Origin of the sequence: Nostoc sp. (assembly GCF_036917095.1) — a bacterium.
GTDB lineage: Bacteria > Cyanobacteriota > Cyanobacteriia > Cyanobacteriales > Nostocaceae > Nostoc.
Genome location: NZ_JBALFH010000020.1, coordinates 346,028 through 403,698 on the forward strand (window position 1 = coordinate 346,028; position 57,671 = coordinate 403,698).

The 57,671-nt window shown below is 41.5% G+C and carries 45 protein-coding genes (2 of these 45 running past the window's edge); 15 read left to right on the forward strand and 30 right to left on the reverse strand.

Features of this window, described 5'->3' with window-relative positions; translation table 11 throughout:
- The 5 genes from V7L01_RS09570 to V7L01_RS09590 all read left to right on the forward strand — a co-directional run.
- Positions 1 to 228: the 3' end of a hypothetical protein gene (locus V7L01_RS09570; RefSeq protein WP_335034071.1), read on the forward strand. It extends 375 nt beyond the left edge of the window; only the last 228 of its 603 coding nucleotides appear in the window; its start codon lies beyond the left edge, outside the window; its stop codon occupies positions 226 to 228.
- Positions 229 to 235: 7 nt separating this feature from the next.
- On the forward strand, positions 236 to 1,024 hold the full coding sequence (locus tag V7L01_RS09575) for a GUN4 domain-containing protein (protein WP_335034074.1): 789 nt from the start codon (positions 236 to 238) through the stop codon (positions 1,022 to 1,024).
- 95 nt (positions 1,025 to 1,119) lie between these two features.
- Positions 1,120 to 1,266: a hypothetical protein gene (locus V7L01_RS09580; RefSeq protein ID WP_335034076.1), complete on the forward strand. Its 147-nt coding sequence runs from the start codon at positions 1,120 to 1,122 to the stop codon at positions 1,264 to 1,266.
- Between the two features lie 11 nt (positions 1,267 to 1,277).
- Positions 1,278 to 2,486 carry a WD40 repeat domain-containing protein gene (locus V7L01_RS09585; RefSeq protein ID WP_335034078.1) on the forward strand — a complete coding sequence of 403 codons (1,209 nt, stop codon included), beginning with the start codon at positions 1,278 to 1,280 and terminating at the stop codon, positions 2,484 to 2,486.
- Positions 2,487 to 2,570: 84 nt separating this feature from the next.
- Complete coding sequence (locus V7L01_RS09590; RefSeq protein WP_335034080.1) at positions 2,571 to 3,362, forward strand: GUN4 domain-containing protein; 792 nt, start codon at positions 2,571 to 2,573, stop codon at positions 3,360 to 3,362.
- Positions 3,363 to 3,417: 55 nt separating this feature from the next.
- Here V7L01_RS09590 and V7L01_RS09595 read toward each other — a convergent pair whose 3' ends face one another.
- The 13 genes from V7L01_RS09595 to V7L01_RS09655 form a co-directional block, all read right to left on the reverse strand.
- Entirely contained in the window at positions 3,418 to 3,792 is a 375-nt protein-coding gene (locus tag V7L01_RS09595; RefSeq protein ID WP_094333579.1) for a DUF1257 domain-containing protein, read from the reverse strand.
- Between the two features lie 75 nt (positions 3,793 to 3,867).
- The gene (locus V7L01_RS09600; RefSeq protein WP_442936958.1) at positions 3,868 to 5,415 is read right to left on the reverse strand and encodes an AAA family ATPase; all 1,548 of its coding nucleotides are present in this window, start codon (positions 5,413 to 5,415) and stop codon (positions 3,868 to 3,870) included.
- 651 nt (positions 5,416 to 6,066) lie between these two features.
- Positions 6,067 to 6,945 carry an STM4011 family radical SAM protein gene (locus V7L01_RS09605; RefSeq protein ID WP_335034084.1) on the reverse strand — a complete coding sequence of 293 codons (879 nt, stop codon included), beginning with the start codon at positions 6,943 to 6,945 and terminating at the stop codon, positions 6,067 to 6,069.
- A 37-nt stretch (positions 6,946 to 6,982) separates the two neighbouring features.
- Entirely contained in the window at positions 6,983 to 8,197 is a 1,215-nt protein-coding gene (locus tag V7L01_RS09610) for a HEAT repeat domain-containing protein (protein WP_335034086.1), read from the reverse strand.
- Between the two features lie 86 nt (positions 8,198 to 8,283).
- Positions 8,284 to 9,627, reverse strand: coding sequence for an STM4012 family radical SAM protein (locus tag V7L01_RS09615; protein WP_335034088.1), 1,344 nt, complete (start codon positions 9,625 to 9,627; stop codon positions 8,284 to 8,286).
- Between the two features lie 51 nt (positions 9,628 to 9,678).
- On the reverse strand, positions 9,679 to 10,470 hold the full coding sequence (locus tag V7L01_RS09620; RefSeq protein WP_335034090.1) for an STM4013/SEN3800 family hydrolase: 792 nt from the start codon (positions 10,468 to 10,470) through the stop codon (positions 9,679 to 9,681).
- Between the two features lie 20 nt (positions 10,471 to 10,490).
- Positions 10,491 to 11,204, reverse strand: coding sequence for an SMI1/KNR4 family protein (locus tag V7L01_RS09625; RefSeq protein ID WP_335034092.1), 714 nt, complete (start codon positions 11,202 to 11,204; stop codon positions 10,491 to 10,493).
- Between the two features lie 211 nt (positions 11,205 to 11,415).
- On the reverse strand, positions 11,416 to 12,573 hold the full coding sequence (locus V7L01_RS09630) for an STM4014 family protein (protein ID WP_335034093.1): 1,158 nt from the start codon (positions 12,571 to 12,573) through the stop codon (positions 11,416 to 11,418).
- A 15-nt stretch (positions 12,574 to 12,588) separates the two neighbouring features.
- Positions 12,589 to 13,866, reverse strand: coding sequence for a hypothetical protein (locus tag V7L01_RS09635; protein WP_335034095.1), 1,278 nt, complete (start codon positions 13,864 to 13,866; stop codon positions 12,589 to 12,591).
- 42 nt (positions 13,867 to 13,908) lie between these two features.
- A complete protein-coding gene (locus tag V7L01_RS09640; RefSeq protein ID WP_335034096.1) occupies positions 13,909 to 15,132 on the reverse strand; it encodes a hypothetical protein in 1,224 nt (407 codons plus the stop codon).
- A gap of 29 nt (positions 15,133 to 15,161) precedes the next feature.
- Entirely contained in the window at positions 15,162 to 15,719 is a 558-nt protein-coding gene (locus tag V7L01_RS09645) for a hypothetical protein (RefSeq protein WP_335034097.1), read from the reverse strand.
- A complete protein-coding gene (locus V7L01_RS09650; protein WP_335034099.1) occupies positions 15,712 to 15,927 on the reverse strand; it encodes a hypothetical protein in 216 nt (71 codons plus the stop codon). Before V7L01_RS09650 ends, V7L01_RS09645 begins: the two co-directional genes overlap by 8 nt.
- Before the next feature lie 96 nt (positions 15,928 to 16,023).
- Positions 16,024 to 17,292 carry an STM4015 family protein gene (locus V7L01_RS09655; protein WP_335034101.1) on the reverse strand — a complete coding sequence of 423 codons (1,269 nt, stop codon included), beginning with the start codon at positions 17,290 to 17,292 and terminating at the stop codon, positions 16,024 to 16,026.
- Between the two features lie 199 nt (positions 17,293 to 17,491).
- On the opposite strand from V7L01_RS09655, the gene V7L01_RS09660 reads away from it, so the two are divergent.
- Entirely contained in the window at positions 17,492 to 17,995 is a 504-nt protein-coding gene (locus tag V7L01_RS09660) for a HugZ family pyridoxamine 5'-phosphate oxidase (protein ID WP_335034104.1), read from the forward strand.
- Between the two features lie 158 nt (positions 17,996 to 18,153).
- Positions 18,154 to 19,038: an alpha/beta fold hydrolase gene (locus V7L01_RS09665; protein WP_335034106.1), complete on the forward strand. Its 885-nt coding sequence runs from the start codon at positions 18,154 to 18,156 to the stop codon at positions 19,036 to 19,038.
- 92 nt (positions 19,039 to 19,130) lie between these two features.
- Here V7L01_RS09665 and V7L01_RS09670 read toward each other — a convergent pair whose 3' ends face one another.
- Both V7L01_RS09670 and V7L01_RS09675 read right to left on the reverse strand, forming a co-directional pair.
- Entirely contained in the window at positions 19,131 to 21,878 is a 2,748-nt protein-coding gene (locus V7L01_RS09670) for a zinc-dependent metalloprotease (RefSeq protein WP_335034108.1), read from the reverse strand.
- Between the two features lie 348 nt (positions 21,879 to 22,226).
- Positions 22,227 to 22,394, reverse strand: a complete 168-nt coding sequence (locus V7L01_RS09675) for a hypothetical protein (RefSeq protein ID WP_335034111.1) — start codon at positions 22,392 to 22,394, stop codon at positions 22,227 to 22,229.
- Positions 22,395 to 22,710: 316 nt separating this feature from the next.
- Here V7L01_RS09675 and V7L01_RS09680 point away from each other — a divergent pair, with 316 nt between their 5' ends.
- Positions 22,711 to 23,103 carry a hypothetical protein gene (locus V7L01_RS09680; RefSeq protein ID WP_335034112.1) on the forward strand — a complete coding sequence of 131 codons (393 nt, stop codon included), beginning with the start codon at positions 22,711 to 22,713 and terminating at the stop codon, positions 23,101 to 23,103.
- 615 nt (positions 23,104 to 23,718) lie between these two features.
- Positions 23,719 to 24,045 carry a hypothetical protein gene (locus V7L01_RS09685; RefSeq protein ID WP_335034113.1) on the forward strand — a complete coding sequence of 109 codons (327 nt, stop codon included), beginning with the start codon at positions 23,719 to 23,721 and terminating at the stop codon, positions 24,043 to 24,045.
- Between the two features lie 382 nt (positions 24,046 to 24,427).
- Here the strand turns inward: V7L01_RS09685 and V7L01_RS09690 are convergent, their stop codons facing one another.
- Positions 24,428 to 25,099, reverse strand: coding sequence for a LuxR C-terminal-related transcriptional regulator (locus tag V7L01_RS09690; RefSeq protein ID WP_335034115.1), 672 nt, complete (start codon positions 25,097 to 25,099; stop codon positions 24,428 to 24,430).
- Positions 25,100 to 25,199: 100 nt separating this feature from the next.
- Here V7L01_RS09690 and V7L01_RS09695 point away from each other — a divergent pair, with 100 nt between their 5' ends.
- From V7L01_RS09695 to V7L01_RS09710, 4 genes are all read left to right on the forward strand, one after another.
- Positions 25,200 to 25,856, forward strand: a complete 657-nt coding sequence (locus V7L01_RS09695) for a DUF3386 domain-containing protein (protein ID WP_335034117.1) — start codon at positions 25,200 to 25,202, stop codon at positions 25,854 to 25,856.
- Positions 25,857 to 26,054: 198 nt separating this feature from the next.
- Complete coding sequence (locus V7L01_RS09700; RefSeq protein WP_335034118.1) at positions 26,055 to 26,372, forward strand: hypothetical protein; 318 nt, start codon at positions 26,055 to 26,057, stop codon at positions 26,370 to 26,372.
- The gene (locus V7L01_RS09705; RefSeq protein WP_335034120.1) at positions 26,369 to 26,608 is read left to right on the forward strand and encodes a hypothetical protein; all 240 of its coding nucleotides are present in this window, start codon (positions 26,369 to 26,371) and stop codon (positions 26,606 to 26,608) included. The genes V7L01_RS09700 and V7L01_RS09705 overlap by 4 nt, the downstream gene beginning before the upstream one ends.
- An 18-nt stretch (positions 26,609 to 26,626) precedes the next feature.
- Positions 26,627 to 26,833 (forward strand): hypothetical protein, encoded by a 207-nt coding sequence (locus V7L01_RS09710; protein WP_335034122.1) that lies wholly within the window; start codon positions 26,627 to 26,629, stop codon positions 26,831 to 26,833.
- Positions 26,834 to 26,972: 139 nt separating this feature from the next.
- On the opposite strand, the gene V7L01_RS09715 is transcribed toward V7L01_RS09710, so the two are convergent.
- The 10 genes from V7L01_RS09715 to V7L01_RS09760 form a co-directional block, all read right to left on the reverse strand.
- Positions 26,973 to 29,615, reverse strand: coding sequence for a CHAT domain-containing protein (locus V7L01_RS09715; RefSeq protein ID WP_442936957.1), 2,643 nt, complete (start codon positions 29,613 to 29,615; stop codon positions 26,973 to 26,975).
- A gap of 30 nt (positions 29,616 to 29,645) precedes the next feature.
- Positions 29,646 to 32,813, reverse strand: coding sequence for an S-layer family protein (locus tag V7L01_RS09720; protein ID WP_335034124.1), 3,168 nt, complete (start codon positions 32,811 to 32,813; stop codon positions 29,646 to 29,648).
- Between the two features lie 124 nt (positions 32,814 to 32,937).
- On the reverse strand, positions 32,938 to 36,327 hold the full coding sequence (locus tag V7L01_RS09725; protein ID WP_335034126.1) for a two-partner secretion domain-containing protein: 3,390 nt from the start codon (positions 36,325 to 36,327) through the stop codon (positions 32,938 to 32,940).
- Between the two features lie 249 nt (positions 36,328 to 36,576).
- Entirely contained in the window at positions 36,577 to 40,269 is a 3,693-nt protein-coding gene (locus V7L01_RS09730) for a two-partner secretion domain-containing protein (RefSeq protein ID WP_335034129.1), read from the reverse strand.
- 366 nt (positions 40,270 to 40,635) lie between these two features.
- Positions 40,636 to 40,842: a hypothetical protein gene (locus tag V7L01_RS09735; RefSeq protein ID WP_335034131.1), complete on the reverse strand. Its 207-nt coding sequence runs from the start codon at positions 40,840 to 40,842 to the stop codon at positions 40,636 to 40,638.
- 28 nt (positions 40,843 to 40,870) lie between these two features.
- On the reverse strand, positions 40,871 to 42,373 hold the full coding sequence (locus tag V7L01_RS09740) for an HlyD family efflux transporter periplasmic adaptor subunit (protein WP_335034133.1): 1,503 nt from the start codon (positions 42,371 to 42,373) through the stop codon (positions 40,871 to 40,873).
- Positions 42,374 to 42,454: 81 nt separating this feature from the next.
- Entirely contained in the window at positions 42,455 to 44,674 is a 2,220-nt protein-coding gene (locus tag V7L01_RS09745) for a peptidase domain-containing ABC transporter (RefSeq protein WP_335034135.1), read from the reverse strand.
- A gap of 124 nt (positions 44,675 to 44,798) precedes the next feature.
- The gene (locus V7L01_RS09750; protein ID WP_335034137.1) at positions 44,799 to 45,161 is read right to left on the reverse strand and encodes a hypothetical protein; all 363 of its coding nucleotides are present in this window, start codon (positions 45,159 to 45,161) and stop codon (positions 44,799 to 44,801) included.
- A gap of 802 nt (positions 45,162 to 45,963) precedes the next feature.
- A complete protein-coding gene (locus V7L01_RS09755) occupies positions 45,964 to 49,449 on the reverse strand; it encodes a two-partner secretion domain-containing protein (protein ID WP_335034139.1) in 3,486 nt (1,161 codons plus the stop codon).
- A 460-nt stretch (positions 49,450 to 49,909) separates the two neighbouring features.
- On the reverse strand, positions 49,910 to 50,251 hold the full coding sequence (locus V7L01_RS09760) for a hypothetical protein (RefSeq protein WP_335034141.1): 342 nt from the start codon (positions 50,249 to 50,251) through the stop codon (positions 49,910 to 49,912).
- Between the two features lie 344 nt (positions 50,252 to 50,595).
- On the opposite strand from V7L01_RS09760, the gene V7L01_RS09765 reads away from it, so the two are divergent.
- Together V7L01_RS09765 and V7L01_RS09770 are read left to right on the forward strand one after the other, a co-directional pair.
- Positions 50,596 to 51,786, forward strand: coding sequence for a sigma-70 family RNA polymerase sigma factor (locus V7L01_RS09765; RefSeq protein ID WP_335034144.1), 1,191 nt, complete (start codon positions 50,596 to 50,598; stop codon positions 51,784 to 51,786).
- Between the two features lie 65 nt (positions 51,787 to 51,851).
- Positions 51,852 to 53,003, forward strand: a complete 1,152-nt coding sequence (locus tag V7L01_RS09770; RefSeq protein WP_335034147.1) for a DUF1822 family protein — start codon at positions 51,852 to 51,854, stop codon at positions 53,001 to 53,003.
- A gap of 203 nt (positions 53,004 to 53,206) precedes the next feature.
- Here the strand turns inward: V7L01_RS09770 and V7L01_RS09775 are convergent, their stop codons facing one another.
- The 4 genes from V7L01_RS09775 to V7L01_RS09790 form a co-directional block, all read right to left on the reverse strand.
- Positions 53,207 to 54,028 carry a DUF928 domain-containing protein gene (locus V7L01_RS09775; protein WP_335034149.1) on the reverse strand — a complete coding sequence of 274 codons (822 nt, stop codon included), beginning with the start codon at positions 54,026 to 54,028 and terminating at the stop codon, positions 53,207 to 53,209.
- 60 nt (positions 54,029 to 54,088) lie between these two features.
- The gene (locus V7L01_RS09780; RefSeq protein ID WP_335034150.1) at positions 54,089 to 56,461 is read right to left on the reverse strand and encodes a CHASE2 domain-containing protein; all 2,373 of its coding nucleotides are present in this window, start codon (positions 56,459 to 56,461) and stop codon (positions 54,089 to 54,091) included.
- Between the two features lie 175 nt (positions 56,462 to 56,636).
- Positions 56,637 to 57,182 carry an RNA 2'-phosphotransferase gene (locus V7L01_RS09785; protein ID WP_335034153.1) on the reverse strand — a complete coding sequence of 182 codons (546 nt, stop codon included), beginning with the start codon at positions 57,180 to 57,182 and terminating at the stop codon, positions 56,637 to 56,639.
- 58 nt (positions 57,183 to 57,240) lie between these two features.
- Positions 57,241 to 57,671, reverse strand: partial view of an amino acid permease gene (locus tag V7L01_RS09790; protein ID WP_335034154.1) — the end only. The gene runs 898 nt beyond the window's last position; the window shows 431 of its 1,329 coding nt (coding positions 899–1,329); its start codon lies beyond the right edge, outside the window; the stop codon is at positions 57,241 to 57,243.

Below are 57,671 nucleotides of genomic sequence, written 5' to 3' on the forward strand. Positions count from 1 at the left end.
AATCTAGAATATGACCGCAATAGCGCCACCTACAAGTTAGTTGACTTTACACTGGGCTTAGTTGATACTTCTCAAGGTCAAGACCGAATTCGACATTACCTGTTCAATGGCACCCAGCTACAACGTAATTATGCAGCACTTTACTTTAAGCGAAAAGGTGCAAAAGATATTTTAATTGAAGCAGTGCAGCAGGGCTGTATTGACAGAGTGCAAGCATTTTCTAAATAAAACAGCAATGTCAGAAAATCCCAATCAACCAAGAGAATATGATGCAGTACTTGGCGGACAAGTACCACCTCCAAAAGATGGTGTGGTTTTAGGAGGTATTGAAGGTATTAAACGACGGTTGATCGGCGCTACATCCCTAGAACAACAAATTATCGCCGTTGAAGAAGCCCTAAAGTATGGACAAGCTGGTACAAAATTGGTGTTTCAGATTGTAAATACTGAATCGGAAAAGTTGGAATTTACAGTATCGTCACTGCTGGGAGAACAAGCATTAGCAAAAGTACAGTCCCATCTACACAGTGATATACCATTAATCTCTGCGGTTGATGTAAATTACAGTCGTTTGCAAAATTTGCTTGCTTCTGGAAAGTGGAAAGATGCAGACCAAGAGACTGCTAGTATAATGCTGCGCGTATGCGATCGCAAACCACAAGGATTTTTAGACCCATCAGACGTTGAAAAATTCCCTTGTGAAGATTTAAACACGATTGAAACTCTCTGGCAAAAATATAGCAATGGACGCTTTGGCTTTGTTGTACAGACGCATATCTGGCAAATCGTTGGCTGTACATCCAATCCTGACTGGGAAGCGTGGTGTCGCTTTGGTAAAGGTGTGGGATGGTTTTCTCAAGGTGCTTGGCGGTATTGGAATGATTTGAAATTCGATTTGAGTGCTAACGTCGGACACCTACCCCGTGGCGGTGCATTTATAGGTTGGGGGTTAGGTGACTTTTGGACAGGTTGCAGAACCCTGTCTGCGGTTGCAGAGAAATTAGCAAGCTGCAAAATAGCCTAAATTTGGGAACACTGGGTATTAGGGATTACCAAGAAATAAATTATCCAATCTTGTGGGGTGGGCATCTCGCCCGCCCTGGGCTAGGGGCGGACAAGATGTCCACCCCACAAGAAAAATTGTATGTTTTTTTATTTGGAAGTCCCTTAGCAACAGGTAAAAAGCGATGCCAGATAATACCAAACAACCCAGAGAATATGATGCTGTACTTGGCGGAAAAAATCCTCCGCCAGTCGATGGTGTAGTTTTAGGCGGATTGGAAGGCGCAAAACGAAGTTTCGCTAACAGTGATGAAAATTACCGCGTTTTAGCGCTTTCGCAACTCATTAACTATAGACAGGAAGGCTGGGATTTAGTAATTCAGGCTTTAAAAGACCCATCAAAAAGGGTACAGTTAGCAGCATATAAATTATTGCGGGATATCTCAGAATTAAAAGTAAAACAGGCAATCTTAGAATTTAATCCCTATCGGTTTTTTGAGTGTGTTTATACAATTGAGCTTAATAAGTATTATTCAGCGATCGCCATTCATCCCGATGGCAAAACCCTAGTCTGTTGTTGCACTAACCTTAGTGGTTATGAAAAGCCTCAAAAAGATGGCAGTATTGTTGGTGGGACTTATTTTTTTATTAAAAAGTGGGATTTGAGTACTGGAAAACAACTTGGCACCATCCATAAAACATTTGGTACCAGAATGGAAGACCACCCAACACATTTAATTTTAAGTTCAGATGCTCAAACGTTGGCGATAAATGGTTATAAGCATGACAAGACCATTAGAACTGAAATTTGGAATCTCAATACTGAGCAATTAAGTCATGTTATTAGCGGACAACAATTGTGGGAGTCGGGAAAGTGTAATATTATTACCGCTATTGCTCTCAGTTATGATGGCAAAATTTTAGCTAGCGGTAATGAAGCGGGAAATATTCTCGTCTGGGATTTAGAAACAAAAGAAAATATTTACACTCTCAAAGGACATTTAAAAAGTATAACTTCCGTCGCAGTTAATGCAGATACAGAAATCATAGCAAGCGCCAGTTTTGATAAAACTATTAAAATTTGGGATTTAAAAACAGGAAGTGAGATTTATACTTTAATACCGCATCCTCGTATATATGGGATTCCTCGCATAACTTTATCACTAGCAATTAGTCCCGATGGACAAACATTAATAACTGGCGATGATGATTTATCCAACAACATTAGTATATGGGATTTGAGAACTGGTAAAGAAATAAATACTTTATCTCCTAATAGTGGTAAGATAAGCATGTTAAGTTTTAGTTATGATGGAAAAAAATTTGTTAATTGTGGCATCAATGCTAAAATTTGGAATTTACAGACACCAGAATTTATTGCTAAAATCCCTAATTCTTCTGCTACAAGTATTGCTATTAGCCCAGATGAACAGACTATTGTTACTTGCGTAAGGGAATTGATTGAAGTCTGGCGAGTTCCATAGAATAAGATATGGGTGTGATTCCAAATAAGTGCGATCGCATTTTCTTAATTGGGAATACTGGTATTAGAGTCGAGGAAGAGAATGATGTCAGAGAATCCCAATCAACCGCGAGAATATGATGCTGTAATTGGTGGACAAGCACCACCTCCAGTTTCCGGTCTAGTTCTAGGCGGAATCGAAGGCGTTAAGCGTCGTCTTGATAGCACTCATTCGCAGGAAATTAGAATTGCCGCTTTATCAGATGCTCTCAAATATGGTAAAGAAGGTCAAGAGCTTTTGAACCAGATTGTTTTAACTGAAACTGGAGTATTACAGTCGGTGGCTTACGATTTACTGTTTGAGTCTTTCAGACAAAATGAAAAACAAAATTTATTACAACATGTTCCTTTAAAGTCAAAAGTAGGGCTAGACTATAGGAGTTTGCGTCATTTATTAGCATCTGGAGAATGGCTGCAAGCTAACTTAGAAACTGGTGAAAAAATTCAGGAAGCTGTAGGGAAGAAATCTCAATCTTATTACGACATAAATGACCTTAATAATCTATCACCAACTGATCTGCGGACAATTGATCAACTCTGGGTGAAATTTAGCAATAATCATTTTGGCTTTAGTGTACAAAAACGTATATTGCTGGAAGAAGGTTGTAAGTTTTATCAAGATAGGGATAAACTTCCCTGTTTTTACCAGCCTAACTCTAGTGATAGTGTTTTTAATATTTACAAGAAATTAGGATGGCTTTCATCAGCATTTGAAACATCTAGATTTACTTTTAAGACAGCGCCTATAGGTTCTCTACCCTGGATTACTGGCAAAGAAATAAGAGGTGGATGGTATTATCAAATTCCGCTAATTTATCGTTCAGACTTGTGCCAGTAGCTTCAGATCCCCGACTTCTTGAAGAAGTCGGGGATCTAGTTTCTCTACAATATAATTACACCCAACGCCCTACAACTACTCGCACAGTTCCATCTGCTAATACTTCTTCATCCTCCACATTAAAGCCTTGTTCTTGCACCGTTGCCATCAAGGTTTTATGAGCATATTTTTGGCTGATGGAGTTAACAAACTGCTGTTGATTAATTTTTGCTCCCCAAAAGTCGGCAACTATTTCGTAATTTTCACCACTGCGGCGAAAACCTAAATCATAACCATTCTTCTGGCGAATCACATACTCGGCTTGAGTCGTATCGCCTTGATATCCGCGTACATTCGTGTTGCATTCAACTTGATAGTTTAATTCTTGCAAAACTTCATGCAGAATTTCACCGTGTTTGATTTGGACTTTGATAGTTGTGAAATGAGACATAATACCAATTTTGGATTTTAGATTTGGGATTTTGGATTAAATAACGAGGCGTAGGAAACACGTATTTTTTCTATTTTAATCGACTTCTAAAGGGCCTATTCCTTGTTCGGTTGAATATTGCTTTAATTCTTCTACCAACAGCACATCATTAGAGGCGGTTCTGGCACCGGCTTGTGCTGCCCATTGCTTTAATGCTTCAATTTGTTCATGTGCGATCGCCGCTAATGGCACTGTCTGCGCTACAGCCTGTAAAATATCCTCTGTATTAAAGTCTCGGCGCTGTCCCTCAACTCTCGTGGAAAATGCTTGGTGCATGGCATCAACGATTACCTGCTCAATTTCCGCACCGCTAAAGTTGAGGCTTTGCTTGGCTAACAAAGCTAAGTTAAATTCTCGCAGTCGATTGGGGCGTAATCGTTGCAAATGCACTTTAAAAATCTCTTGGCGTTCGGTTTCTGTAGGTAGATTTAAAAAGAAAATTTCATCAAATCTTCCTTTTCGCAACAATTCAGCTGGTAATATTTTGACATTATTTGCTGTGGCGACAATAAACACACTCGCGGTTTTCTCCTGCATCCAGGTAATCAAACTGCCAAACACGCGGCGCGATGTCCCCGAATCCCCATCAATGTTACTGGTAATATTGCCAAAGGCTTTATCGATTTCATCAATCCACAAAACGCACGGTGCCATTGCTTCAGTTAACTGAATCATCTGACGCACGCGGCTTTCACTTTCGCCGACAATCCCACCAAATAAACGCCCAGAATCTAATCTTAATAACGGTAAGCGCCATTCATGGGCAATTGTCTTGGCTGAAAGAGATTTTCCTGTTCCCTGAATGCCCACAAGTAACATCCCTTTGGGGTTAGGAATACCGTAGCGTCTGGCTTCTTCGGTAAAAGCATCTTGGCGCATTAGTACCCATTGTTTGAGTTGATCTAATCCACCGACTCGTTTGAGTGATTCTTGGGGTGTGAAAAATTCTAGAATTCCAGTTTGGCGGATTGCTTGCTTTTTCTCTTCTAATACGCCATCAATATCAGACTCATTTACCTGCTGTTTGCCAGCTAAAGCTTTTGCTAATACTCTGGAAATTCGGGTGCGACTTAAACCTTGGCAGGCTTTAACTAACTGTTCCCGCGCCAAGCCAGAAACATTTAATTTATCTGGAACTACTAACTGTTGGATTAAATTATCTATTTCGCTAACGCTAGGTAAGGGAAAATCCACTACTGTCACTTCTTGCAGTAACTCGTCAGGAAGTTCTAAAGTATGGCTGGTGGTAACGATCATTTTACGCGATCGCTTTAACTCTCGCGTCAAGTTTCGCAACTCCCGCACAATTGGGGCATTCTTCTCGGTAGTCGGATTTTTCACAAATGGATGCAAATCCCGCAGTACAAACATTGCAGGTGTTTGGGCATCAGCTTTGCCAATTCGCCCTAACGCCGCCATCACCGAACCTTTATCTGCACCATTGTCACTCCAACCACGAACAATATCCCAAAATAAAAGCTGTCGTTTGGGCACAGAACGCAATGCAACTTGCTGCAACACTTCTTCTACAGGTTCTTCTTCCACGGTAATCACATACAGTAAGGGATACCGTGCCCGAATCATCAAATCAAGTTGTTCTACTAAGGAGGCGTATTGCCGATTCTCGCTGCTATGGGTTGCGTCTTCTTTTCCATGTCGATCGAAATTGCTCATAAATAGACTATTACAAACTAGTAATTAGTTAGTCTTAATTAATACTATATTTCTTTCGGAAATATACTAGTATAAATTTATCAAAAAAATATAAAAATTAAGGGCTTCTAGTAATCAACAGTCTGTACCAGCGTAAAAAGGCTAGCGATCGCTCATTGTCTCTTACTTCCATATTTACTACAAGTTCCCATAACAGCATAGATGGCAACTGAACTCATACCCCTCTAATATCATGTCCGCATAATTAGTCATGATTCCCACGTACAAAAACCCCAATTAATAAATCTCGCACTGCGTTTCTATCCCGCCTCGGAATGAATTCCGAGTCTCAGAGCCACTGTCCACTCAAGTGGACTAAATCGATCGTTCAGTCCACTTGAGTGGACTTGGGCTATTAGCCTTGAACTTTAGTTCTGGGCGAGATGTCGGTGAGTGCGACAGTTTCACTTTGACAAAAGTATGGGTAAAAGAGTTGAAACGTATGTGGACAGCACTTGTGTGTACACCGTCGCCCCGCTCTTCGAGAGGGGGCTAAGATGTACTTTGTATGATTAGCAAACGCTATATAGCATTATTACAATTTTGATTAACCCAATTATCAGGAATTCTTTCTAAAATACCAGAACCAAACACCTTATTCATTTCTAAATATTCCAGATGAACGTAACCAATATGACAGTGACAAGTTTGGTTGCTACAAGGTTGTTCAAACAAAGCTGCTTCCCAGTCAGAATCATAAATATTACCAATTGCTGCTTTGATAAAATGACAGCGGCGCATTGTCCCGTCACCATCAACAGAAATCACTGATTTTCCAGCCCGACAAGAATGACCAAAGCTAGGATAATGTTGGGTATTTAATTCATATAATGGGTCAATAGATTGGAAGAATTCTCGATTTTCTGGTGATAAATCAGGAAGTTCTGCCTTGACAGCATTAATCCACAAATAAACGTGGTGTGGTAACTCTTGACGTAAAGCTGCTATTTCCGCTTGAAACTTGGGAAAACCGACAACTCCAACGCTGAATTTGACATTTTTGTTGTCTAGATTGAGGCATTTTTGTAAGAAGCGATCGCGTGACACCCATTCGGAATGAAAAGTTGCCCAAAGCGCCAATTTATCTTTGTTACATTCCTCTACCCAATCTAAATTACAAGATAGATTAGTTTGAATTGCTGCTTTATTAACATTGGGCAATTGCGTTAATTTTCTCAGTGCTTGCTGATAGTAAGAATGGATTAGGGCTTCTCCCCAAGGAGTAAAAAGAATTGAAAATTGATGTTGGGGATGTTGGAAAATCCAATTGACAAAACGTGCTAGTGCTTGTCGATCAATTGCTAATTCGGCGGCTGTTTGTTGGCGTTTGGCAAAGGGGCAATATTCACAACCGTAGTTGCAACTAATTAAAGGGCCGCGATAGAGGATGGTAAGGTGCATATTAGTTGAATATCCCAGTTAATTGTTTGAAGTTTGATTACTCAGAAACAGAACAATACCGATCGCCTGGCTCCTTTTCTGTATCTGCGATAACTTCGACATCTAACAGTTTCAACCTTTCAACCATTTCTTCAGTTAAACAACTATTAGAAATATTAAGAATATCTAGCTGATTCACAGCAGGACAATTTAGTAAAGCTTCAGCACCTTCATCTCCTAAATTTCCCAATGAAAGGTCTAAAACTTTGATTGTATTGATGATAGGAGAGTTAACAAGAGTAGTGGCAATATTATCGCTATATTCACTGTTTCGCAGCCCCAAATAAGTCAATTTTGGAAATAGCTCACCTGAGAAGATTGGCATTAAATCATCAATAGAAGAGTTCCCACCATATTCATCACTACCTAACCATAATTCTAAATGTTCTAATGCTGGTAGTTCGAGAGAGATAATTTGAGCAATTTTGTCACGGCCTAATCCTCCAGTTTCGACAATTAGCACTTTCAAATGTTCGTGACGTAAAGAAATAAATTTTTCCCAAGGCTCACTGTATGTATGACATTCGTCTCCACCACGAACTAGCAACATTTCTAGATTAGGAAATGCTTTTAAGATAAGGCTAATATCTTGAATAGCTGTCCAAGAAATCTGGTAATCTATGTCATAAGGCCCATAAAAAAGTGCTTTAATATTTTTTAGAATCTCTGGCGATAAAATACGCCATAAATCATAGTAACCTCTAAATATCAAAGCTTCTACTTTATTGACTTTTGGTTCTCTTAAAAAGGTACTAAGATTATCATCATCATCTATAACATAAGCTTTTTCAGCAGGATTTTGCAGACCTATGTTAGGGTCATATCTTTCAACTTCCCGATAGTAGAATTCTGTGAAAGTATTATAAATATATCCCTCAATTAAGGTTTCATCTATTCGCTCAAATAAGTCCCAATACTTATATTCTTGCAAAACTTGTTTGACTTGAGGCTCAATGCGATAGCATAATAAATTATAGGCTGTTTGACGGACTTTTCTTGAAGAATCTTGCAATGAATTCATTACCAATTTTAAACCTTCTGCTTGATAATTCAATGCATCTTGAACAGCTGCTAGACGTATCTCAACATCAGGATTTACTAAACGTTTTCTAACACCTTCAATCCCACCTAAAACAGCACCTTGTACTGGTGGCGGTGCTTCTCCTCCGAGTACTGCATCAAATTCTCTGGGTTGATTTTGATTGTTTGTCATATTTTCTCCAACGGTGGATGTCATGTAAAATTATGTTTAGTTTAGACGCGATCAATCGCGTCTCTACAAATATGCTTTAAACCCCACTATTTCAACTCATAACCCTGCATTAATTCCTGAACTTTCTCAGAAAATAACCACGCGCCAATAGTGTCAGAACGCTCGATTCCAAATTCAGTTAACTGCAAAATATCCTCATCTTTTATCGCTAAATCCAAAGCAAGCAGTTCTGAAAATTCTGGAAAATCAGCATATACTTCACTACCAAATTGCTGACGATAACTAGCACAATTCAGTCCTTCGTCGGAAAGCAAAGATAACAAAATATAGCGCCGACGTTGTTCTTCAGCATTTAGTTGAAAACCATAGTGTGCGTAATCAAATGATTCATATGCTGTTTGAATATATGCTTGTAAAATCTCGCTGATTCCCTTTGCTCCCACTGCATATTCGTTGGAGTAGTGCAAAGTATTAGTGTAAGAACGTGCGCCGCAACCTAAACCAACCATACCGTCGGCTTGACAGCAGTAGACGGGAGATGAGGGAGAAAGATTGCTACCTTTTCCTTCTTCCACCCGTCGAAACATCCGCATGGAAACTTGCGTATATCCTTCTGACAATAATAGCGATCGCCCTTCTCGATAACAAGCTAAACGAATATCGTCCCATTCTCGATCTGTGCGTCCCAAACCTGTGAGCGATCGCACGTACAATGGATATAGATAAATTTCTTCTGGTTGAAAGCGCAAAGTAGCTTGTATTGATTGCAACCAAGTATTTACAGTTTGTCCGGGTAAGCCGTAAATCAAATCAATATTCAGAGTGGGAAATCCAATCTCTTTTATCCTTGTCAGCGTTGCTTCTACTTGGGTAGTAGATTGACGGCGCTGGGTGGCTAAAACTTCAGAATCGATGAAACTTTGGACACCAATGCTAACACGATCGACGGCGTGCGATCGCAACAACTTTAACTTATCCTCAGTGGCGGTTTCTGGCGAAACTTCCACAGAAATGGGAATTTCCTGTAATTTTGCACCCATCGTATTTTCAGCAATATTGAGAATAGTTTCGAGGTGCTGAATCGGTAATTGGGTGGGAGTTCCGCCACCAATAGCGAACCTAGCAAATGACGCATCACCCAACACCGCTTTCATCCGTTGCGCCTGTCGCTGTAACGTGCGGACATATTGACTCATAAAATCTTCATTGTGGCTGACTGTGGTAAACAGGTTGCAGAACCCACAACGCATTTCACAAAACGGTATATGTATATAGAGAAATAGCGCTTGTCTATCTTGCTGCGCCCAAAGTTCTGGGAGATGCACAGGTGGAGTGAGGGGACGGTAAGCTGTTTTGTGCGGGTAAGAATAAACGTATGCTTGATAGGGAGACTGGGCGATTTTCGATTTGAGATTTTGGATTGTCAGCATAAAATTTAAAAGAATTTAGAACTCTGCGCCTCTGCGTCTGTGCGTGAGTTTTCATAAAATAAACTCTGCATAGGGAACAGTCCAAACCACAGGATGGCTAAGTCGATGTCCAGTGTAACCATCTTCACCATAAGTTGTCCCGTGGTCGGAACAGAGAATGCAAAAAGTAGAATGCCTTTGTCGTATAATATTCCAGAGTTTGGCTAATTGGCGATCGACATATTCCAAAGCTGCGGCGTGAGATTCAATGGTATCGATTTTATCTTTTGCATCGGGAAAATAGAAATAATTTGGTTGATGCAAGGCAGAAATATTTATAAATAAAAATATGCGTTGATTAATTGGCGTTTTTTCTAAAATTTGTCGTGCCAGATTTACCTGATTTTCTGTAGATTCGGGGTTAGTAACACCTAATTCTGGACTCCAATAACTTTCGGCAAACATTGAGGGAATTACATTACCTAAAGGGTTGCGTTTGTTGAAAAAACCAACTCCACCAATGCAAACTGTATGATATCCCTTTGCAGCTAATCCAGTAACAATATTTGAGCTATCTAATACACAAGTTGTATCAGTTGTAGTGGTACTTCCTTCAAATCCCAAAGCAAAAAGGCGGGGGTGAATTCCAGGCGTTACAGGTGTGGGTAAAAAGCCTGCGAAAAACGCATGATGAGAAGCGTAAGTGAAATTTCCGGGTGAATGTCGTTCTTCCCAGCCTGTTTTAGGGAGTACTTTTGCTAAGTTTGGAGTGCGTTTTTGTGCAAATAGGTTTTTAGCTACGTCGTAACGCAATGTATCTAGAGTTATAAATAAGATGTCATGAGTTCCGACGATTTGATTCATATTGAACATAGTAATAAAAATTACGATCTATAAATTTTAAAATTCCCTGTATTATATTTACGGGTAATAGCTTTTATTTTATCTTTGTCATACTCCAGAGATGTGCGCTCTTTAGAGTTAGTGTCACTATATATTGCATCTTGTTCAAAACATTCTGCGATCGCATACATTAGAGTTGTTAAACTTGAGAAAAATTTTCTTCCTTTTAAATGTTGAATATAAAAATCTTCATCCTGATCGTTAAAATGAAATACAGGATGTGTTATTTCATCTATGCTAATAACATAATAATCACCTCCTAATTGATGACAAAATAAAAAAATACGCAGAAAATTAGATGGACAACCACGTATTCTTAAGTTTTGAAAATCAGTTATTGCTTCTTCTAAAGAGCTAAATCCTCCTATAATACCATTCCATGTAGCAAAGCCAAATCCTACATCATCAGATAATCCATTTCGCCATTGATATAGCTCATATAGTTCTTCTGGTAACTTAAAAGGTAAATCTTTAGTTATTTCATCAATTTCTTTACGGGTTAAGCCTGGTTGTAAAAGCGAAGCAATTTCTGGATCTTTTTCTTCTAAGCTTTTTAATATTCTGTCTAAAGATTCTGTTAAAATCGAACTTTTTACCCCTTTATTTCCTCCTAAAACTACACCATAAAGAGGAGGTGGCACTTTTCCACCAAGTACTGCGTCAAATTCTCCCGGTTTATTTGAATTGTTGTTCATTTTGGTTAATCCTAATTTAGAGGATGTTTTAAAAGTCGTTGGCTGTGATTTTAATTACATTCTTACCCCCCTTAATCCCCCCTTATAAAGGGGGGAAACAATAAAATCCGGTTCCCTCCCCTTTATAAGGGGAGGGTTAGGGTGGGGTAAAAAAATATTTGATACTGACAAGAGAACTTTTCAAACAACCTCTTATAGTCGCACCCTACATTTATCTTGCCAAAATCGCCTTAACTTCACTCGTGTAAGTATCCATCCCATTCCACAAAATACCCGGTAATAAATCACCAAAAGCATTAATCTCTAGAATCGCATGAGTTTTCCAATCGGGTAAAATTAGTAAATCAACTCCACAATATAAACTATTAGGAAATAACGCTGCTGCTTGTTCACAAGTTCGCTTCATTATCTCCCAATTTTCTACACCAAGTTTTGCTAAAAATTCCTCAGTATTTCCCCGTTCATTTCCCAAATGTAAATTTGTCATGGGACTTTTACCAAGGCGAACAACGATATGCTGTGCTTCACCATTGATAACCACCACACGCACATCAAACCCGCATTCTTGCAAATGTGCTTTGGGTAGCCATTCTTCAACTTGTACGCCTTCTGCTGTCAAAATATTGATGATATCGGCGATTTCTTCGCGGTGAGTGTAGTGCCTAATTTTCCGGGAGTTGTAAAGCAGAGTTTGCCCATTTTCTCGCACTCGTTCAACAGTAGTTATGGCTGATTCAAAACGCGAATTTGCGCGATAAGCAACGACTCCAGAAGCGGCGGAACCGTGGGAAAGTTTGACAAATACTCGTTCTATTCCCTGCATTTGCATTTGTTCGCGTAAATGATCGTAGTTGTGGATTTTACCTAGCGATCGCGGAACGGGGATAGTATGACGGCTGAATCTTTCGTGACAAGCTGGTTTGTCAAACATCACAGCGATATCTTGGGGATGGTTCATGAAGTACCCCACCCCCAACCCCTCTCCGCAAGCGAGGGGAGTAAGTTGTGTTTCCCATTTTTGCAACAGATACCGCCAGCCTAAATACCACTGTCGCGGATAGAGGATGAGTCCTTTGTCAAATTCTAATTTTGTCGCGGCTTCTGCACTGATATGTTGATGACTGGAAGTAGAAAAAATTTCCCTACTCCCTTCTGCAATGATGGCTTTATCAACATCAAAGTTTTTTTCTGGAGATTCAAAGCGGATAATGGTGTTGGGTGTATTGAATTGTTCGAGAGTTTGTTTTCCTGCTATTAAGTCGGCGTAATCTACTACCGTGGCTGGTGGTAAGTTGAAATGGGCGATCGCTTGTTGGAGGAAACCGACACGGCGATTTTCAGGGTTGGCGATGAGGATGAAATTTAGCATTATCTAATGTATTATTTATTCGTGGAGGGCAGAATAGCGATCGCCATATTCACCATCTTGAGGTTGTGCAATTACGTGGCACGCAAGTTGGTCTAAGACTTCGGTATTTGAAATGTAGTTCATAGAAAGATTAAGGGTGTGGAGTTGGTTTACTGCGGGACAATTTAAAAGATATTCCACTCCTTGATTTGTCATTTCTCCCATCGAAAGGTCGAGAATTTTCAGGCGTTCTATTAAAGGAGAACTCACTAATGCTTTGGCTACTTCATCAGCATCTTCACAACTGCGTATGCCCAAATACTGAAGTTTCGGAAACTGCTCAGAGATTTTTGGGATTAAGCTAACTGCATCCAATCCTGCGTTCCCTATCCACAATTCCAGATATTCTAGATTTGGCAAATTAAGATTAACAATCTCATTAACTGTTGATTCCGGTAAAAAATTAGTTTCAATAATTAACGTTTTAAGATAATGATGTTCCGCTAAAGTAAATGATAAGCATGAACCTAAAGGATCGTAATAATCTCCTTTAGCGTCACCACGTATATGAAGAATCTCCAAGTTGGGATAAGCTTCTAGAACAAGACTCATATTCCTGGTCAATTTATCTCTGGAGGTGTCTTTGTAAGGGTCATCTTGAGGATCTCCCCAAAATAATGCCTTAAGCTTGCTCAGTTGGTTCTTTGCTTCAATAAAAATGTCTATAAAACAGTGACTAGGATAGTGACAGTGTAAAGCCTGGATATCATGGATCTGGGGATTATGAAGAAATACTTGAAATTTTTTGGTTGTTTGTTCTCTATCAAGACGTTGTATTTCTGCCCTGAAAGACGGTGCAGATCCAGATTTTACTATTGATCTAACTTTGGCATACAAAGGCGGCCAATCTAGTTGTAAATTTAAAGAATAAGCTGTAATTTCAGGATTTATAATATCTACTTCTGAATTAAATTCTTTAACTAACCAGTCGGTCATCATGGTAAAAGCAAGATATGGATTAGAATTTAGTAACGCTTGCTTACCTTTGTCTCCTCCCCTTTGTTTTAATAATTTTGCAGCAAAACGCTGCACTTGCTCGGAAGAATTCGTTAAAGTATTAATCACTAAATCTAAACCAATATCCCCATAATTAAGAGCCTCAGAAAGTGCTGCAACCTTCACTTCAACAACCGAACTTTTCAACCTACTTTTTACGCCTTCAATTCCTCCTAAAACCACACCACTAACAGGAGGTGGCGCTTCCCCACCAAGTACAGCGTCAAATTCTCTCGGTTTATCTGGATTGTTGTTCATTTTGGTTAATCCTAATTTATGGGTAAATATTTGCAAAGTTTTTCATTCATATAACGCAGAGTAGCGAGAAGCATTACACCCGTCATGTATCTTTTCCTGAGAATGAGCAATCAATAAACAATCAATTAGCGATGATTGTTTAATCTCTTGAATAAATTCTTCAGATACATAATTGTGAGCGATATTGAGGGTATGTAAATTAATAATTGCTTGAGATTCAATTAAAGCGTTCAAACCTGTGTCAGTCAAGTTTCCCATTGATAAATCAAGTACTTCAAGAGTTGCAAGAATCGGGGATTCGGCCATAAAAGAAGATTGTGCGATCGCATCGGCTATTGCATCAGCGTAATCGCTATGTAAAGCTAAATAGCTTAAGTTCGGGAATGATTCACTAAAAAGTATTGGTCTGAGACTATCAATAGTATTATCAGAGCTATTTTCAGAAGGTCTGCCTATCCATAATTCAAAATATTCTAACGCTGGTAAATCGAGTGAGCAAAGGCGATAAATAGCTACATCACTAATATTTGCTGTCTCAATAATTAAAGTTTTTAAATTTTTATGCTGTAGTTTTTCACATTCCAGTTCGTTGCAGCAAGCACGAATATGTAGCACTTCTAGATTGGGACAAGCTTCTAATATTAAAGTTATATCCCCCACACCTATATAAGACTTTTTGTAGTAATTATCTCGACAATCACCTATAAACATAGCTTTAAGATTAGTTAATTGCTGACGCGCTTCAAAGAGAATATCAACATAACTATAAAAATCTTGGCTAACTTCGTAATAACAGTCGTACCCAGATAAATGACAAATTAAAGCTTCAATCTGACTAACTTGCGGGTCTTGCAATAGTAACTTTAATTGCTCAACTTTTACTATATAGGCTGTTTCAGATGGATTAGTGATACCAGCTTTCGGATTAAAATTTTCCGATGTCCAATCTTTTAAAGTTGTAAAAAATAACCAAGGTTCACAGCCTAAAAGTGCTTGTTTACCTTTCCCTTCTGTTTCTTGCAATAGTTCAATTGCAATTTGGTGAATCTTATCCGAATAATCTTGCAAGGCATCAATCACCAAATTTAAACCTGCATCTCCATAATTTAATGCATCAGCAAGTGCAGCAACGTGTACTTCAAAAATCCCACTTTTTAACCGATTCTTAACTCCTGCAATCCCTCCTAATACCACACGACTATCAGGATGTGTTTTTCCACCAAGCACTGCATCATATTCTGTGGGTTTATTTGGATTATTGTTCATCTTAGATAAACTTGTATTATTTTATTAATTTATTCCCAGACTGAGTAATAGCGATCGCTAAACTGAGAATCTGCAATTACTCGACATTTCAACTCAGAAAATTGCTCAATTATATTTTTAGGTAAACGATTTCTAGAAATATTGAGAGTATGCAGGCGATTAATTATTGGAGACTTTAATAAAGCATTTCCATTACCTATATTTCCATCTGTTAACTCAAGCACTTTCAGATTTCCCATAATTGGAGAATTAACAATAGCTTGAGCAACCTCGCTCATATTTCCACATTGTCTTACTGCTAGGTATACCAAGTTAGGGAACGACTCACCCGAAAGCATAGGTGCTAAACTATCGATATTGATGTTGCTTAAATCACTTCTACTTAGCCATAGCTCGAAGTATTCTAGAGATGGTAAATTTAAATTGCAAATTTTCGCAATATTACTATCAGATATTCCATCAGCATCAACAATCAAAGTTTTTAAATTCTCATGTTTTAAAGGCTTTATAGGAATAATAGAATTATTTTGAGAGTTGCGAACTTGTAGTATTTTTCGTTCAGGCTTGAGAATATCTTCTTCAAGCATTCGACCCCGGATATGAAGTAATTCTAAGTAAGGATAGGATTTTAGTAAGTGCATCTTCAAGTGCTGAAGTTTTCACTTCATCATCTTCGCTATTTAGACGATTTTGAACTCCTTCAATTCCTCCCAAAACTACACCGTAGTTTTGATTTTGCGCTTCTCCACCAAGTACTGCGTCAAATTCTCCGGGTTGATTAGAATTATTATTCATAGTTAAAATTGAACTAATTAAGAGAAAGTTTTTTAACCCGCGCAGGCGGGTTTTGTCTGTGTAGCCGCGACTTCCAGTCGCTCATTACTGTAAATTTCACTCTGAAACAGAACAATAGCGACTATGAATATAGCTATCGTATTCTTCTTTCTTCTGATTATTTGCCAAAACACGCACATCCAACTCAGAGAATTTTTCAATCATTCCCTGAGATAAAAAGCTTTCTGAAATATTGAGAATATCAAGATTATTTATCGCCGAACAATTTAGCAATTTTTCCGCACCAGCATCACTCAGCGTTCCCATTGAAAGGTCAAGTACGCTGATATAATCAATAACTGGAGAACCTACAATAGCACTGACTATTTCATCGGTAAATTGGCTATTGCGTAATCCTAAATAAGTTAAGTTGGGAAATTTTTCTTCAAAAATAATCGGATTTAAATCTTCAAGCCAACAATTTCCACCGTAATCTTCACTGCCAAACCATAATTCCAAATGTTCCAAAGCTGGCAGATTCATCTGACAAATTTGTGCAACAGTATCCCGACTTAATCCCCCAGTTTCAACAATCAACGCTTTAAGATGATTGTGTCGTATTGGCGGACTAAATTGTAAACCATCCCCTCCACGAACTTGCAAAATTTCGAGTTTGGGATAAGCTTTCAAAATGGGACTTATATCACTTTGCCGAATCCAAGAAATTTCGCATTCATCAGGAGCAATATCACCGATAAAAACAGCTTTGAGATTATTTAAACCTTGTTTAGCATCAACTAAAACTTCAACAATGCTACTTGAATCCCTTCCGTATGCTTCTCCCCACAAGCCAAATATTAAAGCTTCTAATTTTTCGGCGTTGGGTTTTTGAATAAGTCTATTAAATTTAGTAGGCAAATCCTCCTCTTCTTCGTCATCATGCTCGCATCTGATGGCGTAAGCATTGTTAACAGGTTCAACAAGACCTACATTTGCATCGAACTCTACAACTTGCCGATTAGCAAATTGAGGAACATTCATCCCCTGATAACCTCGATACTTATTTAATCTCTCTTGTAGGTTCCAAGGTTTATATGTTTGCAATGCTTGTATAACTTGCGATTCTACTCTTGGCTTTAATAGTCGATAAGCAAAACGCTGTACTAACCTCGATTTATCTTGTAATGCTTGAATTAATACATCCAACCCTGCATCACCATATTTCAACGCTTCGCTAAGTGCAGCAAGCCGCACTTGAGTCACAGGATTTGATAAACAACGTTTAACTCCCTCAATTCCTCCTAAAACTACTCCATCCACAGGAGGCGGAGATTGTCCTCCTAACACTGCATCATAATCTCTGGGTTGATTTTGGTTGTCTGTCATGGTGCTTTACCTTCTGATTCTTTATTAGAATTCCCAAAAAAAAATGCGGAATACGCATACTACCGCAAGGCGGAAGTCAAAAGTCACGCATAATTGTATTCCAAGCTTTTGCGCCCATGCGACACCAAACAGCCCATCGTAGACATCGCTCGATCGCGTTACAATAATTAATTGTTACTAATTAAACGGTCATTTACTTATGAGTCAACTTGAAAATATTCAAGCTGAGTACGAAAAGTTTACTGAAGAATTTGAGAGTGTAATCATTAGCACTGTGAGCGCCCAAGCAATACCCAATGCTAGTTATGCACCCTTTGTAATGGATGATTCCAAGAATATCTACATTTACGTAAGTGGTCTTTCAACTCATACCAAAAATCTCTATGCCAATCCTCATGTTAGTGTCTTATTTATCGAGGATGAAGCCAAGAGTAATCTCGTTTTTGCCCGTCGTCGTTTGAGTTTTGATTGTACGGCAACTTTGATAGAACGTGAAACTGACAAGTGGAATCAAATTGTTGAGCAGTTTCAAGAGCGATTTGGTGAAATTATCGAGGTTTTGCGCGGCTTGTCTGACTTTCGGATTTTCCAGCTAACTCCGAGTGAAGGCCGTTTTGTAGTTGGTTTTGGGGGAGCTTACCACATCAGTGGTGATAACCTCAATCAACTTGTTCAAATCACAGGAGATAGTAATCAAAAATAAGAATGAATTATGAATTAGTTTGACTGTATGCAAATTAAATATGAAATAGCTTAGGAGACAAAAAGTTTACTTACTCTGATATTTATCGGTAAGCTTGACTTTATACCTCGTAATTTTGCCTTCGGGTAAAGTGCCATTAAACTATACTTTTTAATTTTATGCTTCAGTTTCAACCTCCTGGCTTTGGACATAAACTTATCCATACATCCTTGGGGGCAATGGTTTACTATACCCAAACAAATGCACCTTGGGCCTTTTCTGATACTGAAGATTTACCTCCACTCCTGTTTCTCCATAACTTTGGTGGTGGGGCATCTGCGTATGAATGGTCTAAAGTTTATCCGGCTTTTGCCTCTAATTACCACATTTTAGCTCCCGATCTAATCGGCTGGGGAGAATCGGCTCATCCAGTCCGGGATTATAAAATTAGGGATTATCTCAGCACGATCGCAGAGTTTATCATCGAAACTTGTCGTCAACCTGTGACGGTGGTAGCCTCGTCTCTAACAGCCGCTTTTGCTATTCGTTTAGCTATTGTTCAACCCAATTTATTCAAAGCGCTGTTTTTGGTGTCCCCCTCTGGATTTGATGATTTTGGGCAGGGTGCTGGACGCAGACTTCCGCTTTCGGTAATCAATGCGCCTCTGTTGGACAATTTTATTTATATGCTTGGTGCAGAAAATGAAATTGCAGTCCGGAATTTTCTGCAAAGTTTTCTGTTTGCCAAATCACAACGAGTATCTCAAGAAATGGTGGAGGCTTATTTAACCTCTGCACAACAACCTAATGCCAAGTTTGCCGCTTTGTCATTTTTGCGAGGCGATCTATACTTCGATCTGAGTTTATATATTAAACAACTGACAATTCCCACGGTCATCTTTTGGGGAGAAAAGGCACAATTTACCAGCATCAAATTAGGACAACGCTTGGCAAATTCAAATCCAAGTGCAATTCAAGATTTTTATGCGATCGCAGATGCAGGAATATTACCTCATTTGGAAATACCAGAAGTTGTAATTGGTTTATTGCAACGGTATCTTTAGGAGTGGGGAGTCGGGGATGAGGGAGCAGGGGGAGCAGGGGGAGCAGGGGGAGAATAACTAATGACTAATGACTAATGACTAATGACTAATGACTACTTAGAAATTAACTGTGCATTTAATGCTTTAGCGATGCGATCGCCAGAAGCTTCTAAGTGGGCTAGGGTGTAAATATCAAGGCTTTCACTCAGTTGTTTGAGTCTGACATCAATGGCTTTTTGCAGTTGGCGCAATTTATACCAAGCCAGTGTCCGACCATCTTCAGGTGTATCAGTAGTACCCAACATCATCTCTAGCAAAATATTCAGATGTTCCCGTTGCAATGAACGGCGGATGCTAGAAATTGGCTTTGGTTCTCCTGGGGCAATAACTTCTGTCCAGATGCCTGTTTGCAAGGTGTCGAACAGTTCCGGGATGGAAAGTGCTTCTCCAGGCTGGGTTTTTAATTCTATATCTTGTAAACGATTCAGGCGATCGCTGTCTAATAGCGATCGCAATACCGCACTTTGGAAACCCAGAATGCGATCGTGAATTGGATAATCAAGGCGGTTGTTAGGTACAGAATTACCCCAGTGTTCCCAGCGCGATGGTGCTAGTTGATTCAACAATTGTGGTGAAAAATTGAAAGCATTTTCATCAAATACATATTCTTGTAACTTTGTCAACGCTTGACGTTGTTTTAAAAGTGAAACTGGTACAAATGTCCAAGAAGCATCATCACTAGCATGGAGACGCCGAAACGATTGTCCACCAATGTATTTAGAAAGTAAGGTGGCGTTGCGAAAATAATATTTAAGTACTCTATTAAATGAGACGCGCAGGTTACTATAACTTTCGCCTTTCGATAGATAACGCTTGTCAAGGCGCTGCCACATAAAACGGGCATTATCCATTTGCCACTGCGAATAAAGTAGCACATCACTACTCATGTCCCAGACATTTGCCAAAGGATTAATGTCCCAGATATCTTCATCAGTTGCATAAGATAATTCTGGTTGAGGCGACACCAGTGCAATCTGCTCCAAAAAACCTTTTTCTGATTCTGGAATGATTCCCTCAAGTGTTACTGATGGGCTTCTTTTATAACCATACTCAATTGCCCATTCGTCATAGGGCCCAACAACTCCTGGGAAATAGTCACCTTGTTGTATTCCCTGTGGTGCTATATTCACGGGTAGATAGTCCATCACCGAACCCACTAAACCTTTAGTACGAGTGATTTGAGTATTATTTAATTCTTCAGGCGTTAACATGGTGCTGCCGTGAAAGTTGTGGCGCAAACCGAGAGTGTGCCCGACTTCGTGAGCAATCAGAGAACGCAAATATTGATGCACATACTTCTTCATCGTTTCACTATTGGGTGTAGTGTTTGGTAAAATTGACAATACCAACGCCCCCATTGCAGCTTGATCTGAAGACTCCATGCTATAGCAGAAGTCATTGTCTACTAAATGTTGTTCAGGAAAAGCTTTAAAACCTTTCGAGAATGTTGCAGATAAATTGCCTGGACATGGGTTTTTGCCCAAAGAAAAGTGCCCATCCGTAAAAGATGAATTTCCTTCCATCAGTACGTGATATTCTTGCTGAATTGAACGCACCATATTAGCATCCACAATAATATCTGCATCCAATATTTCCCCGGTGAGTGGGTTAACGCGTACTGGGCCTCTGGCAAAACCTGCATCTAAAGAATTGAACCAGCGAATAGTATTGTAATGTACATCTGCCGGTTGCCAATCAGCATCATCTGGCATTTGCTGCACTTCAATAGCATTTTGAAATCCAGCTTTTTCAAACGCTTTGTTCCACATCAAAACACCTTCACGAATCGCATCGCGGTACTCTAGTGGCACAGCATTTTCAATCCAAAACACAATTGGCTTTTTGGGTGGAGATAAGGGGGCGTTAGGATCGGATGGTTCTAGATGCCAACGATTGATGTAACGGACAAATGATTCGCGAGCATTATTATTAGATAAATTTTGGAAAGCAGTAATAAAATATCCCACTCTGTCATCTGCAAGTCTAGGAATGTAAGCAGTGTTTTCTCTAAGCTGAGAAAAACTGTAGTGTACCTTCAGAGTGAGTGCCCTGCTATCAGGTACAGTGACTAAATTTGCTCCTTCTGGTGAGGAAAAACCGTAAATAGAATCAATTTCTACGTTTTCTGGGAAGCTGTTAACATCCCCAAAATAAGACTTGCTTGCATCCAAGTGATAATCAGCCTGCAAAGAGTATTTTAATAAGGGAGTTAATCCGGGAAAATCCTGCATTAGCAGTTCATCCAGGTTAATTAGAATATTTTTACTGCGTGGATCGATAGTGTGTATTTTTAGTGAATAAAGAACTGAATCGCTAAATGAACGAGCGAGCGATCGCTGTTCTGGTCTACTTTCTGCACGGAATTTAACATTACGAACAACAAAGTGCAATCTATTCTTTACTCGTTGGAAGTAGAAAAGAAAATCAGAAAGAGGTAATCCGCTATAAATTCCCTTTTCCCCAACGCCCGATTCCAATGTAACTATAGCTAGATAGTCTTTATTTAGTTGCTCTGGTTTAATTTCTAAATAAATTTTGCCTAAATCTTCAATGCAATAAAGTGTGAAGAGTCCCTCTAGTTTATCTATTCTTTTGACAATCTCATTAAATCGGCAAACATCTTCTTTTCTACTCTTAGTAAGATTATTGTCAGCACGTGCTAGGTTTTCAACAGTTGGGAGTGCATTTAATTGTTGCACATCAATGTTTGAAAGTTGGTTTGCTCCTGCGTAATCACTTGATAGGAGCAAGTTATACAGTAATACTATACAGATTGCTAATTTCCTTATCCAGTATTTCATCCTTTAGCTTTCCACCTGAAGCAGTTCTCTTGTTGAGGAAAAAATGTGGATTAATTTGCCGTCTGGAAGCCCTTCAATATCTAAGGATTACGGTATAAATCCACTAAGTCAGACAAAACTTTGTCTCTAGCCTAAAAGTCGTCTTACTATTGATTGTTATTAGTAGCTATTTATTTTTATGCATCAAGTATCTGTTGCTTAAGATAGATAATTTATCTAACCAAAGATACATGTTTTTTTCAATTCTATTTGTATTAAAGACCAAATGTAGCATTAAAAATGTATTTAGTGCTACATTTGCCAGCCGAAGTAATCTTAAGCATCATTTATAAACAGAAAGAGAGACTACTAAAAAAGCTGTTTGGGATAATATCCCGCTACTGGTTGCAGCTTGGAGGCGACTGTTGGAGAAACTTTAGCACCAAATAAATCAGATTTAAGAATGGCAATATCACCCAAGTTTTCTGAGTTTTTGTAAGCGATAATCGCTTGGAGTTGTTGTAGTTTTTTGAACATAATGATTTTCTTTAGTAGATTGAGAAAATGGGAGCATCCCAAGGCAAGTAAATTACCAAAATCGTTACAAGTCAATTGTGAATGAAGCGTAAAGCTTCTCTTTACGCGCTAGCATTTCTAAGAGTTGCAAAATGAAGCGATCGCTTTGTTTCACTGCGTTGCGATCGCAATGACCAATTAGCCTCTAACAAATCACCTCTTCCCAAAGATTTAAAATATATTTATTTTTTATAACTAAAAATATGCCTTTTGCTAGAAGGATAATTATCTTTCTATAGTTAATGTTTAATTTGTAGTCAAAAAAAAGCTAATTGGCATGATAAATTTGATTTCTAGGACGATTTCTAACATCAGTTCCCTACTTAAAGGACTTCAGGTAAAATCTTTTTTGGCTGTTGTCGTAGTTGGTTTTCTAGTGCTGACGACGAATGTCAATTATGGGCAGGAGCAGAATGATAAAGGTTTAAAGGAGAGAGTTCGCGAACAGGTAGAGCAAAATGATGCTGAAAGACCGAAAACAGTAGGGCAGTGGTTTAAAGATGCTCGTGAAACCGAAGATTCTCCTGGTGAAAGACTTCAGAAGATTGGGCAACAGTCAGGAGAAGCCCTTAAAGAGTTTGGAGGTGGATACGTAAAGGGCGCTAAAGAAACTGCTAGCGATGTAGGCGACAGTGCGGCAGACGCAGCCAAAGATGTAGTTGGACGCTAAATGCGTTACGATATCCTATTGGCAGCAAGTACTAATAACTTTTCGCCAATAAAAGAGTAATAATAGGGGCGCTGGTGTCTAACCACCGAATTCTAATACTTGGGTAACGCGCTTACCCATGCTGATGATAGATTGTAGCGTTTCTCACTTGCATAAAATATAGTCCTTTAGTAGGGGCGTACAGCTATCTGTGCGCCCCTACTGCATGTTGCATGTAAACAAATGGTAATTTTGATAAGTGACGCAAAATAGCCCGTCGTAGACATCGCTTGCACTGCAAAATTCAAATTAATACAACATAAGAAATAACTTTAAGCAATATCCTAGTAAGTTGGCATAAATAAAGAGAACTATTAAGGCTTGTATTTGCAAGCAGTAAAAGACGTTTGATGCAGAAGCGTCAGCAGCTTTGCATAGGTGCAGTAAATATAACAATCAATACAATATAGTTATGTTTATTTATACCTATTCATCTAACTGCCATCAAGCAGTTATGTATACCTTTTTACTAAACTTAGAAAATCCTCTGGCAGCTAAATAACTGTATGATAACTGTTTGAAAACATGAAACAATAAAGAGACAGTTAATAAAAAAGCAGATAGATAATTAGCGATATGAAGCACTCTAAAAGCACGCGAAGACGGGGAGTTGTTCTAACGCTCACTGGCTTGAAGCGTTTACAAGCGGCAATTCTGGCTATGGAAAAGGTTCAAAACAATGGCCATCGCTTGACTCTAGAAGATTTAGCCGATCGGATGAATGTTTCTACTAAAACTCTGAACCGATTATGGTCGTTGAATACAGGCGTGGATCAAAAAACCCTGAAATTGTGCTTTAGCGCCTTTAACTTAGAATTATACAGGGAAGACTATGCAATCGTGAGCGAACCAAATAATACTGAAAGATATCAATATTTGTTAGTAAGTTCAGACACAAAGTAGCTGTAGTTGTCTGCGTCTTTAAGCTAGGCTGATTTGTTACTTAATACTATAAGCAACTCGAAAAACTTTGGTCATACCCAGATGCATCCGTACCCTAGATTCCCCCTTCTATTACGGAGGGTTGTTTCGTTGCTTAAAAGGCTCGGATTTACAAGGCTTATTATCAAAAAGAATTAGGTAAGGGACTTCCAGTTAAAAAAATATCCCGTCGTAGGGGCGCAAGGCCTTGCGCCCCTACAAATCTATAAATAATTTGGGATAATTTATTTTTTGCAAGTCCCTAAGCAAATTTCTGACTCATACTCTTGACAAAATTTCTACCAGATCGAATTAAGCAGCCGTGCCTTCTATTACGTGGTTTCCGGCTGGACTCAATTATCATTTATGAAACTTGGATATCTTGCAGCTTTGCCACCATTTCTGCACGCGCCGAAACCTTCAACTTCCGAAACATCCTCTTCAAAGCTTGTTTGACGGAATTTTGCGTAATCCAAAGTTTTTCCCCAATTTCCGCGTTCGTTAACCCCTGCGCCACTAACTCCGCAATTTCTAACTCACGCGCTGTTAAAGGACTTACTAAAAGAGAATGGGATATTTTTGGTTTTGTCCGTAGAGTTGCCATTTTTGCTGATAAATGAATGCATAAGGCACTCAAATCGGCTAAATCGTTGCCATTAAAAGCAGGATTTCCCTTGTCACGAGCTAAGTTAAGGGTTCCTACAAGACGACCATCGCAAACAATTGGCCCAGTCATCACGTGTTCGTGATCGGAACGCGAGCAAAAATGCTTCCAGTCTTTTGGTGATAATAATAACTGTTCATGGGCGGGAGCATGACGCTCAACCACGTAGCGCCCGACTGGATTGCTTTCTAAGCATACTGCCGGAATGCCCTGAACATCCATTTGAGCCGTTGGCTGCTCATCTAAGAAATAAATGCCCCAATTTTGCACGCCAAAATGCTCACCAATTTTATCCGTGAGAGCTAGTCTTAATTCTTGCTCATTTTGGACATTGGCGATCGCATGAAATACAGCGTGGAGAGAATTAACCATAAGTGTACCCAGTTGGGGACTATCCAAGCCTCAACAATTACTTCTATGCTAATACCAAGGAAACTAAAACGCTAATTACAGTAGCGACTAGGAGAAGCACATGACAGTTACACAACTCTCTGCTCAGGAACTTTTCCGGGCTGCTTATGAAAACCGCTATACTTGGGACAAGAATTTCCCTGGTTATACTGCAAATATTACCTTTAAGCATGATGATAAAGTGTTTACAGGCAAAGTTATCATCACTGCCAATCTGAAAGCCGAAGTTTTGGATGTAGATGATGAGTCAGCCCAGAAAGCAATTCATGGTCAAGCCTGGGAGATAGCAATTCACCGCGTCCGCCGCAGCTTTGAAGACACCCACAGCGCCAATACGTTTACCTATGGTAAAACTGATGAAACTGGTGCGGTTGAGCTTTTAATGGGTGGTAAGGCTGAAGGCGATAAATACAAAGTCCGCAATAATGAAGTATGTCATGTTCACCGTCTAATCCACGGTACTTACGTGACCATTGACACCTTCAGCAGTCATGACACTGGGGAAGGCTACCTGTCCCACCAGTATGACTCTGTGTACCATGACCCTAAAACTGGGGAACAAAAAGGCGGTAGAAGCGAATTTATTGATGAGTATGAAAAAGTTGGTGACTATTTCATTCTAAATCGTCGGGAGATTCGCACCGAAACAGCAGGACAATTTTCTACTCAGGAATTTATCTTTTCTGACATTAAATTGTTGGAACCTGTTGCTGCTTAAGCTGTATTTTGTAATCTAAAAATTAGCGATTGCTCTTGAGTTAAAGGGAGCGATCGCTTTCTTTTTGACGTTTTGAACATGAGGTTTCAAGAAAAGAGCTTGATCCTTGGAATATTGTTAACTAATTTCTCGCGATCGCTTCAGATATAATTAACATATAAAAAGTAAACCCCTACTATTTAGCAGATAGTAAACAAAATGACAGAACTATCTTCCGATAGCAGACCGCATCGAGGAAGAGTATTTCCCGAACGTCAACTATCACCTGAAGAAAAAGCACGACGCAAAGCTGAAGATGAGGTATTTTATCAGCGTTGCCGAGTAGTATTTGACAGAGTTAAACCAGAGTTAATCAAAGAATACTACGACTGGTTCATAGTCATTGAGCCTGATAGTGGAGACTATTTTATAGATGCAAATGAGGATGTTGCTAGAACAAAGGCCCGTGAAAAATTTGGTGATACTTTGCGTCTCATGATGCGAATCAATGAGACTGGAGCCTGCGGCAAAATATGATTTTCGGAGAGTTTAACAATAAAGGCGAGTTAATTTTTGAAATTGGTTTGATAGCTGCTGATGGCGATATTATTCCAGTACAGGCGCTACTAGATACAGGATTTACTGGCACTCTAGCAATTGATAACCAAGATGCTTTGAGCCTGGGGTGGTTACGCCAAAGTCAGAGAGAAGAGATGCAAACGGCGCGGGGAGAAGCACAGTTTAACCTGTATCAGGGAGCTATACTTTTATAGGACTTACGCAAAAACCCTTTGAAACTCTTATTCCTCCGTGTCCTCTGCGTTCTCTGTGGTTCGATTTTCCGTTACCTGTGCGTAAGTCCTATTTTAGATGAAGAAGAGTTCATGATTTCAGCTTTGGGTGGAGATGAACTGCAAGACATTCTTTTGGGTGTGCGTTGGTTACAGACAAAACGACTAGTGGCAGATTTTCCAGCAGGAGTGTTGACGTTGGGGTAAAAGCGATCGCTTTATTGTTAGCTTGAGGATCGTCTCTCTACATTATGCAACCCCCACCGCTCTTAAAGATTTAAAACTCTCTTGCATAGCCGCGCAGCCGCTTATCTTCAGATATCGCTTTGATTTTTTGACGTTTTTCTCAAAGCCAGTTACCAACTAAAACATAAGGTGCCCAGTAGCCAGGACGGCTGTAATTGGGATAATCTTTTAACAACTTTACTTGGGCGCGACGCAAGGCTTCAGCTTTTGTCACCTTAGTTTTAACTAACTCACGATAAAATTCACCAATTAAGATCGCAGTAGATTTATCACTGATCTGCCACAGTGAAGCCAAGGTGCTACGCGCACCAGCTTTCACAGATGTTCCTGCTAGCCCTAGCGTGGCGCGATTGTCACCAACAGCAGTTTGGCAAGCACTCAAAACCAGCAATTCCAAGGCTTCTGAGCGAGTTTGATCGCGACGGCGCAGCAAGCTATCAAATTGCGTAACGTTGATCGGGCCATCAGCAGCAAGTATAAAAGTATTCTCAGCACGAGAGCTAAATTGACCGTGGGTTGCCAGATGTAGCACATTAAATGGCACAGTATTTACCTGGCTCTCTAGGTTTTTGCTGTTGAAGTCTCGATCTAGTAACTGGGTGGTAGACGCGATCGCTTGCGAGATAGAGTTGAATTCTGATTTAATTTCTGGTAAAGGTGGAAATTGTTGTTGAAAGTCTTGTGGTGGTTGTACTAATCCGGCAGCTAGTACGTTGAGTTTTGTTTCTGTCAAAGGTTTGGGTGCGAGTAACTGGAGTCCCAAACTGAGCGCTACAGCATATTTTTCTACCAGATATTGCTGGCCGTCATGCAGTATAGCCATTGGCACGTTTCGCAATATTCCATCCAGTACAAATACAAGGGTTTTGACTCCTTTTTCTTTTAAATCTGGCTCAATTTCTTTGATTAACCACCCATAGACTTCCTGTGAAAGCGCCTGCACTTCCTCAGTTCTATCGGGTTCTAAAAGATACTCTCTGAGTTGTCTGATAATCCCTTCTACTTCCTTCTGTGACTTATTTACTGTATAATTACGTAGTGGTTGCTTAGGAATTTTGACAATCACTTGAAGTTCAGAAGGCAGAATAATTGGATAAATAATTGCGGCTGTGGGATTATCTTTATCTACTACTGTGTCAAGCAAAACAGTTTTGGCATTAATGCAAGCTTCCCGAAAAAAGTTGTCTAATTCCGCCAGTTGCAGTGCTTCAATTCTCTGTCTAGCTTTGTCTAGGATTGGTTCGCTCGGATCAGTTTGCTGGAACTGCAACAGTAATTCTACAGACTCTCGATATACAGGTTCTACACTTTCTTTAAAGGAAAACTGGACATCTTGATTCACAACCACTAAGTCAGTACGGAGAGTCTGCAACTCGCTGACAGCAGTATCATAGGCGGTAATAGCGCCCTTAATCTCTCCCTGCTGTTTTAACAAGCGTCCCAACTGCCAATGCCAACGATAAGCGATATCTGGGGCGTTGATTGTTTGGGCTATAATCAGTGCCTGTTGGGTGAGATTCTGGGCAATTGTCCATTGTTTAGTTTGCTCGTATACACTGCCCAGAGTACCAAGGGCAAAGCTCTCGGCTCGCTTATCTGCCAAATCTTGAGCTTGTTGTAAGGCGATCGCGCAGATATGAGCGATCGCTTGAGGTGTAGTCCCAAATTTCATCAAGCTTTGAGCTAAATGAATCCGGGCATAGATAGTTGTTACAGAAGGAGATAGTTCTGCCAGTTGAGTTTGGATTTGCGGCAATAGTGTCTGCGCGGCTGGCGTTTGTCCCATGTTCCCTAGCAAGCTCAACTGATTAATTTGAGCCTGAACTTTGGTAATCGGGTTAGGAGCGATCGCAGCAGCTTGCTGATAAAACTCTATTGCCCCTTTAAAATCTTGCTGTCCTTGTGCCGTGTTGCCTAAACTGAACAAAGCAGCGCTCACATCCTGGGAAGAATCCAATTCTTGAGCAATTACCAAACTTTGCTGTAATACTCGACGGGATTCATCTAAATCTCCGGCTAATTGTAGAGCATCCCCGAAAGACCGTAATTCTACTGCTTTACTGACTGAATTAGGTTGTGATTGTAACTCCTGCTGCAATTGAGTCAAAATTGTCAAACCCCGACGGTAAAATCCCAAAACCTGCCATGCTTGTGCTTGATTGATGCGATCGCGGGTAATGCCATTGCGATCGCCTAATTGCTTGTAGCTGGCTTCCGCACGTTGCCAGGTATTGAGTGCCTGTTCAGCTTGTCCCAAGTCTAGTTGAATGCTACCTTGAATATCCAGAATTGGAGCCAGAACCTGAAGATTTTCGGCAGTAGAAGATTTTTCGAGCAACTTTAAGCTATCTGTAATTGCCTGTTGCGCTTGTGTTAAATTACCCAGTTTTTGATATGCCAATGCCAAATTACTTAATGCCACAGCTTGCCGCAATTCATTGCCTTGGCTGCCATAACTTTTAACTGCTTGTTGCAAAACTTTAACTGCTTCTGCAAACTGTCCTCTCTCATACAGCACTTTACCTTGTTGCAGCAAGTCTTGTGTCTGTGCAGTCGGATTTTGGATTGACACATTTAGAGAAGTGTGTTGTGTTTTTATAGTTGCAGCAACAGGAAAAGTAATAACGCACAAAAAAGCTGTCACTATAACCAAGAGAATGAAAACAGACAAGTTATGGATTTTAAAGAGACGAATGAACCATCTGTTACATCCATTAGACATTCGTTGCCATTTGGGTTTCATCGCAATTCCTCCCCCGATTGGGGTAACCAATCATTGACTACAGGAAATAGCAGAGGGAATAGAAGAACTTTGCACAGATTGAGCCACAAGAATAACATTACCCTTAGCATCGACAATCCATCCTTGAGCTTCCACGATGCGATCGCTAGATTTGGTCATAGTTGCAGTAGATAATTTATCTGCGATCGCTGTTGCTTGTGGGGGCAAATCTACCCAACCAGCGATCGCTGGTTGTCCCCGCAACGGTTCATTAGGACTTTGGGGTAATCCACCGCGTCCTGTAGCGATAAAGCTACTAGCGGTTTGTCGCCCTCTAGGATTGCAACCTTGAGCGATTTGTTGAGATGCATCCACCAGGTTAGAGGGTAATTGAATTAAGCCGCGACTAGGGTCAATACCCGGCGTGTTTATAGTTACCTGACCGTTTAAAGTAGGACTTGTCTGGGAAATTGCAGTGATGCTACTTGGAAACCGTTGAAGGTCGAGTTGAGTTAGATCGTTAGTTCCCAACAGTCGCACCAAGTCTTCTCGACTCAGCACTGTCATACCAAAAATACCAGTAGCGTTGATTGTGACTTTGCCACCAGAGCCTTTGAACGCATTGGCGGTGATGTTGCTATTTTCTCTAGGCACGGCGACGATGAAGGGGGTGTTAATGGTGATGTTGCCACCATCGCCACCTGCTTGAGCAGTACCCGCATTGGTGGATATTTGACTATTGCGGCGGAGTAAGAGTAGGTCTTGCAGGCTGAGGTTAATATCGCCACCTTGATTACTGGCTGTTTCTGCCGATATTAGCCCTTGATTATCTAAAATCAGATTTTCTGCCTGAATTTGAATATTGCCACTTTTACCACTTCCCTGACTATTTACAGCGATTCTAGCACTGTCTTGAATAGTGACCTTTTTGAGAGCAGTGACGTTTCTGGGTTGAATAAAAATATTTCCCCCGTTACCAATAGAACCAGGAACGGTGTTGGCAAGCAGTCCACTTCCTTCCCCCATTAGAATCAAGCGATCGCCCACCTTCAAAGTTATATTGCCTGCATTATTACCGCTACCAGTAGAAGTGCGGAGATTTCCCTGATTTGTTGCTTCTAAGATATTTGCGGCGATCGTAATGTCACCTGCATCACCTTGTCCAAAAGTACTGGCAGTTAGTTGAGCATCATTAATTGAGAAAAATTCTGCTGTGATAATGATATCACCACCATCACCTAACGCTCCTGTTTCTACCCTACTAATAACAGCACTTCCACTATCTAAAGAGACAGAGTTACGGGCATTAATGATTACCTTTCCTCCATTGCCCTCTGCGAAAGTGCCAGTAGACAGTTGAGATCCATTAGTCAAGATCAGTGACCCAGTTATAATATTCACTTCTCCTGCTCTTCCAACTGCTCTACCTGGCACATTTGGATCTCCTGAATCGCTCCTAACCCCGCTAACAATTTTATTACTCCCTACCCCATCGAAGGATATTTGATCGCGAACTTGAAGCAAGATATTACCTGCATCACCTTGCCCGCGAGTGCTGACAATTAGTTGAGCACCACTACTCAATGACAGCGAGCCAGCTGTGATAGTAATATTCCCACCCTTTCCGACTGCGCCTCGTTCGACTGTAGCGAACGCCGCACTAGAAAATCCAGTGTCTCCCACGCCATTCAAAGACACAGCATCGCGAGCGTTAATAATTATATTACCTGCCGATCCCTGTCCTTCAGTAGCAGCGATCAATTGTGCCCCATCAGTCACTGATAAAGATCCAGTCGTAATAAGAATGTCTCCGCCCCCACCTATTCCTTCAGGTGCTACATTACTGCGTGCCCCACTAGATGCACCAACGAAAGAGACAGTATCAGGAGCATCAACTAATACACTACCAGCGTTTCCTTCCCCAAAAGTGTTGGTAGCTAATGCAGCCCCATTGCTTACTAATAACGACTTAGCCTTGATAGTTACGTTGCCACCATTGCCTACTGCTCCAGGAATCACTTGACTAGCTGCGGCACTTCCTTCTCCACTGAAGACGACAGCATTGCTAGCTTGGATTGTCACATTACCTGCATTTCCTTTACCAAAGGTACTAGCAACCAGTACAGCGCCATCAGCCACTGATAGGGACTCAGACGTAACATTGACGTTACCACCATTACCAATAGCATTGAGATTCACAACATTTTTAATCACACTAGACTGCTTAACAGTTATTACCCCAGTTGCATTAAGTGTAATATTTCCTGCAAGACTTGTATTTGTTCCCAAACCTTGCCCTACTCCAGCAAAAAGGAAGCTTCTTTCTGAAATATCTAAATTTTGGGCGTTGATAGCAATATCGCCACCATTGGCTCCAGTTACATCTAATATGGAAATATCTTTCAGAGAAATATCTGCCCGTGCTAATCCATTTGGAAAAGTTAAATTTAGCAGATTTTCATCCACATTTAGCCCAACTGTCCCTGTCCCTGATAATCCTCCCAACTCCACTCGACCATTAAAGGCATTTAATTGTCCTCCATCCATGCTGATGTTGCCTCCCACTAGCAGCAAACTACGACCATCTGGCACACGTAGACCAAATACATCAAAGCCGGACTGATTTAATCCTGCTGGTGCGACTGAGTTATTTTGAATCGGCGCAGCAGCAATTTGATTAAATAGAAAAGCTGAAGGATTGACTGTCAATAATGCAGGACTATTTGGATTATCAGCACTGAAAAAACCTTGATTGCTAAACTGTATCGCATTGGCAGTACTCGCTACAAAAGAACCACCAATGTTCAGCGAGGCATTTTTACCAAAAATAATCCCCGACGGATTAATCAGAAACAGGTTAGCTATACTATTAGTGCGAATTAACCCATCAATGTTAGAAACTGACTTACCCGTTACCCTGCCAATGATGTTCTGAATGTCAAGAGCATTATTAAAGAAAGCAGTGCTTTTTGTGGGAACGGAAAACTCTCCAAAGCTGTGGAACAGATTGTCACCCGTTCTGGTTCCTCCTTCAATAATTCTGGTATTACCTTCTAGTTTGACGGTGGAATTATTACGTAGAGTGGTATCGGGGGTAATTTGGGCAGAAGCGCAATTTGCCCAAAAAGCGATCGCAATTCCCATCCCCACAGAAACAACAATTGTTGAATCAAGGTAAGTTTGTATAGTGGTGGTGATGGGTATTTTAGTCTGTGTCATCGCTTTGGCGATTCGCTTCAATGCTTTGGCCTAATTTTATTCCGCTAAGAGTAGTGGAAAGTAATAACTTTTCTGAAGAAATACTTAGATAAATAGGGATTCCTCCCCCGATTGGGGTAACAAATCATTGACTACAGGACATGGCAGAGGGAATAGAAGAACTTTGTGCATGTTGGGCGACAAGAATAACATCACCCTTAGCATCAACAATCCATCCTTGAGCCTCTACAATGCGATCGCTAGATTTGGTCATAGTTGCAGTAGATAATTTATCTGCGATCGCTGTTGCTTGTGGGGGCAAATCTACCCAACCAGCGATCGCTGCTTGTCCTCGCAACGGTTCATTAGGACTTTGGGGTAATCCACCGCGTCCAGTAGCGATAAAGCTACTAGCGGTTTGTCGTCCTCTAGGATTGCAGCCTTGAGCGATTTGTTGGGATGCATCCACTAGGTTAGAGGGTAGTTGAATTAAGCCGCGACTGGGGTCAGTATCCGGCGTGTTAATAGTTACTTCACCACTCACTCCTAATTCCGAACTCGCTGTAATATCGCTGTTTTCGGTTGGGCTTCTTTGCGGGATAAGACCGAAAATACCGTTTGTTGTGATGTCAACTCTACCACCAATACCTGTGAAGGCGTTAGCGCTGATATCGCTATTTTCTTTGGGGACGGCGGCAATAAAGGGGGTATTGATGGTGATGTTACCGCCATTGCCACCGAATTCGCGACTGCCGGCAGTAGTGGAAATTTGACTACCATTGCGTAGTAATAATAAGTCTTGCAACTTCAGGATAATATTACCGCCATTCCCGGATCTAGTTGTGGCCGCGATCGCTCCTTGGTTATCCAATCTCATAGAATGAGCTTGGATCTCAAGGTCGCCTGCCGTCCCTGCTCCGGTACTACTGACAGTGACTTCACCTCCATCTCGGACAATCATCTGCCCAGTTTGAAGCTTCAAACTTCCCCCACTACCTGTACCTTCTGGCGTCACCGCAGCGCTGATTTGGCTGTTAAAGTTACCATTTGGTGATTTGCCAACGACTTCCACAGATTTCGACGCATAAATTCGCAATCTACCTGCATTGCCCACTCCAGCAGTTCCAACCGATACTATTGCACCACCTCTCACACTCAAGCGATCGGTTTCAATTGTTAAATCGCCACCATTGCCTCTGGGTGGAATAACTGTTTCATCTGCGTCTACTTCAATACCTGCATTGATACCTGTAGCAAACAGGTTATCAGCAGGTGTATCAAATACCTCTACTTCAGAAGCACGAATTGTGAGATTACCAGCGTCTCCTTGGCCAAAAGTAGCGACTTGCACTTTGCCTCCATGACTGACACTCAAGCGTTTTGTCTCAATGGTCATGTTGCCACCGCGACCCTCACCTGTAATGTTTACCTGAGTGAATAAGCCAGCAGGATTTTCAATATTAGATGTAAAGGATTTGATTTTTCCACTGATTTCCACTGACTCGGCAGCGTGAATAGTCAAATTTCCTGCAAACCCTTTACCGAAAACAGTACTTCCCACTTGACTATTAATGACATTCATGGTGCCAGTTTCAATGGTTATATTGCCAGCATTCCCTTGTCCAAAAGTACTGGCAGATAGCTGTCCTTCTCGGACAATCAACTGATTGGTATTGATTGCCAAATCTCCGGCTGTTCCTGTACTCCATGCTTGAGTCAACAAGCTGCTGGGAAAAGCATATAGACTATTACTATTAGTAGCAGTCCCAATCAGTTGCACTGATTTGGAGGCATTTACCGTCACAGTTCCTCCAGCCCCACTACCATTAGTTTGAGATGAAATCACTCCTCCATCTTGGATTAACAACTGATTGGTATTAATCGCGATCTTTCCTGCGGGGCCAGTGCCATAGGCGTCTGAACTTACATTACTAGGAAACCACCCATCAGGAAACTCTGGAAGAATAGCAGTACCGACTAGCTGCACTGATTCGGAAGCATTTACTGTTATACTCCCTCCAACCCCTCTACCTTCGTTATCGGTTGTGATTCCGGCTCCATTTTGGATGAGTAACTGTTTAGTATTAATCGTGATGTTTCCGGCGTCTCCCACTCCATTAGATGCAGCAAATATACCAGTAGAACCTAAATAAGGATTATCTGGAATGCCGATTATTTGCACTGATTCTGAAGCATTCACAGTCAAATTTCCTGCCACACCTTCACCGGAAGTAGAAGCTGAGACTTGCCCCCCATCTTCAACAAGCAACTTAGAAGTATTAATCGTTAGTTTTCCTCCTTCTCCTGTCGCGTTGAAACTACTCTGAGTAAACAAGTCGCTGCCAAACTGACCGCTAACTGTGAGACCTGCTATTTGTACAGACTCTGAGGCATTTACTGTTAAATCTCCCGCTGCTCCTGCATTGCTTGTACCAGCTGAAATCTTTCCTCCTGCTAAGATTTGTAACTGCCTGGTGTTAATTGTCAGGTCTCCTGCATCTCCTGTCCCAGAAGTTTCAGCAAATAAACCACTGCGAATTTCAGTAGGTGATTCTCCAATGACTTGCACTGATTCGGAAGCATTTACACTCAATCCTTTTCCAGTTAATCCTCCTAAAGTGCTGGCTTCAATCTGGGAACCTCCGCTGACTGTAACTCGTTTACCCCATACCTGAATAGCGCCGCCTCCTTCGCCACTGGTACTGACCAAAGCTTGATTGCTGAGTGATATATCGGCTTTAGCTACACCATCAGGAACAATCAAACTCAAATTATTACCATCAACATTCAGTCCTACTATCCCTTCACCTGCAACTCCTGCCAATTCCACTCGCCCACCCGGAGCATTCAATCCACCTTCGTCGATCGCAATATCTCCACCCACTAATAGCAAACTCCGACCATCCGGCACTCCTAGACCAAAGATATTATCTCCTGCTGATGCAATTGAACTATTATCGATTCTTCCAGCCTGAAGTTGATTGAAGAACAATGCCGAAGGATTAACTGTTAGTAATAAAGAAGGAGTCTGAGGATTAGTTGCACTAAATTCCAACCCATTGCCAAACACAAAAGAATTCGCCGTAGTCCCTACAAACGAACCCGCCACATCCAGGCGTGCATTGTTTCCAAATAAAATCCCATTGGGATTGAGAAAAAACAAATTTGCACCACCATCCACACCCAAAGTGCCGAGAATATTCGAGACGTTACTTCCCGTCACCCTTGTGAGAATATTGGAGATTCCGGTGGGATTAGCAAAATAAACACGCTGCAACTCTCCGACATTGAATTCCTGGAAACTATGGAACAGGTTTGTACCGCGAGTTGCTCCGCCATCAATCCGGTCAGCAGCGCCACCTTTAATATTGACATTAGGAGTGATTCTTGAAGAGTTATTACCCAATGTTCCATCAGGGGTAATCTGGGCTAAGGCGTGATTTTCAGAACAAAATATCACATGAGCAAGCACTCCAATAATACTAAAAACTCCTAATAAATCTGAGTGCCAATTCCTATCTTTACAGGTTGTCATATCAGAACCAGCCTCGCTTGCTCATTTCCTACCTGTGAATATGCAATTTTATTACACCACGACTTCGAGCCACATCTTCAACGGTTTTCAGCTAGCCGTCCTGACACATTTTTCTACAATTAATTTCAGCAGATATTTTAACTAGATGAAAGTAAAGTTTTAAAAACTTAAAATTAGATAATGCATCTGATTGTTTTGATTACCCTTGGGTTTCATCGGAATTCCTCCTTTGAATTTTGGAGTAACGAATTATTGACTACAGGACATGGCAGAAGGAATAAAAAAACTTTGAGCGGATTGAGCTACAAGAATAACATCACCCTTAGCATCGACAATCCATCCTTGAGCCTCCACGATGCGATCGCTAGATTTGGTCATAGTTGCAGTAGATAATTTATCCGCGATCGCTGTTGCTTGTGGTGGCAAATCTACCCAACCAGCGATCGCTGTTTGTCCTCGCAACGGTTCATTAGGGCTAAGAGGTAATCCACCGCGTCCTGTGGCGATAAAACGACTGGCATTTTGTCCTCCTCTGGGAGTGCAACCTTGGGCAATTTGTCGGGATACATCCACGATGTTGGAGGGTAGTTGAATTAAGCCGCGACTGGGGTCAGTATCTGGACTGTTGATAGTTACTTCACCACTCACTCCCAATTCCGAACTCGCTGTAATGTCGCTCTTTTCGGTTGGGCTTTTTTGCGGGACAAGACCGAAAATACCGTTTGTTGTGATGTCAACTCTACCACCAATACCTGTGAAGGCGTTAGCGCTGATATCGCTATTTTCTTTAGGAACTGCAACGATAAATCTTGAATTGATTTTGATGTTACCGCCATTGCCACCTAATTTTTCTGTACCTGCGTTGGTGGAAATTTGACTGTTGCGACGAAGTAACAGTAAGTCGCTGTTGACGTTGATGTTACCACCGTTACCGGATGCAGATTCGGCATTGAGTTTGCCTTGGTTGTCTAGGGTAATTTTGGGTGAGTTGATTTCGATGTCGCCTGTGATTCCTGAACCAGTAGAACTGACGAAAAGACCACTGTTAGCGCCAATATTTGAGATGCTATCAGGAAATTTAGTAATACGATCGCTAAAATTAGGGTCACTACCGCTAACGATCGCTTTATCAGTGACGTTGACTGTAATTTTACCTGCATTTCCATTGCTTAAGGTAATAGTGCTTAGTTGTCCGCCACCCGTTGCTTCAAAAATATTTGCATTTACCATAATATCTCCTCCCTTTGTGTTAGATGCAGTGCCTGCATCTAACAAAGCGCCGTTTGAGATGTGAAAAATATTGGTATTTACGGTTATATCACCACCAATGCCTGTGGAACCAAGATCAGTAGATGTAAATAAACTACTAGACAATCCCGTTTTTTGGCTAGTTCCAGAAATAGTTACCGCATCTTTTACATTGATGCGAATACTCCCTGCATTTCCCCGTCCCAAAGTTGCGGCAAGAAGTAGAGCACCCTCTCGTAATGAGAAAGAACCAGAATCGACGGTAATATTACCTCCATTACCAATTGTCCCCGTTTCCACTCTGCTAAAAATTCCTGTGAAACGATCGTTTTTCTCTCCAGCAATATCAACTTCCCCAGTGACTTTAATATTTACATTGCCAGCATCCCCCTGTCCTGGTGGTTGGGTAGTAGATGTATAACTACTACCACTAGTAAGAGTTTGCAGTTGAGCGCCATCAGTTAGTGATAGTGTTGCAGCATTGATATCGATATTGCCACCCTTACCCACACCTCCTGCTTCCACTCTACTGAAGATGCCAGCATTACCTGCAAGGGAAACGGAATCTTTTGCATCCACTCTTACATTCCCCGCATTTCCCACTCCAAAAGTTGAGGCTTCAAGTACAGCGCCATCTCGTAATGAGAAAGAACCTGAATCAATGGTAATGTTACCTCCATTACCAACTGTGCCCATTTCCACATTGGTGAAAATGGCACTGGCAACACCATTTTTCTCCCCAGCAATACCAACTTCCCCAGTGACTTTAATATTGACATTTCCTGCATCTCCCCGTCCTCCTAGTTGGGTAGCAGATGCACCACGAGTTAGGGTTAGCAGTTGAGCGCCATCAATTAGTGATAGTGTTGCAGCATTGATGTCGATATTGCCTCCCTTACCTACACCTCCTGCTTCCAGTGTGCTGAGGATATAAGCCTTACCTGTAAGGGAAACGGAATCTTTTACACGCACTGTTACATTCCCCGCATTCCCCACTCCTAAAGTTGAGGCTTGAAGTCGAGCGCCGTCTCGTAATGAAAAGAAACCAGAATTGATGCTAATATTACCCACATTGCCAACAGTCTCCGGTTGCATTGTGCTAAAAATCCCACTATGACTGTTTCTTTCCCCAACAATATCAACGCTACCATTCACTTTCACATTGATATTACCTGCATTCCCCCGTCCTGCTTGACGAACTTCTGTTTGCAGTGTAGCGCCATCAGTTAGTGACAAAGAAGCCGCATTGATATCGATATTGCCTGTATTTCCCAAACCTCTTGCGTTTATCATGCTAAGTATGCGAGCGTCATTTGCAAAAGAAACAGCATCTTTTACACGCACTATCACATTCCCCGCATTCCCCTGCCCATCATTTGAAGTAATAAGTTGAGCAAAATTAGTTAGCGAGAGGGAACCAGCATTGATGTCGATATTGCCACCATTGCCTACGACTTTTACTTGATCCGTTATGTTAAAGATATCAACAGTGCTACCAATGTATGCATCTGCAAGGAGGGAAACGGAATCTTTAGCACGCAACGTCACATTTCCTGCATTTCCCTGTCCATAATTTGAGGTAGAAATTCCAGATCCCTCTAATGAGATAGAACCAGAATTTATACTAATATTACCTCCACTACCTTTTGATTGCTGACCTACAGAATTGTCAATTAGAGAATAAGCAACTTTGATTTCCCCGGTAGCATTTAGCGTAATATCCCCAGCAACAATTTCAGGTGTACCCAAACCTACCCCAATACCAGCAGATAGCCCACTTCCTCCTAAAATCTCTAAATTGCGGGCATTGATTGCAATATCACCGTCACCAGCCCCTTCGACATATATAACTGCTTGATTGGTAAGCGATACCGAAGCACGAATCGCATTAAGAGGAAATTTCAAGCTGAGATTATCCCCACTAAAAACAAGATTGACATTTCCAGGTGCTGCTAATCCTCCTAATTCAACTCTCCCACCATAAGCATTTAACTGGCCGCCATCTATGCTGACATTACCACCCACTAGCAGCAAACTTTTACCATCTCCTACTCGCAAACCAAATGCATTAAAACCTGCGGGATCGATTCCTGTTGGTGCAATTGACCTGTTGTCAATTCTGCCAGCCTGAAGTTGATTGAATAGTAAAGCAGAAGGATTAACTGTTAGTAATGCAGAAGGAATCTGAGGATTTGTTGCACTAAATTCCAACCCATTGCCAAACACAAAAGAATTCGCTGTACTTGCTACAAAGGAACCTGCCACATCCAGGCGTGCATTGTTCCCAAATAAAATGCCATTGGGATTGAGAAAAAATAAATTTGCACCACCATCCACACCCAAAGTGCCGAGAATATTCGAGACGTTACTTCCCGTCACCCTTGTGAGAATATTGGAGATTCCGGTGGGATTGGCAAAATAAACTCGCTGCAACTCTCCGACATTAAATTCACGAAAACTATGGAACAGGTTTGCACCGCGAGTTGCTCCCCCATCAATGCGGTCAGCCGGAAGTCCTTTAATATTGATATTGGGAGTGATTCTTGAAGAGTTATTACCCAATGTTCCATCAGGGGTAATCTGGGCTAAGGCGTGATTTTCGGAACAAAATATGATATGACCAAGCACTCCAATAATGTTAAAAACTCCTAATAAACCTGAGAGCCAATTCTTATCTCTATAAAAGATTGCCATATCATAACCAGCCTCACCCGCTCATTTCTTATCTGTGAATATGCAATAAATTTATTGATAAATTTTTCTACAATTAATTTCAGCAGATATTTGAACTAGATGAGAGTAAAGTTTTTAAAACTTAAAATTAGGTAATAGACATAGGAGTGAAATTAAATATGCGTTATCCAGAACCTTTGATACATCAATCAATTTATTTATCACAAATATCTTGAATGGCTTTATGTAAATTCTTGGGGTTTGCCCGAATTCAATAAACGACTGCCCGAATTCAATCAACGACTACCCGAATTCAATCAACGACTACCCGAATTCAATAAACGACTACCCGAATTCAATAAACGACTACCCGAATTCAATAAACGACTACCCGAATTCAATCAACGACTGCCCGAATTCAATCAACGACTGCCCGAATTCAATCAACGACTGCCCGAATTCAATATAGGAATTTAGCAAACTTGCTTTTATTAAACACAAAAGCGATCGCTTTGCCAACGCCTGCCGTAAGATGCCCAAAGGGCTGTAGGGCGATCGCAAGAATTGAACTGATACAAAGCGTAGACGCTGCATCGGTGAGAGAGTCTCCCAAAAGGAAAAGTTACAAATCAGTAATCAACCTCGCTTTACGCAGAAAGAATTGCAGCACCGTTTCTTCACGGGAAATAATATCAGCCCTACCTTCCATGCCCAATTGAATGTGACACTGGTTTTTCCCTTTACCTAAAACCAGAGTTTCCGGTTCGATAGTCACTTCATAGAAAGCACCAGGCGCAGAAGCTTTAGGACTAGTAGTCCCATTCATAGATGCATTTGTACTATTCTTTTGAGGAGCGATCGCATCTGGAGAAATTTCCTGCACTTGACCATTCAGAGTACCATAATCTGGGTAAGGACAAGCACTCACCCGCATTTGGACTTTTTGACCAATTTTTAACTTACTTTGATCTTCAGATCCCACTGCAACTTTCATAATCTGAGGTGCATCAGTGGGGACAATTTGCAATACTTCCTCGCCAGGGCGCACAGTTTGACCTGGGTTTCGCAGATTGAGTTGGGAAATGATACCATCGGCGGTAGCTGCGATCGCGGTTTGAGCTAAATCTATTTTGGCTTGTTTGAGTTCGCTAAGATCGCGCTCTAGCTGTTTTTCAATTTCAATCTGTTGCTTAACTAAGGCTTGGCGTTCCTTTTCTATTGTTGCTTTATTGCTTTCCCCGCCGGCTTTTTCTTGAGCAATCCGCTCAGTAGCAACAGTTACTTCTGCATTACTTGGATTTACGGCAACTTGGGCGCGTTGTCTTCTCGCAATGACAGCAGCTACTGCTTGTTGTAACCGTTCAATTGTCTGTTCTTGCGCCTCTACTGCTGCTTGCTGCGCCTTTACCGCTTGCTCTTGCTGTTTGGCAGCTAATTGTGCTTCTTCCAATTGATCCTTAGATAGCGCCCCTTGGGCGGCTGCACTCTCATATCGGTTCTGTTTTGACTGGGCTACACCCAAGGCAGCTTCAGTCGCATGGAGATTTGCTTGTGCTGTTTTTAACTGTGCTTCCCCAGCCTGCAATTCTTTCTGAGCAATTCTGATGTTAGCATCAGCTTCTTGGAGTTCGGAAACAGTGGTAATATTTTTATCTCGATATTCCCGACGGCGACCGCTCAATTCGGCTTGGGCGCCACTAATAATCCGGTTGATGCGGTCAGTTTCGGCTCGAATCTGGCTGTTGAGGGCATTAATCTGGGCATTGATTTGCACTAGTTGTAACTTAGATTGTTGAATACTAGTTTGCAATTGGCTCTTTTTGGTTTGCAGACGGGAGTCGTCGATAGTTGCGATCGCATCTCCTTTTTTGACAACTTGATTTTCTTTGACATAAATGTGCATTACCTGTCCTTCAGTCGCGGCTTGCACAATTCGCAATTCACCCGCCGGACGCACAACCGCCTGTCCTTGGACGGTGACTTTATATTTAGTAACAGCAGCAACTGGAACAGCTAGTCCTAAAACGCAGAGAATAAATATTCCGCCAAAGTTTGTCCAACGACTAATTGGTGGGAGAAATTCGTTTGTTTGAATTGGGGGTAAAAATTTTGTGTTGCTAACCATAATGTTATAAACCGCAGAGGCACAGAGAACGCAGAGAAAGAGAAAACAGAGGTTTTTACAACTGCTAAAAGAATTGCTATCTTAATTAATGACAGCAGTCTTGCCATTACGATGAGCCGGGGAAGATGTCAGCGCCAATGCATTTTGAGAGGAAACCATATTATCTAGGAAATCTAAATGTTCGCCGGGTAACTTCCGCAGTTCTTCTGGTGTACCTTGGATTTTTAAGCGTCCTTGTTCTAAAAGTACAATCCAATCTGCCCGTTGTATAACCTTGGGACGGTGACTAATTAGAATAGTCGTTTTATCGCGACGATGGGATAAAAGTCTATCTAGTAATTGGGTTTCGCTTACTGGGTCGAGTGCGCCTGTGGATTCATCTAAAATTAATATAGGTGGCTCATTAACTATTGCTCTAGCTATGGCTAATCTTTGGCGTTGTCCACCGGAAAGATTTGCACCAAATTCTCCTAAAACAGTTTGATATTTATCGGGTAGTTTGCTGATAAATTCATCTGCACCAGCAATTTGACAAGCTCTGACAATTTCTTCAAAACTAATATGAGGATAGCTAAAGTGGAAGTTATCAATAATCGAACGACTCCAGAAGTGGGGTTCTTGTGGGATCAATACTACCTGTTGTCGCAGACATTCTAAAGACAGGTCTTGCTGATTATAGAAACCATAACGAATATTACCAGACTGAAGTTTATATAAGCCAGTCATCACTTTCGCAAGGGTACTTTTACCACAGCCAGATTTACCAATTAAAGCAATAACTTGACCGCCAGGAATAGTTAAGGAAAAATCTTGTAGTAGGTCAACTCTACCTGCGTGATGGAAGTTAAGTTCAGTGCAGGTAATATCTACATTACCAGGAATTTGTGCCCAAGGCTTTTTAAAATCATTTTCGTCTTCTGGGGTAGCATCAATAACTTCTGTTAGGCGTTGAATGACTATTTGGGCAGTGATAAACTCGTCTACTAAGCCGATCGCAGCACTTAAGAAACCAATAAAATTGGCACTCATGCCGTTATATGCAATTAATTGACCGATTGTTAAGGTGCGATTAATGACTAAATAGCTACCTATCCAGAGGACGCCAATACTAATGAAAGTGGAAAGAATACCAGTAATTGTACTGCTATAAAGTCCCAACTTCATCGTACTCCAGCCCAAGGTGGCAAGACGACCATAATTCCCTTGATATTCTTCCCAAGCTTGGGGAGTGGCTTGGGTAGTTTTTAATACTTGCACGCCGCGAAATGTTTCTACCAAAAAGCCTTGGTTTTCCGTACCAGAAACAATCATATTGCGAGTTTTCTGGCGCATGGCTGGTAAAAAAAGCAAGTTAACAGCCGTGACAATAATAAATGCAACGATAGAAGCTAGAGTTAATTCCCAACTGTAAAAGAGCATAAAGCTCAAGGAAACTACAGCGATAAAAAATTGACTGGGTAATCCCAGGACAACTTGGGAAACTAAGTTATGGATGGCGTTGACATCAGCAATCCGGCTGACAACTTCTCCACTGCGTCGTCCTTCAAAGTAGGAGAGAGGTAAATGTAAGAGTTTGCGTCCGTATTCTAAGATTAGCCCTAATTGCAATCTTTGACCAAAGTGACCGATGAGGTGAGACTGGACTAAGCTAATGGCACTTCTAATTAAGTTCATGGCGATAACGCCAATTGCCACAGTGGTTAGTAGTTGGGTATCACCTCGTACTAAGACATCATCGGTGAGTAGTTGCATCATGAAGGGAGATGCCAAAGAAAGCAGCCCAATGGCGATGTTAATAGCGATCGCTTGAGCGAGAATAGACCGATAGGGCCAAACTCGTTGCAAGTATTTTCCAAGTCCGCCAATTTTATCTGATTCTTGTTGATAAAAGCGGCTGTCATCAGGAGTCAGCAGTAACATCACGCCATTACCCCAACCTGCCATTAACTCCTGACGGGTAAGATAACGGATACCAACACCAGGGTCGGCGATGACGTATTTTTTGCCTTTTTGTCCGTATAATACGACCCAGTGGTAGCCCTTCCAGTGGATAATCGCTGGTAGAGGAGCTTGATGTAATTGGTCGATTAATTGAGGACTAGCTTTAACTTGGCGGGCATTAAATCCTAGTACTTCTGCACCCCGGCTTAATCCCAAAAGGGATGTTCCTCTGGAACCTGTGCCTACGGCTTCCCGGACGCGGTTGAGGGCAAATGTGCGTCCGTAGTGTTTGGCTATTGTGGCAATGCAAGCAGCACCACAGTCTTCTTCAGCCTGTTGGAGAACTATTTGGTATTTCATTTTCAGGACGACTCGTAGAGGAAAAAGAATCGTCGGGGCTTTTGCCCCGACTATAACTGATGTTTAGCTTCTCAGTTCAGACTTTTGATTGCTTGGCTATAACTACTTTCACTAGATTGAGATGCTAACTACCAACTAAGTTAGCTACAATACTAGTAGTTAAGATTAAATCATCACCTCTGCGATCGAAGTTATTTCTTCCTTCCTTTAGGTTTCTGACTACTGGATTATAGCCAGGCCCAATCTTGTTGTCGTAGACAACAACTGGTGGCTGAGAATACGAATAAACAACTTCTGCGTTAGGTTTCAAAAATTCATCTTGTCCGTTAATATTGTAGTTGACGCCAATACCCGATTTGTTGCCGAGATAGAAGTTAGCACCACCTTCGATGACGGCTCCTTCTTCGGGAGTTAATTCGGTTAAAAGTTGTTCTTGACCAACAACAGAATAGTTAGAGTTAGAAGTGATATTGTTAATATTTGACATTGTTTCTCTCCTTGATTTTAATTGACTTAAATTTATGGAAAAATATTTCCAGAAAAACTTGTTACTTCGAGCTTCAAAATCAAAGTTGGCTTAATAACTCTGGAATTAAGTTTCAATCCCAAGTAAAAAGTCACCAATCAGGCAGTAATTAAATGCCTCATGCAGAGATAATTGGATAAATTTTGATTTATTTTATTTGTAGTACTTACTAGGTGAACTCTCTGCATATCACTCTCTACGACGACTTTTAGTTTTTATGCACTTAGATTAGAAAGTTTTTGGAAAAATATTGCAAATTAGGTGTTGCATATTTGCGGGATGATTTTGCTAGTTTTGTGGGATGGGCATCTTGCCCGTCCCTTGTATTTCAGGGCGCTCGTGTCGCCCACCCTACAAGAATCATCCCTTGATTCAGCAACGCCGCAAATTATACTGGTTCTCGGTTGAGTCAGGGACAAGAAGCAATACAGTTCGGTTAAGGGACTTCCAACTAAAAAAATATCCGATCGCTAGAGCAGCAGGGGCTACGGTGTACACACAAGTTCTAAAAACCTAGCTTGATAAGATGTTTGTTCCCAGGCTTCGACTGGGAATGCATTCATTGAGTCAGAGACTCAATATCTAACTGAAGGCAGCAGCCCTAATTAGGCATTCACATGCAGAGCATGGGAACGAGATAAACTCCAGAACAATGAGAAATCGAGCTTTTTTCGACTTGTGTGTACACCGTAGCTCAGTGAAGAGGAGGATTGAAACGCATGGCTTAATTGTATGATTTTTCCCATATGTGCAATATTTCTGTTTAACAACTTCGACTCAAGATTAATTGCCCATTGGGTAATCGATATACTCCCTGTGGCTCAATAATTGGATCGCCTTTTTTCCAGGGGCGCGATGTTGGTTCAACACTACGCACATCACCAGTTGTATAGGGTGAAACGAATCCATTACCGGGACTATAGCGTAAAGCACCGGAACCTGTGATTGTAAAAGAGTTTTCTTGTCGCTTTGTGCCGCGTGAAATGCAGGTATTGGCAATGAGGGCGTTTGTGTCGATGACGTTTGGTGAGAATCCGGTAAAGGTGTTTTGAAGAAAACTGTTATCGGGTGCATTGATATTTATGACACCAAAAACGCCTAATTCTGAACTTGCAGTAATATCACTATTTGGGGTGAATTTTTGACGCGGCTCAATACCGAAGATACCTTGCGAGTTGATTTGGATATTTCCACCAGTTCCAGTGAAGGCATCAGCGCTGATATCGCTGTTTTCATTGGGAGGTGCAACGATAAATCTGGAGTTGATATTGATGTTACCGCCATCACCACCTAATTTTTCTGTACCTGCGCTGGTGGAAATTCCACTGTTGCGACGGAGTAAGAGGAAATCGCTGTTGATCTTGATATTACCACCGTTACCGGATGCAGTTTCGGCGGCGAGTCGGCTTTCGTTGTCTAAGGTAATTTTAGGTGAGTTGATTTCAATACTGCCACCTTCACCGACACCTCCGGCTTCCACTGTGCTAAAGATGCCAGCATTAGCAAGGGAAACAGCATCTTTTGCACTCACTGTCACATTCCCCGCATTCCCCACTCCTGAAGTTGAGGCAATAAGTAGAGCGCGATCGCGTAATGAGAATGAACCAGAATTGATGGTAATGTTACCCCCATTGCCAACTCTTCCTGTATCCACATTGCTAAAAATCGCACTTTCAAAACCGTTTTTCTGCCCAGCAATATCAACAGCACCTGTTACCAAAATATTGACATTGCCTGCATCCCCTCTGCCTGCTGGTTGAGTATCAGATGCTTCACGAGTAAAGGTTAGCAGTTGAGCACCATCAACAAGTGACAGGGTTGCTGCATTGATGTCGATATTGCCACCCTTACCGACACCTCCAGATTCCACGGTGCTGAGGATGTAAGCATTATCTGCAAGGGAAACAGCATCTTTTGCCCCCACTGTCACATTCCCCGCATTCCCCACTCCTGAAGTTGAGGCAGAAAGTTGAGCGCGATCGCGTAACGAGAATGAACCAGAATCTATGGTAATGTTACCCCCATTGCCAAATGTTCCTGTGGACACACTGCTGCGAATCCCACTGAAAAAACCGTTTTTTTCCCCAGTAATATCAACAGCACCTGTTACCTTAATATTGACATTGCCTGCATCCCTTCTGCCTCCTGATTGGGTATCAGATGCATCACGAGTAATAGTTAGCAGTTGAGCGCCATCACTGAGTGACAGGGTTGCAGCATTGATGTCAATACTACCACCCTTACCGACACCTCCAGATTCCACGGTGCTGAGGATGTAAGCATTAGCAAGGGAAATAGCATTTCTTGCACCCACTGTCACATTCCCCGCATTCCCCACTCCAAAAGTTGAGGCAATAAGTACAGCGCGATCGCTTAACGAGAATGAACCAGAATCAATGGTAATGTTACCCCCATTGCCCTCTGCACCTGTAGACACAAAGCTGCGAATCCCATTTTGAAAACCGTCTTTCCCCGCAGCAATATCAACAGCACCTGTTACTTTAATATTGACATTGCCTGCATCCCCTCTTCCTGCTGGTTGGGTATCAAATGCACTACTAGTAAAGGTACTGAGTTCAGCGCCATCAGTGAGTGAGAGGGTTGCAGCATTGATGTTGATATTGCCACCTTTACCGACACCTCCGGCTCCCACCGCGCTGAAGATGCCAGCATTAGCAAGGGAAACAGCATTTTTTGCAGCCACTGTCACATTCCCCGCATTCCCCTGTGCATAAGTTGAGGCAGAAAATACAGCGCGATCGCGTAAGGAGAATGAACCAGAATCAATGGTAATGTTACCCCCATTGCCCTCTGCTCCTGTGGACACAAAGCTGCTAATCCCACTTCTAACATCATCGTTTGTCTGACCAGCAATATCAACAGCACCTGCTACCTTAATATTGACATTGCCTGCATCCCCTTTTCCTGCTGGTTGAGTATCAGATGCTCCCCGAGTAATGGTACTGACTTGAGCACCATCAGTGAGTGAGAGGGTTGCAGCATTGATTTCGATATTACCACCCTTACCGACACCTCCGGCTTGCACTGTGCTGAGGATGCCAACATTATTTGCAAGGGAAACGGCATTTTTTGCACTCACTGTCACATTCCCCGCATTTCCTTGTCCAGAAATCGAAGCAACAAGTTGAGCGCCATCACTTAGAGAGAAAGAACCAGAATCGATGGTTATGTTGCCTCCTTTACCTTTTGCTCCCAAGCGCACTAAATTGCGAATATTGCTCTCAGAACCTGCTATTTTGATTTCTCCGGTAGCATTTACGGTAATATCCCCTGCAACAGTCTCAGGTGTCCCCAAACCCATGCCGATACCAGCAGAAAGAACACTTTTGCCTAATATCTCTATATTTCGGGCATTGATAGCAATATCACCGCCACCAGCCCCAGCCACAAATACACCCGCTTCATTGGTAAGCAATACAGAAGCACGAGTTACATTAAGAGGAAATTTCAAGCTGAGATTATCACTATTGAAAACAAGATTAATATTTCCAGGTTCTGCTAACCCTCCTAACTCCACTCTTCCACCAAGGGCATTTAATTTTCCATTATCCATGCTGACATTACCACCCACTAGCAGCAAACTTTTACCATCTCCTACTTGTAAGCCAAGCCGACTAACTCCAGATGAATCTATTCCTGCTGGTGCTACTGAGTTATTTTGAATCCCTGAATTTTGAATCAGCTGATTAAACCACAACGCCGAAGGTTGAATTGTCAACAATGCTGGTGCTTTCGGGTTTGTGGCATTGAAAATCCCCTGATTGCCAAACTGCACTCCATTGGCTGTTGTCCCGACAAAACTCCCCTGTACGTCTAACTGTGCATTCTGCCCAAATAAAATACCCGAAGGATTAATCAAAAACAAGTTTGCTGTACCATCAACTCCCAACGTACCAAAAATATTTGATGGGTTCCCACCTGTTACCCGCGTTAATATATTTTCTATACTACTGGGGTTGGCAAAATACACACGTTGCCCATCTTGGATATTAAACACGCTAAAACTATGAAAAAGATTGCTGCCGCGTGTTGCACCACCATTAATTTTGTCGCCCAGTGCGCCATTAATTATCTGATTTTGATTTAGTTGGGAAGTCTCTGCACCGAGTGTGTTATCGGGTGTGATTTGTGCTTTCGCTGGCGAAGCTTGGCTTAATGCAGTCGATATTAGGCATAAATAAACAATATTTTTAATACTCGCTTTTACCAAACCATCTGCTTGATTCATAAGTAATTTACTTTGAAGAAATTAAAATAAAATCTACAATCGGGTAAACGGCTGGGTAATGCATTCACCTTCCATGCAAATATAGTTGCATAATTTGGGATCGTGCGTTAGCGAAGCTCGCCGAAGGCATCGCATGATTATGCGTCCTATTTTGCAGAAAACTGCATATGCACTTTCCTCATGTGTGCAATATTCGTTTGGAACCAATGCTCCCTTCGCCCAGATAAATTGAATGGTCAAAACTATCCCCCTAGTTTCTTCGGGAGGGGAGGCAAAGCTACGCTTTGGCGGGGTGGGGTTCTTATTTTTGATTTATGCAAGAGGTCTATTATGCATAAAAAAAAATCGGAGCAAGTGCCCCGATTTTAGAGGATGTTTGAAAGAACAATCTAACCTCATAAATTCAAATCAGTAAATCCATTTGCTAATTGCACATTAGCTTACGGAATAGAGTTTGATATTATGCGGTATAGAGGTCTATATCATATGGATTACCTTTAGTGTAGTTGTCGTATTGAAATTCATATGTTCCACCATTGGCTAAATTGTATGATTTGTTCTGCACATAGTCGTTTCTACTGTCAGTATCAAAATCAATGTTTCCTCCGCTCTTGGCAGTCCATATCCATGTTTCATTTGGTTTGTGTAGCCATGACTTACCATCTACGAGGTAGGTAATGTTATATGGCGTTGCATTTTTAAGCGTAAAAACCTCGTAGCCGCCACTAATTGTTTCACCAGCTTGTTCGTCAAGTTCTTCTACCAAACCCAAATCTTGTAAGTAACTTTGATTGTTTAACATGGTTTTTCTCCTTTTTTAATTAGGTGATGCAGAAATAATTAGGTAAGTTTTAAAACGTTGCATATTTGTAGGATGAATTTGCAGCTGTAATCATCGAAATAACGTTGCATATTTGACGAAATTATTCAATGATTCAGCTAGTCCCCAAATTTGCATCTTTTTTGTGATGCTTACTAAATGAACTTCTCTGCATATCACTCTCTACGACGACTTTTAGTTTTTATGCACTTAGATAAAAGTTTTTTTGAAAAATCTGTAAAATCCTTACGCAGTAAGGAATTAGCTTTTGTCCCTATGGCTGTATAATTGAAATCAGCTATGGTTCAAACAACGGCAAGTATTCCATGCAACCCCGACAGGGCATTCTTGAAATCTTTTCTACGTTTGTGCAATTTGATGTAGACCAATTTAGTGGTTGGGCAACAGATGCCAAACTGCGACGGAGTATGAAAGTTTGCCTGGAAGGGTCGTCAACTGAGAAATCAGATACCTTTTGGGCACTTTACTGGTATAAAGTTTGGCAGAGTCAATCTAGTGCTGTGGCACTGGCACATATTTCTGCTTACTTACAAGAGGCCTGCTATTGGACTGCAAGAAAATTTGCCCTCAACTTTCCTACACAATCATCTGTAGCAGACTATTTTCAGATTGCGATCGCTCATATTGACAAAATCCTCAAAAATTTCAATCCTCAATACAGTTCGTATTTAAAAGGCTATGCACAATTAGCTTTTGAATCGATTATCAAGGATCTACTGCGCTTACGTCGGGAAACAGAAATTTGCTCGGACTGGGCTTTATTGCATAAACTCAGCCGTAAACGAGCGGTGCAGTCATTACAAAATGCAGGCTTTAACACTCAAAGCATCGAGAGTTATATTTTAGCGTGGGAATGCTTTAAGGAACTCTACACAGGTGACAACGCAAAAATTCGTCAGCTTACCAAACCAGATGCTGTAACTTTCGAGGCTATTACTAATCTTTATAATGCAGAACGTTTAAGCCGATTGAGTTCGCCCACTCCCGCAGTCAACCAGCAAACCATAGAAACCTGGCTATCATCTTCTGCTAAAGCTGCCCGTACCTTCCTGTATCCTAAGTTTGTTTCCGCAGATGCTCCCCTCAAAGAAGATGATGATGGTAATTTATTAGATATATTGCCTGCCAATTTGCAAACATCTTTACTAACGGAAATTATTGAGCAGGAAGAAGCTGCGAATATACGCAATCAGCAAGCTCAGTTAAACCAAGTTTTGCACCAAGCGATCGCTGCAATGGATGCAAAGTCACAACAACTAGTGCAAGTTTACTACGGTGAGAAGCTGACTCAAGCAGAAATTGCTGCACAGTTGGAAATTAAGCAATATACTGTTTCCCGTCGCCTGACTAGCATTAAAAAATCATTGCTACTGACTCTAACGCAATGGAGTCAAAACACCTTGCATATTTCCCCTAAATCCGACGTAGTAGACGCCATAAACACAAGCTTAGAGGAATGGCTCAAAGTCCAATACAGCCATACCCAGATGCAATGAGGAGGCAACGCCAGAAAATTCTGTGTTGTTTTCTTTAACTCTTTTTATGGAGCCATTCTAAAATTATGTTGAACTCACCTCCCCCATTCACTCTTGACTCACAGCAGTTATACCTGGAAATTCTCCAATCTCCAGAGATGCAAGAACAACCATACTCAACAGCTGGTGCTTCTCAACGTGGGTGGATAAATCAAATTTGCTTGCAAGCTTTTTTGCCTTGGTTCAAAGAGGAAATTGCTCCCAGCGCCAGGGTTTATCCTAACAGTACAGCATTGCCGAGTTTTTGGGAAGTAGTCAATGGTACAGCCATTACTTTTGATAGCGATCGCCTTGTATTAATTCCCACCCTCGCAATGGATGGGGATGAGTTGCGCGTACCGCAGGAATGGGTAGATATACCAGAGTGGGTTGCTGATTATTACATAGCAATACAAGTTAATCCCGATGATGGCTGGATGAAGATTTTCGGCTACACAACCCATCAAATTCTCAAAACAAAAGGGGTTTACGATCCTGGAGACCGTACTTACAGCTTGGAAAGTGAAGATTTAATTGCAGATATCAATGTGCTGTGGGTTACACGCCAACTTAACGATCCAGAACCCTTACGCGCCGAGATTGCACCTTTAACTCCTATTGCCAAAACCCAGGCAGAAAACCTCTTAGAAAGGTTGGGTCATCCAGATGTGAAATTCCCGCGTTTGGCAGTTCCATTTCCACTGTGGGGTGCGCTACTGGCACATAGCGGTTGGCGAAAAAAATTGTACGAACTGCGTCAGGGTTTACTCGTGCAGTGGTCAGTTCCGCAATGGTTGCAGACAGGAGTAGCCAATTTCGCTCAACAGTGGGGATGGGAAAAAAGACAATTCGTTGTGGTGCCTGCGGGGATGCGGAGTGCAGAACCATTTCTAGGCTTGTCTCGGCAAATAACAGTTGCAGAGAATACATACGAGTTACGTATTTTCCCAAAAAGCGCTTCTGAAGACTATGTTTGGCGCTTTGAATTGCGAAATACAACTCCTGATGGTCAAATTCCTGCTGGGTTTAAGCTCCGACTACTAACGGAAGACTTACAAGCTTTTGAGAATAATGAAGATACGGCAACAACTCCTGTAGATATGTTGTATTTGGAAGTAATTTTGGAACTAGGAGAAGGATTGGTTTGGGAAATAGAACCCGCACCTGAAGACTACGACCGAGAGATTTTGCGCTTTTAGACATGTGGTTCTCATAAAGAGCAAAAAGCTAACGCAACAGCTAGAGTCAAATCCCAATTCTTTCCCATCCCCCTGCCTCCCCTGCCTCCCCTGCCTCCCCCTGCCCCCCTGCCTCCCCTGCCTCCCCTGCCTCCCCTGCCTCCCCTGCTCCCCCTGCCCCCCTGCCCCCCTGCCTCCCCTGCTCCCTGCTCCCCGCCCCCTGCTCAATTTCCCTGCTCTGCATTAGCTTGACAACATTTGACAAGGGGTTGTTTAGCTAAATTCTCTAAATCTACCGACTTAAGCAAATTCATCCACTCCACCGTTAGAGTTGGATCTTGAGGTTTGGCAAGACGTAATTCAGCCAGAGTAGTCAAGGCATCGTACCAAATACCATTCTCAGCATAGAGCTTTACTCGTTGCTCAGGAGTTGCTTGCTTGGCGCTATCTACTAATTTAGGATTTAGATTAACCCGTTGCACCCATCCTTCCACATACTCCCGTTGTGGAGGTTGTTGTGGATTGCAAATTATTTGCATCTTAAAAAACCAGCGATACATCTTGTCTACTTGCAATGAGGGAGTAGTTGCATTTAAGGGAATGTTAATAATTCCTGGTGTTTCTGGTATTGTTACTATTGTTCGGTAAATAGTTTGACTTAGTTTACTTGACTCTTCTTTGAGAACAAACTCAATGGAATAAATTGCAGATTTTTTATAGGGGACAAAAAACCAAAAAGTTGGATATTCCTCAGTCGTTAAGCCCCAAACTTTAGTAACAGAAACTGCTTCTGTTTGTTCTTGCTTGAGCGTATCTTTGTATACAGGCACAATTGCAATGGCAGACTGATTACTAACACCACAACCACGACTTGCACCTCCTCCGCGATCGCCTGTTGCACCCCTGTCTGGAGGAGGCGGAGGAGGCGAAAATGCAGTAGGAATGGCAGCAACTGGTGTCATCCAAATCATTGGATAATAGCCGAGAATTCCCAAGGAAGCCATCCCGAATACAGCGATTAATTTTATTTGCCAATAACTTTTCATAAAGCCTCCTGCCTCCTACGTGCTGAACGGTGGTTTTGATGTTTCAAATTGGCGTTATTATTAATTTTTAAATTTTCTGTTTAAGTAAGTTATAGCTATTAAACTATTACCTCCTAAAGCCAACATAGCAGGAATCAGGGGAACCCAACAACCATATGCAATTAAAAATATAAAACAGCTACTGTATAAACTTGTAATAGCTATCCCTCCTGCCAAGCTTAAATAAGTGAATCGGTGCAGATAAGCACTAAGCAAACCGCCTAAAAAAGACCAGCCCCAAACCCAAATTACTTCACCCCAAAGTGGCAAAGTCCACAACAAAGGTTGTCCATCCAAAGCAGCACTGAGCAGTTGGCTGACCATCTGAGCCTGTAAAAATACTCCTGGTATTGCCTGTAATTTTCCTTGAGGATTGGTGTAGGGAGTTAACCAGTAATCATGAAAAGTTTCTGCTGTTGTGCCAATAATGACTATTTTGTCTTTGACTGCATTGGCATTTAGCTTACCCGTTAGCACTTGTCCCAAGGTAATATGTGGTGCGTTGGCGAAGCCTGCCGAAGGCATCGCTTCTGGGGAACCAGAGGAACGATAATTTAACAAGATTTGGTGTCCAAAAGCATCAACTCCTTGATAACCTCCGGCATGAGCTTCTAGTGGTTTAAATGTCAGCTTCCCTAATTGCCACGCGCCATCAGGGGTAAATTGCAGCCGAATTCCCTTGGCGTACAGGTAACGCAATGCAAGTTGAACGTTCAGAGCATAGGGGGTACTACAAGGAGATGAGGGTGAGGGAGTTAACGCTAACAGATGGCGACGCACGACATTATCTGGATCTATGGCAATATCGCTAAAACCTAGACCTTCTAGAGAAACTTCTGGGGGTGGTTTCACACCTGGTTTTCCTGCTTGAGAATCGCTGAGTTGACACACCGCCACAAAGCGATCGCTTTTTCGCATTCGTTCTGCCAATGCGGGATAATCCTTACTCACTGGATAATCTCGGTATATATCTAAACCAATAACTTGTGGTTGATATGTTTCTAATTTTTCTAACAGTTCGGCAAGTGATTTATCTGACAAAGAACCCTGAGGTTTTTCCTGTTTTTGCGCTTGTACATCTTCTTCAGTCACAGTGACAATCAGTAGGCGTGAGTCTGGTTTATCAGGAGGACGCAAGCGTAACAGTTGGTCAAAGGCACTTAGCTCTAATGGTTGCAGCACACCCAAATACCTTACCCCCGTTAATATTCCAGTCATTGCCATACTGAACAATAAGAGCAACGACAAGCCAAGCCGATTTGTGATTCTTTTAACAGGGATGGTTTTAGACAAAGATGTTGGAATATTACCTGCATTTCTACACAATTGCGCCCAATTCAACGGCATCTCCGCAGGATTTTGACAGATGACAGGCAACCATGTAGCGCAGGGAAATTGATTTTCTAGCCCCTGTAACCTTTCTCGTGCCTCTCTCACAGCTAAATACAACGAGTTTCCCCGCGCGAAGGCTTCCAAAAAATACTTTAAAAATTGCTGCGCCACGCGATCGGGTACAGGCTCTCGCATCACGATAATTTCGGGAATATGCAAATCTCCAAACTCTCGTGCCAATCCCAAGCCATCACAGGAATTGAAAATCGCCAGTTGTAGACCTCGCTCCACTGCCTTTCTCAAGGCATACTTTAACTGGCTAATTGTTAGACTTTCAGTTTGATTGATGTAGATTTTTCCTGTTTCATTCGTTTCCTGAGTAGAACTGTGTCCGGCAAAAAATAGAATCTGCCAATGCTGCTCCCATAGCCGATCGGTAAGGTCTTGGCATTGTGGTTCAACTAAAAAAGTGATGTCTGCATTGGGCAGCAAATTAAGCAGCGCCTGGTCTGTTTTCGTATCAATTCCTTGGCTGTTACCCAAAATCGCTAAGATTTTTACTTTGTCGTATGTGGTTGTTATCCGGTTGACTTGTTCGTAGGCGGGAGCGCTCAAAGCTATTTCCGCCAAGGGATAGCGTTCTAGCAAATCCCAAAGATGCCAGGGAAGTTTCTGTAATCGCAGGTCTTTAGTTTGTAAAAGCACACGGATATTATCCGCAAGCATGAGTTGTTCCAACCATTTCTCGCGGATAGGACGAAAGGAATCGGCAGCAAGCCAAGTATTAAAACATACTTTAAATTCCTCGGTCACCTTCTGGCAGTCTTCTAAGCTGGAGGCTTGGTTAAGTTCCTTAGGTAAACCAATAGGACGAGATGGCAACCTTAAATTACGATAAATAGATTGCCAACGGTAATAATTGCGGGGAATTTCTGGGTTGGGGGGAAGCGCACCCGTAATTTCCACAGTAGGGCGGACATTTTCATCGCCAATCTGTAGAGTCACGGGAAAACCTTGTTCAAAGTTTCCCTCTCCTAACTTTAAGATGACCAACTTGCCCACAGCTAGTTTTCCACAGATGCTGAGTTGTATCTATACCCGATCGATCTGTAGGATCTAGAGGTATTTTTGGTAATATTCCTCTACTGCGCCTACATTCAATGCTATCAAATACTTACAACAATTTAATAGTTGCTTTTTTCGGATTTCTAAATAAATCTTAACAAGCTATGAAAATTCAAATTTTTTGTAGATACTCAGGTGGCACGCGATCCACTAACCAAACACCATTAGCAGAACAATAAAAGATGTAACCCGCCTGATGCATTGCCGCAGTATCTACAGCAAAAACCACCGGTTTTCCATGTCTTGCACCAACAGTTTGTGCTGTTGCAATATCCTTCGATAAATGGACATGATGTCGTGACATTTTGGAAAGCCCTGTTTGCAGAATTGACTCTACAGATTTGCGTCCCGTACCGTGATAAAGCTCATCTGGCGGAACAACAGCTTCTAATTGTAAATCGACTTTTACACTATGTCCTTGGTTAGCACGAATCAAATTACCTGTAGAATCAAAAGAAAAGCGTTGTTTCTCGTTGAATTCAACTACCACCTGTAATTCCTGACGGGTAATCGGAAAGTCATTTTTGGCACAAGCGGTAAGTAGTTCATCAACAGCAACCCAACCACCGGGAGCAAGTTTTATTCCAATTGCATCCGGTGTGTGTCGCAAATATTTGCTAAGATATTTGCTGATTTTGACGAAGCGAGAATCACTCATTTGATTGTGGTTGGCATAGTTATACTACAATTATATAGTTGTATACTACATAAAGATTTTATTGATAATTTGACTTTGTGTAAATTGAGAGAATTTGTCTTCCCATCATGGCTAATGCCACTCCAATCATCAAAATGAGTGTCACCTTCCCGCCAGGAACGAGTGGTTGATTTATGCTATCTGAGTTTTCTTGTTCTTGACGTTGCTTCCAACTCATTAACGCCGGAATAATTCCACCGAGAACTGAGATACTAAATGTTCCAGTGTAATCTAGGGCAGTAAAAAAGATGCTGGGATTGAGCGTTCCCAGAGTCATAGGAGGGAAAAGAACCAGCGAATAGAGGGGTAAGCGGCTAGAAAGTTGCCCCTGTGCAAGTAGGAAAATATCTTTGAACAAATCCAGCAATCCGTAGACAAATCCGATGAATGATGTGGCGATCGCAAACTCTGAAAAAATGGATACTAGCACTCCTAACCATTCCCCCGCGC

Coding starts and splice junctions, on each gene's coding strand:
- V7L01_RS09575 (WP_335034074.1), top strand. CDS start 236: ATGTCAGAAAATCCCAATCAACCAAGAGAATATGATGCAGTACTTGGC.
- V7L01_RS09580 (WP_335034076.1), top strand. CDS start 1,120: ATGTCCACCCCACAAGAAAAATTGTATGTTTTTTTATTTGGAAGTCCC.
- V7L01_RS09590 (WP_335034080.1), top strand. CDS start 2,571: ATGTCAGAGAATCCCAATCAACCGCGAGAATATGATGCTGTAATTGGT.
- V7L01_RS09595 (WP_094333579.1), bottom strand. CDS start 3,792: ATGTCTCATTTCACAACTATCAAAGTCCAAATCAAACACGGTGAAATT.
- V7L01_RS09600 (WP_442936958.1), bottom strand. CDS start 5,415: ATGATTCGGGCACGGTATCCCTTACTGTATGTGATTACCGTGGAAGAA.
- V7L01_RS09605 (WP_335034084.1), bottom strand. CDS start 6,945: ATGCACCTTACCATCCTCTATCGCGGCCCTTTAATTAGTTGCAACTAC.
- V7L01_RS09610 (WP_335034086.1), bottom strand. CDS start 8,197: ATGACAAACAATCAAAATCAACCCAGAGAATTTGATGCAGTACTCGGA.
- V7L01_RS09615 (WP_335034088.1), bottom strand. CDS start 9,627: ATGCTGACAATCCAAAATCTCAAATCGAAAATCGCCCAGTCTCCCTAT.
- V7L01_RS09620 (WP_335034090.1), bottom strand. CDS start 10,470: ATGAATCAAATCGTCGGAACTCATGACATCTTATTTATAACTCTAGAT.
- V7L01_RS09625 (WP_335034092.1), bottom strand. CDS start 11,204: ATGAACAACAATTCAAATAAACCGGGAGAATTTGACGCAGTACTTGGT.
- V7L01_RS09630 (WP_335034093.1), bottom strand. CDS start 12,573: ATGCTAAATTTCATCCTCATCGCCAACCCTGAAAATCGCCGTGTCGGT.
- V7L01_RS09635 (WP_335034095.1), bottom strand. CDS start 13,866: ATGAACAACAATCCAGATAAACCGAGAGAATTTGACGCTGTACTTGGT.
- V7L01_RS09640 (WP_335034096.1), bottom strand. CDS start 15,132: ATGAACAATAATCCAAATAAACCCACAGAATATGATGCAGTGCTTGGT.
- V7L01_RS09645 (WP_335034097.1), bottom strand. CDS start 15,719: ATGCTTGAAGAAGATATTCTCAAGCCTGAACGAAAAATACTACAAGTT.
- V7L01_RS09650 (WP_335034099.1), bottom strand. CDS start 15,927: ATGAATAATAATTCTAATCAACCCGGAGAATTTGACGCAGTACTTGGT.
- V7L01_RS09655 (WP_335034101.1), bottom strand. CDS start 17,292: ATGACAGACAACCAAAATCAACCCAGAGATTATGATGCAGTGTTAGGA.
- V7L01_RS09660 (WP_335034104.1), top strand. CDS start 17,492: ATGAGTCAACTTGAAAATATTCAAGCTGAGTACGAAAAGTTTACTGAA.
- V7L01_RS09665 (WP_335034106.1), top strand. CDS start 18,154: ATGCTTCAGTTTCAACCTCCTGGCTTTGGACATAAACTTATCCATACA.
- V7L01_RS09670 (WP_335034108.1), bottom strand. CDS start 21,878: ATGAAATACTGGATAAGGAAATTAGCAATCTGTATAGTATTACTGTAT.
- V7L01_RS09675 (WP_335034111.1), bottom strand. CDS start 22,394: ATGTTCAAAAAACTACAACAACTCCAAGCGATTATCGCTTACAAAAAC.
- V7L01_RS09680 (WP_335034112.1), top strand. CDS start 22,711: ATGATAAATTTGATTTCTAGGACGATTTCTAACATCAGTTCCCTACTT.
- V7L01_RS09685 (WP_335034113.1), top strand. CDS start 23,719: ATGAAGCACTCTAAAAGCACGCGAAGACGGGGAGTTGTTCTAACGCTC.
- V7L01_RS09690 (WP_335034115.1), bottom strand. CDS start 25,099: ATGGTTAATTCTCTCCACGCTGTATTTCATGCGATCGCCAATGTCCAA.
- V7L01_RS09695 (WP_335034117.1), top strand. CDS start 25,200: ATGACAGTTACACAACTCTCTGCTCAGGAACTTTTCCGGGCTGCTTAT.
- V7L01_RS09700 (WP_335034118.1), top strand. CDS start 26,055: ATGACAGAACTATCTTCCGATAGCAGACCGCATCGAGGAAGAGTATTT.
- V7L01_RS09705 (WP_335034120.1), top strand. CDS start 26,369: ATGATTTTCGGAGAGTTTAACAATAAAGGCGAGTTAATTTTTGAAATT.
- V7L01_RS09715 (WP_442936957.1), bottom strand. CDS start 29,615: ATGAAACCCAAATGGCAACGAATGTCTAATGGATGTAACAGATGGTTC.
- V7L01_RS09720 (WP_335034124.1), bottom strand. CDS start 32,813: ATGACACAGACTAAAATACCCATCACCACCACTATACAAACTTACCTT.
- V7L01_RS09725 (WP_335034126.1), bottom strand. CDS start 36,327: ATGACAACCTGTAAAGATAGGAATTGGCACTCAGATTTATTAGGAGTT.
- V7L01_RS09730 (WP_335034129.1), bottom strand. CDS start 40,269: ATGGCAATCTTTTATAGAGATAAGAATTGGCTCTCAGGTTTATTAGGA.
- V7L01_RS09735 (WP_335034131.1), bottom strand. CDS start 40,842: ATGCAGCGTCTACGCTTTGTATCAGTTCAATTCTTGCGATCGCCCTAC.
- V7L01_RS09740 (WP_335034133.1), bottom strand. CDS start 42,373: ATGGTTAGCAACACAAAATTTTTACCCCCAATTCAAACAAACGAATTT.
- V7L01_RS09745 (WP_335034135.1), bottom strand. CDS start 44,674: ATGAAATACCAAATAGTTCTCCAACAGGCTGAAGAAGACTGTGGTGCT.
- V7L01_RS09750 (WP_335034137.1), bottom strand. CDS start 45,161: ATGTCAAATATTAACAATATCACTTCTAACTCTAACTATTCTGTTGTT.
- V7L01_RS09755 (WP_335034139.1), bottom strand. CDS start 49,449: ATGAATCAAGCAGATGGTTTGGTAAAAGCGAGTATTAAAAATATTGTT.
- V7L01_RS09760 (WP_335034141.1), bottom strand. CDS start 50,251: ATGTTAAACAATCAAAGTTACTTACAAGATTTGGGTTTGGTAGAAGAA.
- V7L01_RS09765 (WP_335034144.1), top strand. CDS start 50,596: ATGCAACCCCGACAGGGCATTCTTGAAATCTTTTCTACGTTTGTGCAA.
- V7L01_RS09770 (WP_335034147.1), top strand. CDS start 51,852: ATGTTGAACTCACCTCCCCCATTCACTCTTGACTCACAGCAGTTATAC.
- V7L01_RS09775 (WP_335034149.1), bottom strand. CDS start 54,028: ATGAAAAGTTATTGGCAAATAAAATTAATCGCTGTATTCGGGATGGCT.
- V7L01_RS09785 (WP_335034153.1), bottom strand. CDS start 57,182: ATGAGTGATTCTCGCTTCGTCAAAATCAGCAAATATCTTAGCAAATAT.